36 protein-coding genes and 1 pseudogene are annotated in these 46,823 nt (G+C 34.3%); 9 read left to right on the plus strand and 28 right to left on the minus strand.

All coding sequences use genetic code 11. The features are described 5' to 3' along the window. Positions 1-236: 236 nt before the first annotated feature. The 4 genes from cutA to ntcA form a co-directional block, all read right to left on the minus strand. On the minus strand, positions 237-560 hold the full coding sequence (gene cutA, locus VKJ25_RS18655; RefSeq protein WP_324238142.1) for a divalent-cation tolerance protein CutA: 324 nt from the start codon (positions 558-560) through the stop codon (positions 237-239). 330 nt (positions 561-890) lie between these two features. Continuing rightward, entirely contained in the window at positions 891-1,301 is a 411-nt protein-coding gene (locus VKJ25_RS18660) for a pre-16S rRNA-processing nuclease YqgF (RefSeq protein WP_324238143.1), read from the minus strand. A 425-nt stretch (positions 1,302-1,726) separates the two neighbouring features. Further along, positions 1,727-2,332, minus strand: coding sequence for a DUF3084 domain-containing protein (locus VKJ25_RS18665; RefSeq protein ID WP_324238144.1), 606 nt, complete (start codon positions 2,330-2,332; stop codon positions 1,727-1,729). 716 nt (positions 2,333-3,048) lie between these two features. Further along, positions 3,049-3,714 carry a global nitrogen regulator NtcA gene (gene ntcA, locus VKJ25_RS18670; protein ID WP_483143747.1) on the minus strand — a complete coding sequence of 222 codons (666 nt, stop codon included), beginning with the start codon at positions 3,712-3,714 and terminating at the stop codon, positions 3,049-3,051. A 338-nt stretch (positions 3,715-4,052) separates the two neighbouring features. Here ntcA and fabI point away from each other — a divergent pair, with 338 nt between their 5' ends. After that, positions 4,053-4,829 carry an enoyl-ACP reductase FabI gene (gene fabI, locus VKJ25_RS18675; protein WP_324238146.1) on the plus strand — a complete coding sequence of 259 codons (777 nt, stop codon included), beginning with the start codon at positions 4,053-4,055 and terminating at the stop codon, positions 4,827-4,829. 330 nt (positions 4,830-5,159) lie between these two features. Further along, positions 5,160-5,801, plus strand: coding sequence for an imidazoleglycerol-phosphate dehydratase HisB (hisB, locus tag VKJ25_RS18680; RefSeq protein WP_324238147.1), 642 nt, complete (start codon positions 5,160-5,162; stop codon positions 5,799-5,801). Positions 5,802-6,457: 656 nt separating this feature from the next. On the opposite strand, the gene VKJ25_RS18685 is transcribed toward hisB, so the two are convergent. Both VKJ25_RS18685 and VKJ25_RS18690 read right to left on the minus strand, forming a co-directional pair. Next, positions 6,458-8,137 carry an ABC1 kinase family protein gene (locus tag VKJ25_RS18685; RefSeq protein WP_324238148.1) on the minus strand — a complete coding sequence of 560 codons (1,680 nt, stop codon included), beginning with the start codon at positions 8,135-8,137 and terminating at the stop codon, positions 6,458-6,460. Between the two features lie 767 nt (positions 8,138-8,904). Continuing rightward, positions 8,905-9,753: a hypothetical protein gene (locus tag VKJ25_RS18690; RefSeq protein ID WP_324238149.1), complete on the minus strand. Its 849-nt coding sequence runs from the start codon at positions 9,751-9,753 to the stop codon at positions 8,905-8,907. A gap of 633 nt (positions 9,754-10,386) precedes the next feature. On the opposite strand from VKJ25_RS18690, the gene VKJ25_RS18695 reads away from it, so the two are divergent. Further along, on the plus strand, positions 10,387-10,938 hold the full coding sequence (locus VKJ25_RS18695; protein WP_324238150.1) for a LeuD/DmdB family oxidoreductase small subunit: 552 nt from the start codon (positions 10,387-10,389) through the stop codon (positions 10,936-10,938). Between the two features lie 817 nt (positions 10,939-11,755). Here VKJ25_RS18695 and VKJ25_RS18700 read toward each other — a convergent pair. The 15 genes from VKJ25_RS18700 to VKJ25_RS18770 all read right to left on the minus strand — a co-directional run bounded on the left by VKJ25_RS18700 (position 11,756) and on the right by VKJ25_RS18770 (position 31,959). Continuing rightward, on the minus strand, positions 11,756-12,244 hold the full coding sequence (locus tag VKJ25_RS18700) for a tellurite resistance TerB family protein (RefSeq protein WP_324238151.1): 489 nt from the start codon (positions 12,242-12,244) through the stop codon (positions 11,756-11,758). A gap of 989 nt (positions 12,245-13,233) precedes the next feature. Further along, a complete protein-coding gene (locus VKJ25_RS18705) occupies positions 13,234-15,042 on the minus strand; it encodes a M61 family metallopeptidase (RefSeq protein WP_324238152.1) in 1,809 nt (602 codons plus the stop codon). Between the two features lie 151 nt (positions 15,043-15,193). Then, a complete protein-coding gene (locus VKJ25_RS18710) occupies positions 15,194-15,877 on the minus strand; it encodes a Crp/Fnr family transcriptional regulator (RefSeq protein WP_324238153.1) in 684 nt (227 codons plus the stop codon). A gap of 308 nt (positions 15,878-16,185) precedes the next feature. Further along, positions 16,186-16,539, minus strand: a complete 354-nt coding sequence (locus VKJ25_RS18715; RefSeq protein ID WP_324238154.1) for a DUF1257 domain-containing protein — start codon at positions 16,537-16,539, stop codon at positions 16,186-16,188. Between the two features lie 152 nt (positions 16,540-16,691). Continuing rightward, positions 16,692-18,218, minus strand: coding sequence for a stress-responsive protein Ycf46 (ycf46, locus tag VKJ25_RS18720; protein WP_324238155.1), 1,527 nt, complete (start codon positions 18,216-18,218; stop codon positions 16,692-16,694). Positions 18,219-18,454: 236 nt separating this feature from the next. Further along, positions 18,455-18,808, minus strand: a complete 354-nt coding sequence (locus VKJ25_RS18725) for a slr0373 family blue light stress response protein (RefSeq protein ID WP_324238156.1) — start codon at positions 18,806-18,808, stop codon at positions 18,455-18,457. 673 nt (positions 18,809-19,481) lie between these two features. Then, on the minus strand, positions 19,482-19,907 hold the full coding sequence (locus VKJ25_RS18730) for a VOC family protein (protein ID WP_324238157.1): 426 nt from the start codon (positions 19,905-19,907) through the stop codon (positions 19,482-19,484). A 146-nt stretch (positions 19,908-20,053) separates the two neighbouring features. Continuing rightward, positions 20,054-20,965, minus strand: coding sequence for a class I SAM-dependent methyltransferase (locus VKJ25_RS18735; protein ID WP_324238158.1), 912 nt, complete (start codon positions 20,963-20,965; stop codon positions 20,054-20,056). An 18-nt stretch (positions 20,966-20,983) separates the two neighbouring features. Further along, positions 20,984-21,706 (minus strand): class I SAM-dependent DNA methyltransferase, encoded by a 723-nt coding sequence (locus VKJ25_RS18740; protein WP_324238159.1) that lies wholly within the window; start codon positions 21,704-21,706, stop codon positions 20,984-20,986. A gap of 601 nt (positions 21,707-22,307) precedes the next feature. Continuing rightward, complete coding sequence (locus VKJ25_RS18745) at positions 22,308-25,226, minus strand: esterase-like activity of phytase family protein (protein ID WP_324238160.1); 2,919 nt, start codon at positions 25,224-25,226, stop codon at positions 22,308-22,310. Positions 25,227-26,143: 917 nt separating this feature from the next. Further along, positions 26,144-26,878 (minus strand): energy-coupling factor ABC transporter ATP-binding protein, encoded by a 735-nt coding sequence (locus VKJ25_RS18750; RefSeq protein ID WP_324238161.1) that lies wholly within the window; start codon positions 26,876-26,878, stop codon positions 26,144-26,146. Between the two features lie 341 nt (positions 26,879-27,219). Further along, positions 27,220-28,011, minus strand: coding sequence for a cobalt ECF transporter T component CbiQ (gene cbiQ, locus VKJ25_RS18755; RefSeq protein WP_324238162.1), 792 nt, complete (start codon positions 28,009-28,011; stop codon positions 27,220-27,222). Between the two features lie 1,105 nt (positions 28,012-29,116). After that, on the minus strand, positions 29,117-29,761 hold the full coding sequence (cbiM, locus tag VKJ25_RS18760) for a cobalt transporter CbiM (RefSeq protein ID WP_324238163.1): 645 nt from the start codon (positions 29,759-29,761) through the stop codon (positions 29,117-29,119). Positions 29,762-30,199: 438 nt separating this feature from the next. Then, complete coding sequence (locus VKJ25_RS18765) at positions 30,200-30,697, minus strand: carboxypeptidase-like regulatory domain-containing protein (RefSeq protein ID WP_324238164.1); 498 nt, start codon at positions 30,695-30,697, stop codon at positions 30,200-30,202. A gap of 413 nt (positions 30,698-31,110) precedes the next feature. Next, positions 31,111-31,959 (minus strand): DUF4382 domain-containing protein, encoded by an 849-nt coding sequence (locus tag VKJ25_RS18770; RefSeq protein WP_324238165.1) that lies wholly within the window; start codon positions 31,957-31,959, stop codon positions 31,111-31,113. Between the two features lie 175 nt (positions 31,960-32,134). On the opposite strand from VKJ25_RS18770, the pseudogene VKJ25_RS18775 reads away from it, so the two are divergent. Beyond that, positions 32,135-32,569, plus strand: a pseudogene (locus VKJ25_RS18775) (ferritin-like domain-containing protein). A 247-nt stretch (positions 32,570-32,816) separates the two neighbouring features. Here VKJ25_RS18775 and VKJ25_RS18780 read toward each other — a convergent pair. Then, a complete protein-coding gene (locus tag VKJ25_RS18780; RefSeq protein ID WP_324238166.1) occupies positions 32,817-33,299 on the minus strand; it encodes a hypothetical protein in 483 nt (160 codons plus the stop codon). A 354-nt stretch (positions 33,300-33,653) separates the two neighbouring features. Here VKJ25_RS18780 and petN point away from each other — a divergent pair, with 354 nt between their 5' ends. Next, complete coding sequence (petN, locus tag VKJ25_RS18785; protein ID WP_324238167.1) at positions 33,654-33,743, plus strand: cytochrome b6-f complex subunit PetN; 90 nt, start codon at positions 33,654-33,656, stop codon at positions 33,741-33,743. A 487-nt stretch (positions 33,744-34,230) separates the two neighbouring features. Here petN and chlP read toward each other — a convergent pair whose 3' ends face one another. The 6 genes from chlP to VKJ25_RS18815 all read right to left on the minus strand — a co-directional run bounded on the left by chlP (position 34,231) and on the right by VKJ25_RS18815 (position 42,153). After that, on the minus strand, positions 34,231-35,451 hold the full coding sequence (gene chlP / locus VKJ25_RS18790; RefSeq protein WP_324238168.1) for a geranylgeranyl reductase: 1,221 nt from the start codon (positions 35,449-35,451) through the stop codon (positions 34,231-34,233). A gap of 905 nt (positions 35,452-36,356) precedes the next feature. Continuing rightward, a complete protein-coding gene (locus VKJ25_RS18795; RefSeq protein ID WP_324238169.1) occupies positions 36,357-36,896 on the minus strand; it encodes a thermonuclease family protein in 540 nt (179 codons plus the stop codon). 245 nt (positions 36,897-37,141) lie between these two features. Beyond that, on the minus strand, positions 37,142-38,617 hold the full coding sequence (gene cobQ, locus VKJ25_RS18800; RefSeq protein WP_324238170.1) for a cobyric acid synthase CobQ: 1,476 nt from the start codon (positions 38,615-38,617) through the stop codon (positions 37,142-37,144). A gap of 513 nt (positions 38,618-39,130) precedes the next feature. After that, positions 39,131-40,612 (minus strand): serine/threonine-protein kinase, encoded by a 1,482-nt coding sequence (locus VKJ25_RS18805; protein WP_324238171.1) that lies wholly within the window; start codon positions 40,610-40,612, stop codon positions 39,131-39,133. Between the two features lie 800 nt (positions 40,613-41,412). Continuing rightward, the gene (locus VKJ25_RS18810) at positions 41,413-41,820 is read right to left on the minus strand and encodes an Npun_F0494 family protein (protein WP_324238172.1); all 408 of its coding nucleotides are present in this window, start codon (positions 41,818-41,820) and stop codon (positions 41,413-41,415) included. Between the two features lie 153 nt (positions 41,821-41,973). Further along, the gene (locus VKJ25_RS18815; RefSeq protein ID WP_324238173.1) at positions 41,974-42,153 is read right to left on the minus strand and encodes a hypothetical protein; all 180 of its coding nucleotides are present in this window, start codon (positions 42,151-42,153) and stop codon (positions 41,974-41,976) included. Between the two features lie 454 nt (positions 42,154-42,607). Between VKJ25_RS18815 and VKJ25_RS18820 the strand changes: the two genes are divergently transcribed. The 4 genes from VKJ25_RS18820 to VKJ25_RS18835 all read left to right on the plus strand — a co-directional run bounded on the left by VKJ25_RS18820 (position 42,608) and on the right by VKJ25_RS18835 (position 46,266). Next, entirely contained in the window at positions 42,608-43,048 is a 441-nt protein-coding gene (locus VKJ25_RS18820; protein ID WP_324238174.1) for a peroxiredoxin, read from the plus strand. A gap of 608 nt (positions 43,049-43,656) precedes the next feature. After that, complete coding sequence (locus VKJ25_RS18825) at positions 43,657-43,911, plus strand: DUF3598 family protein (protein ID WP_324238175.1); 255 nt, start codon at positions 43,657-43,659, stop codon at positions 43,909-43,911. A gap of 17 nt (positions 43,912-43,928) precedes the next feature. After that, a complete protein-coding gene (locus tag VKJ25_RS18830; RefSeq protein WP_324238176.1) occupies positions 43,929-44,444 on the plus strand; it encodes a DUF3598 family protein in 516 nt (171 codons plus the stop codon). 529 nt (positions 44,445-44,973) lie between these two features. Further along, positions 44,974-46,266 carry a glutathione S-transferase family protein gene (locus VKJ25_RS18835; protein ID WP_324238177.1) on the plus strand — a complete coding sequence of 431 codons (1,293 nt, stop codon included), beginning with the start codon at positions 44,974-44,976 and terminating at the stop codon, positions 46,264-46,266. Positions 46,267-46,823 lie beyond the last annotated feature (557 nt).

Consider the following 46,823-nt stretch of genomic DNA (forward strand, 5'->3'; position numbering starts at 1 on the left):
GCACAATAGTTATTTCATTTTCTGAAGCACTCCGCAAATTCGATAAAAGGTCATGTCTAATTTTTTCAGTAACTATTGCCCAATAGTTATTTCATTTTCTGAAGCACTCCAAAAATTCGATAAAAGGTCATGTCTAATTTTTTCAGTAACTACTGCACAATAGTTATTTCATTTTCTGAAGCACTCCGCAAATTCGATAAAAAAATTAATTGCTCTAACTTTGTTTAATGTTTAAATTATCCTTGAATTTTTTCCGCCATCCACTGCAAATAAGGAGCATAACCTGAGACAATTGGTAAAGCAATTATTTCTGGTATTTCGTCAGAATGTAAGTTTCTCAATTTTGATTCTAGGATGTTAAACTTATCTAAATCTGTTTTAATTAATAAATTAAAAGAATCTTCTGAACATAACTCCCCTTCCCAATCATAAATAGAGTGAACTGGAAAGATATTTACACAAGCTGCTAATTTTGCTTCTATGATAGATTTTGAAATTGCCTTAGCTTCATCTAGAGAAGCAATATTTACCAAAACAACACCATAATTAGTTGTACTCATAACTTTATTTCTGATTTTTATCTAAATTTTTAGTATATTTTTATTGAATTTAATCAAAGTCGAATTATCTGCTACTAGCAAAAATAAAAGACAATTTTGTTAATGCTAGTAAAATTGATTTACTCAATCTATTTACTTAGTTTGTTTAAAATACTTACAGCAGATTCCAAGTATTATAAAGTACAGATTCAATAATTAAATATTCTCAGTGTGATCCAGAAATCTCCCGTGAATGTACCTCACCAAAATGGATACTGTTGTAAGTCTTTGTGAGAGATAATTTAAATATTTTTAAGTATATACAAAAACTTATTGATTGTGATGTTAAAATTAATTAAGAGAATTAAACTTACTGTTTAAATATCTTTCTATTAAAATAATAGCTACAATATCATCTATTGGTTTAGATGGAATACGCATTCCTTTCGGAATTAAACGTACAAACCATTGAGGAGGATATAATTGCCAATAGCGATCGCGAGCTTCTAAACTAGAATAACGTTCATCTACTTTGATGATTGGTACTTTTTCTGAAATAATTTTTGTGAGATTTTGTTCCCAAATTTTCGATGTAGTTTGGTCGCCTATTACGATTAAGTTAATATCAAATTTTTGATTTAGTTCTATAATTGTTGTGGTAATTTTTGGAGATTCTACAACTTGGTGATAATAAATTTTTTTGTTTTTATCCATAATTGCAATTCCACATTTATCACGACCAGGGTCAAATCCTAAAATCATTTTTCTGTTAGGTTAGGGAGTAGGAAGTAGGGAGTAGTTAAGAATTAGGATTTAGGGGTGTTATACCATTTCTCAAAAAGTTTTCTAAATTTGATTGAGGAGGTGAGTAGGGGAGTAAGGGAGTGGGGGGAGAAGTAAACATCAGAAAAATTCACAAAAAATGATTTGGTTTGTGTTAATTATTTGATGACTGAAGTATTCCTCAAGTATAGCAATAATGGATGGAAATTGGTATTACGGAAGAGGTGTTCATTGATAATTGCACTTCAGTTTTTCTGTTATAATTACTGCAAAATTCTCACTTTTTCCCTTCCATTAACTTAAAAAGGTGTTCAGCAATTAATTGTTTGGTGATTTATTAGTACCTAAAATTATTGAAATTATGATTAATGTTAATGCTTTTATATTTAATCAGTCAGCCATAACTACTTATTAGTTTCTGCCTTACTTTTTAGTTGTTGGCGTTCTATTTCTAACTGTTTAATTTCTTGCTTTATAATTTCTCTTTGTTGTTTAATTTCTTGCAGTTGATTTTGAATTAATTTTAGTTCAGCTTTAGTTTTTGCTTTTGTAGTTTGAATTTGTTTTAATTCTTGTTTAGTTACTTCTAGTTGGGTTTCTGTTTCAGTTGTTTGGTTTAATGTTTTATCTAGAGACTGATTGACTCTATCTAACTCAGTTAAAGCTAATTTTAAATCAGATTTTGCTTTTTTTAGTTCATTGGTAATACGAGTGATTTCTCCTTCAGCCCTTGTAACTTCTTTGCGAGATTGATTCAATTTGGTTTGAATTTCATCTATTCTAAAAACTCCTTTTCTTAATGGCTTACTTGTGGCAAATAGAATAGTTAAAGTTAAAGCAGAAAGAATACTGCCAGTAATTATAGTAACTAAAACAGCAGTATCACGGGGTCGAAGACGAAATATTCGTAGTCTAGCTTTACCCACTCTTGTACCTAGGCGATCGCTAATAGTGGCTATTACACCGCCTAGAACTAGAATTGCTAATACTAATATTATACCCGCAGTCATTTCAGTTATCAGTTATCAGTTAGTCAGTAACTCGTAGCTGTAGCCAGATACTTGAAATACTGAATTAAAACTTTCTTTTGGTTGGGAGATGGCTATATTTATTCGCCATTCCTGGACCGCTTTTCACCACCCTTAAAGGGGAGTCTTGAAATCTTAATCTTATTTTTTGCTAATTAATGGCTGATAGTAATTAATAATTAAAATTAATAATGGATAATTAATTCCTAAGCTGTTAAGTATTTAAACCGCATTTTTGTTCTGTGCCTAGTGATGAATACAAGCCTTATTACTTCTGATTTGTTCAGACATATTTTCAATCTATTTTATTTATGCTTAAATGTTTAAAGTGTTTCAGTTTTAGACAGAGGTAATTATTCGTTATCCATTAATTAATTGGTATTGTTTTTTTGATTCTTGTTAGTTAGGGCTTGCTGATTACATCTCAAAATATACATCAAGGTAAGTATGTTTTTCTGTCCTGAAAAAATACCAGCTTTTGGGTGAAAGGGAGCTGAAAGAGTCAGTATTTTGTCTTGGTTAATACGAGGCACGAGGCAGAAAAATTATCAGAGTAATTTTTCCAAGCACTTTTTCTGTTGCTCCTCTAACTGCTCTTTATCTTCAGCTCAGAGACTTTTCATCAGCAAATCCTAGTTAGACCGTAATTTTAATTTATCATTAAAAATATTTTAAAATTTGTTATTATTCCTAATAAATTAAGTAAACTGCTGACTTAAAGCTACTGGGTTATGTACTGTAATTTTCTTTTTATTAATAGATATCATACTATCTTGCCGGAGGTCTCCCAGTAAACGAGTAACTGTCACCCTTGTTGAACCAATTGCTTCGGCAATTGCTTGATGAGATAACTTCAGGTCTATTGTAATTCCATCTCGACTAGGAACTCCAAAATCTCGACAAAGAATTAATAAAAAGCTAACTAATCTAGAACCCATATCTCGGTGTGCTAATGTCTCAATCATCATCTCTGTCTGTAAGATTCGAGATGATAATCCACGCAATAAAATAACTGACAGTTCTGGATCTTCTCTCAGAGCTTTCTCTACTTGGTCAATTGGTACTGATATTAATTCTACCACGGTAAATGCTACTGCATGGTAAAAACGGTCAGACTTATGGCCTGTAATTAGGGATAGTACCCCAAATACACTATTCTCCCGAAGCAGGGCTACTGTTATTTCGTCTCCTGCTTCATAAACCCTGGATAGTTTAACTGCACCTTTAATTAAAAGGTAGACACGCTCTGCAGGGTCTCCGGGGAAAAATATGGTCTTACCCCGTTCAAAAGTTTCTATTACTGGTGGGTATAAACCACCAGACATACTACGGAAAACTGTTGTTAGTGGTCTATCATGCGTCACGACCAATTTCCTTACACTCTCATCTATCTAAATAAAGTATTTTATCTAACTAAGTATTTTTCTTGATATCTTTATAAAAAATAGCTCATTAACTGAGCAAAAGGTGTACTATCAATTTGCAAGGTAGTGCTATACATATAACTTGAATTTGTTGTAAACACTTGAGATAGATTACCACAATGAAAACAAAAAATCTTATTTTAAATTTTGGCTTATGGGTGCTATTTTGCCGGATGGCAGATATCAAATTTTTTATTATAGCATTAATTCGTCATAATTAAATTAATTTTTTAAGTTTTTGTTTGACTAAGCTTGATTATACTACGATTTACATTATTATGTTAGATTTAACTGGAAAAAATGCTCTAGTGACGGGGATTGCAAATAATCGTTCTATTGCTTGGGGTATTGCTCAACAACTTCATAAAGCTGGGGCAAATTTGGGGGTGACTTTTCTACCGGATGATAAGGGTAGATTTGAAAAGAAGGTTTGGGAATTGGTGGAACCTTTGAATCCTTCTTTATATTTACCTTGTAATGTTCAGGATGATGAGCAGGTTCAGGCTACTTTTACTGAGATAGGAGAAAAGTGGGGCAAGTTGGATATTTTAATTCATTGTTTGGCTTTTGCTGGTAAGGATGAGTTGTCTGGAGATTTTAGTAATACTAGCCGTGAAGGTTTTACTCGTGCTTTGGATATTAGTTCTTATTCTTTGATTGATTTGAGTTCTAAGGCTAAGGAGTTGATGACTGAAGGTGGCAGTATTGTAACTCTGACTTATTTGGGTGGGGTGCGAGTTATTCCTAATTATAATGTGATGGGAATTGCTAAGTCTGCTCTAGAAATGAATGTCCGTTATTTGGCAGCAGAACTTGGCCAGAAAAATATTCGGATCAATGCTATTTCTGCTGGTCCAATTAAAACTTTGGCTTCTTCGGCAGTGGGTGGTATTAAAGATATGATTCATCATGTGGAAGAAATTGCACCATTACGTCGGACTGTTTCTCAAATTGAAGTTGGTAATACTGCTGCTTTTCTCTGTAGTGATCTAGCGAGTGGGATTACTGGTCAGGTAATTTATGTGGATGCTGGTTATGCAATTATGGGAATGTAGGTATTTCAGTTATCAGTTATCAGTTATCAGTTATCAGCAAAACTTGTAATAGACTGATTAATCTTTATTGCAATAGCAAGACTTTTGAGGAATGGTATAACTTTCTATTCCTCTTAACTCTGAACTACTCCCTACTCCCTACTCCCTATCTTCACAAAAAGACTTTTTGAGTAAACCCTACTTAAAAATTAAAATTAAAAATTTATATTCATAGCAGTCGAAACAAAAGGGGCGGACATTTCTAAATCCTAAAACCCTTTGATATTATTCAACTGTTCCCACCTTCTGTGTTCCCTATTCCCGATTCAAGTAGCGCTATATATTTTTATTATGCAAATAAGCGATCGCCCTTGTTCATCTATTCCGAATGTATCAGATGTACCTCCTAGAGTTGCTTCAGTCAAACGAACGACTGGAGAAACTGATGTAAATGTGAGTCTTAATCTTGATGGTGTGGGTAATTGTAAGGCTAATACTGGTATTCCTTTTTTAGACCACATGTTACATCAAATTTCTTCTCATGGACTGATTGATTTAGAGGTCCATGCTGTGGGGGATATTGAAATTGACGATCATCATACTAATGAGGATGTGGGAATTACTTTAGGCCAAGCTTTAAGACAGGCGTTGGGCAATCGTAAGGGTATTGTCCGTTTTGGCCATTTTGTGGCTCCTTTGGATGAGGCTTTGGTTCAGGTGGCCTTAGATTTTTCTGGTCGTCCATATTTGAGTTATGGTTTGGATGTTCCGACTGAACGAGTTGGTACTTATGATACTCAGTTAGTGCGGGAATTTTTTGTGGCTGTGGCTAATAATAGTTTGATGACTTTACATATTCGACAGTTGGCTGGAATTAATTCTCATCATATTATTGAGGCAGGGTTTAAGGCTTTTGCTCGTTCTCTACGAATGGCTTCGGAAATTGACCCCAGACGAGTTGGGGAAATTCCTAGTTCTAAGGGAGTTTTGTAATTGGTAAGCTATCAGCTATCAGCTATACTCCTGGGTCGGAACTGCACAATTAAGCTGTTTTTTTTCCTTTTAGATTTAAACCCTATTTAGGGTTTGGGTATGGAAATATAAAAGTCTTTACATACGAATGGTTATAGCATTTTTAAATCCGAAAAAAGTGCAACTTTTCTAGCTAAAATCACCAAAAAGTTAGGATTTTAGGGAGACCAAAAGCAGAAAAACTAAGGAACAATTATTCCTCCTAATCTCTCTGTCTTCCCACGCTCCCCACAAGAACCACACTTTGCTTTTTTAACAAACCCTATTTAAGCAAGGTACAGATTTTATACTAATATATATCTCCAAAAACAAAAAGTAAAATCAATTATCCCATACGAAATTATCAATTTTTCTTCTCTGTTAAGTGTTCCCTATTTTCTGGAGATGTCTAATTTTCATTTTACAAATTGAAGTGTGGAATGTTGGTTATAGCCTTTTTCCAGATCGAAAAAGTGCAACTTTTCCAACTAAAACTGCCAAAAAAATTAGGATTTTAGTGAGGCTAAGGTTAGAAAAATCAAGGAACAATTATTCTTTTTACTTTCTCTTTCTTTCCACACTTCCCACACTCTCCTTTTTTCAGAAAGCCCTAACTACTCGCTGCCTTAAAAACTGGTTTACTTTTCTGTCATTTTATCTAATCTTTCTCTAATAGATAACTTAAATCCTGAATTTAATGCGAATATAGCTCCCAATCCTGATAAGATAAAAACGACAATAGCGCTTTTAATATAACCCCCTGTTAATAACACAGAACCTGATAGAAAAGCTAAACCAGTTATACAAGTAAAAATCAAAGTTTTTAAAGCCAAATTAATCCGTTTTAATAATCTGTCATTTTCAATAGAACGTACCCTAAATTGAATTTCTCCATCTTCAATTTTGGTTTCTAATTGTCGGATTAAAACTTCACTTTTACTAGGTTTTCGTAATTTATATCTAATAAAATCTCTAGTCTGCTTTGCTAGTTCACCTACTATTCCAATTCTGTCTTGATCGGCAGTTATACTTTTTACAAAAGGTTGAGAACAAGTAATCAAACTATACTCAGGATCGAGTTGTCTAGCAATCCCATCTAAAGTAGTTAGAGATTTCAGAATAAAAGTCATTTGAGAAGGTAAACGAAATGGTTGTTGCTCAAATAACATATACATTTCATCCTTTATTTCATCAAAATTATAAAAGTCTAGAGGTTTGTCAGTAAAATTTTCTAGTAAAAAATTCATTAATCTTCTAACAGGCATCATATCCGGCATTGGTTCAATTAAACCAATATTAATTAAAGTATTTAGCACCTGGTCAACATCTTTTCTCAAAACCGCAAAAAAAGTTTTAATCATTTGGTCTTTTGTTAAAGATTTTACCTCTGCCATCATGCCAAAATCATAGAAAATAATTTCACCATCTAAACTAACTGCTAAATTTCCTGGATGGGGGTCTGCCTGAAAAAAACCATCTAATAATAATTGCTTTAAATAACAACAAACTCCTATTTGATTAATCTTTTTAGGATTAATATTATAAGTTTCTAATCGCATTAGGTCATTAATTTTTATTCCTGGTAAATATTCAAGAGTTATAACTTTTTCTGTAGTGTGAGTCCAATAAACATGAGGCACTATTATTTCTGGATAATCTTGAAAATTTTTCCGAAAGCGGTCAGCATTTTTTCCTTCATTTATATAGTCAATTTCTTGATAAAGAATTGTAAAAAAGTCATGGTAAATAGCATCTAAATCATATCTCTTAGACCAAGCAAAATACTTTTGACAAAAACGAATCACATTTTTCACTGCTTTTACGTCTAAATCAAATAAAACTTTTAACCCAGGACGTTGTACCTTAACTACTACTTCTTCACCTGTTTGTAAACTAGCTTTATGTACTTGCCCTAAACTTGCTGCAGCGATGGGACGTTCCTGAAAATCTCGATATAAATAATAAAGAGAGTTGCCTAGTTCCTTTTCAATAATAGCGATCGCTTGTGTTGTGGGAAAAGGAGGTACTTGGTCTTGTAATTTTCCTAGTTCTTCTATATATTCCTTTGGTAATAAATCGCCTCGTGTAGATAAAGATTGACCTATTTTAATAAAAGTTGGACCCAAGTTGAGCATAGTTTTGACTAACCATTCAGCACGTTGTTTTCTGATAGAGGAAGATTTATTTTGAAATAAATTATCCCACCATAAAAAGAAGAAAAATTTTCCGGCGGCACTAAAAACATCTATTTGTCTCGTTAGGGGAGAATATTGGGTGCGTTGCCAACGCAGGGAGTTAGGAGCATTTTGAGTTAGCATACTTAATAATGAATAATTGATAATTAATAATTGATAATTACAGCAATTTTGAGGATAGTGAGGTAGAGTTATATTTATCTGTAACAGAGCCTAGAAGCCTGTAACAAGCAGGGTGCTTAAACTGCAAAAATTAAGAACAGACTTCTAGTCTTTAACAAATAATTTTTTACCTAACTAACTCCGAAATTGCTCTAATAATGGATGATTAATAATTAATAATTGATAATTGATAATTGGTAATTAGAGTTTGCTAAATAGATTTTTTTTGCAAATATAATAGTCAGTAGAAATAGAATTCATAGAGGAGATATTCATAAAGTATTGTCTGTTATTTTCGGTATTCTAGTGAGATTTTTATGCTGACTTTTTGATTTTTCGGGAACCGTACATTTTTGACCGAAAAGATTGTACTTTTTCCAGACATAAAAATCCTTAAACCTTTCTCTATAAATTATTTTATATTTAATCAGCCATACCTAATTGATAATAAAAACTATTCCAATCATAAATAGGTCAGGTTGCCAAATTTGTGATCCGAATAAAATATAGATTATATCTCTAATTACAGCAGATTTCATATTAGTAAATACACATAATACAGCCTTCCAGGCTGTGTTACAAAGTCAGCACTCAGCTATCAGCTATCAGCTTTATTAGCTTTGAAACTCTTATCTATTGCCCATTGCCTAAACCTCTATACCAAAAAGTAGCAAGATTTTTGACACAAAACTATCCTGGAAAGTGCTGTATTAATTATCAATTATTAATTAATAATTATTCATTACTTCTTCTGCTTTCTTTCTGGTAGTATCACTATTTCTATGATAAAGTTCAGCCCTATTTACTGCCACATCATATCGTGAATAACTAGGTGAAACAGAAGTCATTAGTTCTGCAGCTTGTTCCCATGTCTTGGCGATCGCCATCCATTCTTCTTGAGACTCAGCAGTTTTACCATTAGCAACAGCTTTTTCTGCAAGTCGAACTGCTTCATTAAAAGCTTCTTTTGATTTAGCTTCTATATCTTCTAAATTTTGATTAACTTGATTTTCTGAAGCTGTAATTTTATCTATCCCAGAAAAGTTGAACCATCTATTTATTTGGATACCTAAAGTTAGCATTAGCATACTCATAAAAAAAATTCCTATTACGTCAAATTTATTTGGGTTTTGTGTTTTTCTAGAATAAATATTTTTAGATAGAGTTTTTTTAGTTGCTTTAGGTTTATTTCTCTGAAAATTATTTGCTATTTGTTGAAAAATATTGGGTTTAGTTAAAGTAATTTGTTGAGACCACAGTAATTGACTTTCTGGGTCTCTAGTAATATCTTCTAACCATAAAAGTTGTTGTTCTTGCACAATTCTGCTATTAATTTTTACTTTCTGGATATTACGAGGTGAAATTGTTTCCAGAATCTGTTTTACCTCTTCTACAAGATAAGATTTTTCTAATTGTTGAACTTGTGGTGCTTCACATAAAACTTGCAAAACACCATCAGAAAATATAGCTCTAATTCTTACGTCTAATGTAGCTAAATTTTCATTGAGAATTAAAATAATTGCTGCGACGCTACCGTGATGTGCTTGGATAAATATATCATTAGTTTGATTGTTCATTGATAGATAATTTATAATTTATAATGAATAATTGATAATTTAGCTAGACAGTGCAAAGTTCTAGGAATAACTATTGCTATTTAAGGCTTTCAGCTATCTCAAGGTTAGAAAGTTCCTATTAACACCTTTAGGTGCTATAAGCCTTTCCCAGTAACACTTTCAGCCTGGAAAACAATTCATTCTTGAGGATAACTTTGTACTCTCCAGTCATTAGGGTTTGCTGAATAAATCTCAAAGTATTGACAGATAAAAGTTATAGCGTTTTTTAACCCCGATTTTTCACCGAACCATAAAAGTACAACTTTTACAAATATAACTACCAAAAAGTTAGAATTTTAGATAAACCAAGAGTAGGAAAATAAAGGAAAAATTATTCTTCTTACTACCTCTTGCTTCCTACACTTCCCACACCTCCCACCCCTCCAACACTTTAGCCCTATTTTGTTACTCAATAAGTCTGATAGTCAAAGCAAAGAGCGCATACATTTCTGCATTCTGTTTGCGAAGCATTTCCCTATAGGAAAAACCCCTTGATATTCTAGTATTCCCTCCATACCTGTTCCCTATTCCCTAGCGCTACGCGCTATATGATAAAATTTGCGACAGTATTAGAGGGAAAACAGGAAATTAACTATGGCCAAATCCCTGACTGGCAAAATCTTTGTATTGGATGATAATATAGATACAGACCAAATTATACCTGCTGAGTATCTAACATTAGTTCCTTCCAAGCCTGATGAATATGAGAAACTTGGAAGTTATGCTCTGTGTGGGTTGCCAGATCGCTACGGTAAGTTTATTGCACCAGGAGAAATGAAAACCCAATATCCAATTATTGTGGCGGGAGAAAATTTTGGTTGTGGGTCTTCGAGGGAACACGCACCTATTGCTCTGGGTGCTTCTGGTGTCCAAGCGGTAGTTGCTCAATCTTATGCTCGCATATTTTTCCGTAATTGTTCGGCGACTGGGGAACTATATCCTTGGGAGTCTAGCGATCGCCTCTGTGAGTTATTTGAAACTGGTCAGGAGGTTACTATTGATTTTGCAGAAAATCAAATAATTAATCATACTCTTGGTCAGACTTATTATTTGAAGTCTTTGGGAGAAGTAAAACCTGTTATTGATGCTGGAGGTCTTTTTGCCTATGCTCGTCAAACAGGTATGATTGCTCAAAAATCTGGTTAAATTTTTTTTAGTTGGAGAGAAATTTCTCTCTCCTTTTTGATGTTTAATTTTTCCATGATTTTCAAATTTAGGTATGGAGGGAACAGGTATGGAGGAAAAAAGTATTTTGGCAGACCTTTTTGATGTTTAATTTTTCCATGATTTTCAAAGGAAATAATGTTAATTAACTAGGCTAAAATTGGTCTTCCTTTCAGGAAAAGTAAGGATAAAATAATTACTATAGCAAATATTTTTAAAATTTAGTTATTGTCAAAACTTAAACTAAGATTTCAGTATAATATTGCCCTAATGTTTTTTCAAAAGAAACCGAAATAAATTACTCCTTTTAGAATTAATTTAAGAGCTTCATCTTGAAAATATACTTTTAACTGTTCTACATCAGAAGTATTTTGAGCATTTTCATTCAAAGTTTTAATTACTACCTGTTCACCTTTGCTATTTTTAGCTAGATAAGTAATAGGAAAACCTCCCCGATCAATTTGTTTAATAATTTGTTAGCGATCGCTATACAATTTTTTTCCTGAACTAAAAAACATATTCTTAATAAGTAAATACTATAAAGTTTATCTCAATAGAAAATACAATTAATTCATATAGCACTTAACTGGGAACACAGAAGGTGGGAACAGGTGGAAAAGTCTTTCCGTGGTCTTTGACTCATCATCAGTCCATGTCCTAATCGCCTTGTCTGTTGCTATATCTGAAAAATAAATCTAATAAAAATATAAACCCTCAGTTACTTTCTAATTTAAAGAAAGTAAAAGAGAGCTAAAAAAGGCAACAATCAAATAAGTTGCTGCATTTAACATTAATCAATTTAACTTTGGATAAATTGTTGTAGACTACGAGTCATCTTGTCAACTATTCCCTCTTTCTTTTCCTGATTAAGTTCAGTATTTGCCTCAGCTTCTATACGCTCTACTATATCCTTTGGAAGATTAAGTAACTGCTTTAATTTTTGATAAGCAACTTCTTCCTCTTCATTAATATTTGGTTCATCAGGAGTACGAGCGCTACAAGCAATTACTTCATAACCTAATTTTAAAACCAACTCCTTTTCTTGCTGACTTTCTAACTTAGGAATTGATTCTTCCAATGGTATATTCTGCATTAAATAATCCCGTAATTCTTCTTGAAGTTGTTTTTGAGAATCTCCCGTAGCAAATAAACTACTAAAACTATTCAACATTAAATCAACTTCCTCTTGCGCTAGTTGTCCGTCAGACCATGCCATGTAAGCAACAATGCGCAATAAATTCATCTGACGTGGATTAATAGATGGTGGTGGAGGTGGTTGGACTGTCATAAATTTTTCCTCAATTATTTGTTATGGCGCTACTTGAATCGGGAACAGGGAACAGGGAACTATCAAAAGGTTTCAGGATTAGAAATTTCCACGCCTTTTGCTTCGACTGCTATATTCATAATTAGGGTTTGCGTATGGAAAGTCTGATGGTTAAGGAAGAGAGTAAGGACTAGGGAATATGTAGGGAAGTTGCATAGAACCTCCTTACAGAGTTAGGATTTAGGAAAGTTTTAGCCAAGGTCGTCCCAATACAATTTTCCCTTAGTTTTTCTTTCATATATTACTTCAAAATTCTCACTTTTTCTGCTCCATTAACCGAAAAGCTGGTACTTTTTAAGAAAAATGTTTATACAGCATAATCCTAAAAGGAAGAGGTAATTATCCATTATATCAAATCCGCTTAATTCTGTAGAAACAAATCTTCTATTTTCAACCCTTCCCACACGAACCACACGAACCACACTTCTCCAAATATACAATAAGTATTCAAAGGGATTCTATATTATCCATTATCCATTAATGAAGGTTCCCAAGAAAGTCAGTACCTAAAATTTTTCCAACCATGATTAATGTTAATGCTTTGATATTGAATCAGCAAGCCCTAATTAAAGTTTTAGCCTATCATCAACCTAATAGTTATGATTCAAATTATTGACAATTTTTAACTATTTCCTGTGATATAAAATCGGGTTAAATCTTGATTATTGCGACAATAGGAAGCAATCTCAGAGAGGCGGGAAGATTGCTTCCTTCCACATTAATATAATGTCTGGTTCAACAGTGATAAATAAAATAACTAGGTCGTAGTCAGGAGTTCCTACGGAATGCTCCGCAAAGAGGAGTTAGGAGGAAAGAAAGAATAAGGAGAAAGTTTTTTTGTCACGCTCTTATCCAGACATGATATAATTGATAACTGGAATTACCTAGATGATAAGATGAGGAGGAAAAATATTAGTTGCTAAAAGTTTCTCTTAAAATTAAGAAGTCTATCAAATAGAGATAGACTCTAATGAACTTCCCAACCACCCAAAGAAATTTTTCTTTTGTTTTGTCGTCGGATTTTTCACCGGAACAACTTGATAGCGACTAGGGCTAGGATAACCTAAAGTTAATTGACAAGTAATCAGCTCATCTTGATGGAAAACTGTTACTTCCAAAACATCCCCTGGTTGATAATCTTTGAGGTGATCGCTCAACTTATCTGCACTTACGCGAAAACCATCTATAGCCAATAACTCATCCCCTGCATCTAATCCTGCTAACTGTGCCGGACCTTGATATTGAACAAATTTAATTATTTCCTTGCCATGATCGCTAATAACATTCATACCTAATTCTGGCCATTCATTATATTCTTTTTTAATTTGTAGTCCAAAAGGTCTTAAATATTCATCAAAAGGTAACTCATCTAGACCATCAATATACCTGGCAAAAAAATCATTCAAATCTAACTTTGCCACTTCCTCAATTACACCTTTTAATTGTTCTGGAGTAAAACCTATTTCTGACTTACCAAACTCATGCCACATTTTGCGCATTACATCATCCAGTGACCGTTGATTTTGATGTTTTTCTCGAATCAATAAATCAAGCAATAAAGATATCATCGATCCTTTTAAATAATAAGAAATCTGACTATTATTACTATTAGAATCCCGACGATATAATTTAATCCAAGCATCCCAACTAGACTCACTAACTGGTTGTACCTTTCGCCCTATTATTGTTAACAGAAGTGTAATTTCTTTCCCTAATAATTTCAGAAAATTTTTCACATTATAGATACCAGCTCTAAAAGGAATTAATATATCATAATAACTGGTCGTACCCTCAGAAAACCAGAGAGAAGGAGTATAATTTTCCTGCTCATAATCAAAAACTTCTAATGCTTTAGGTCGAATTCTCTTAACATTCCATAAGTGGAAAAATTCATGGGCAACCAACTGCATAAAGCGATCGCATTTTTCCTTATTTCTAAAACCGAATCTTGGGTAATTTAAAACACAACTAAACTTATGTTCTAAACCACCAAAACCTTTACCAGAACAATGTAAAATAAATAAATATTCTTCATAAGGTAAACCACCAAAAATTTCTGCTTCTACAGCAATAATTTTGTGTATGTCTGGAATTAGCTTTTTTGCTTCTGCATTACCTTTTCCCCAGATAGCTAATTCATGTTTTTTTCCTTGTACTTGAAATTGAAATAATTGATGATTACCTATCTCAAAAGGACTATCTACCAAAGTATCAAAATCTTCTGCTTCAAAAGTATTTTCTGTATCTATAACTCTTGACAAAGATGTACTTACTTGCCAATCAAACTTAGGAGGAATAATTTTAATTCTAATTGAATTTTTTTCACATTCAGGAATATAAAAAAACAAAGCTGCCCCATTAAAATAACCATGAGTAGAATCTAAATGATTAGTTCTTACTGTTAATTCATTAGCAAATATTCTGTATTGAACTATTACTTCCGAGACCCCCAAAGTTTCTACTTGCCAATGATTTTTGCTCAATTTTTGCCAAGGTAAAGGTCGTTCATTTTCACTATAAGCACAAAAATCTTGCAAATGTTTAGAATACTCCCTAATTAAGTAAGAACCTGGAGTCCACACTGGCATTTTTAAATCCAGTTTTTGAGAAGTTGTGAATAATGAGGAAGATAGTTCTTTAACCCTAACAGACAAACTAACCTCAAACAGATGGGATTCTGGATGAGGCATTGATACTTTATATTGAATTGCTGGAGTTCTAGTAGTCGGACTTATAGGTAATACTTTAGCGTCAGTCATACTTGTGGATTTTTGATTTAATTTATTAAATTAAGTATATATTTTTTTCTCTTTTAAAAAGCATATCAATCTATGACCTTAATGTAAATTATTTAAGCAAAATAGCTACAATTGTATTAACTTAATCACTTGCCAAAATAATTAATCCAGTTTAGTGACTAGCTAAATGAATTAAACGTTTAATATTAAGTATTTCAATTAACTGATGTTCTGGAACTATACTAATCCAACCCTTAGCCTCCAATTTTTCCATAATTTTTATAGCTTCCTCCATTTTAATATCCGTAATATCTGCTAAGTCTTGGTTAGAAATATTAAATATTTCAGATGTTTTTTCCATAGTATGACCGTAGTTTTCAGCTAATTCTACTAATGTATTTGCAAGTTTTACCGCTGGAGGTTTATGACGTAGTTGTTGATGAATATTTGCTTGCCTGAGACGCTTCACCATCAATTGTAACATTCGGTGATGTAACTGAGGGTCTTTGAAGAGAGTTTGAATAAATCTTTGAGCCGAAATACTGATCAAACGAACTGGAGATAATGCCACAACATCATTTGACCGGGGTGATTCATCTAAAATGGCCATTTCACCAAAAAAATCTCCCCTTCCCATAATAGCCAGTGCAATCGAGTTGTCCCCTGATAATCTGTGTCTGACTTTGACCCAGCCAGATACCAAAAAGTAAACTGCATTACCCCAAGCATCTTCCATTAAGACAACTCTATTGGAGGGATACTCGTGTTTGACTGCAACGGATAAGAGCCATTCTAAAGTTTCTGGATTAGCTCCCTTAAATAAAGGAAAAAGCTCACTGAAAGCTTCTGTCTGCATGAGAATTAGAACTCTTTATTGTATTTTGTGATTGTTAAATTCATATAGCTATCATACTAGAGTTTTTTCTAATTCAACACAATTATATCTTTTAGGGTTTGTTTATGAAAGTCTTTTAGTAGGGGGAAGGAGTCAGAAGTCAGAATCCAGAATCGAGGATGAATGAGAATCATAGAAGGGGTAGGCAGAAGAATCTTCCCTTGATTTTCTACCTTCTGCCTTCCTTTTGCCTTCCTTTCAAAATAGCAAAAAAAAAACGGGCTAACCCGATTTTAGTTAACCCGCAAACTTGGGAATGCACAAATCAATTACTTCTGTACTACCAACTTAACATTAGCGTTTTGTAGACCACGTTGCTTAACAGCAGCTAAAGTCTTATTCACAGCATACTTCTGGTTAATAGAATTAATCAACTCAGTTTGGTTGTGCTTCTTAGCAACGCCCCACAGATCGGCAACTAGGTCAAAAGAACCATCGCTGTTGTGAGTCCAACCTAAATCATATTCGCCTTCTAAAACAGCAACGATATCAGAACGTACACTTTGGCCATTGTAGCCACGAACATCAGCGTCAGTTTTTACTGTAATTCCTAAATCACGCAGGGAAGCTTTTAAAATTTCAGCGTCAGTGATTTTAGTACGCAATGTGCTAAAGTGAGACATTTGGATTTCCTCCTAAATTTAAAATTAAAACAGAGATAACAACGGTTTTTATGGAACAATACCACAGTAGATGTGGTTTTTTTTTGGGAAACTGCTAGCAACTTTAATTTAGTTTACTAGCCTTTACTCCTGTTTGTGCCAGGAGAAAGCTTTTAAAACTCCAGTCTTTGATACTCGGCGACTGAAGATGCAGCAGGCCGCGCACGTTGTCTTGCCCAATCTCTCAGAGCAGTAACTTGCTCTGTCATAGTCTTTGACAACGGTAGTGTAGATTTTATGGCGGCAATAATATCTAGCTGCGTAAATTCTCTATTTTGAGCAAATGCTTCATACATAGCAGCAATTATGGCTTGCTCTATTTCTGCACCGGAAAAGCCATCGGATACTTTAGATAGTTGATCTATATCGAAGCGTTCAATATCTCGACGTCTTTTTGTTAAGTGAATTTGGAAAATATCTTGGCGTTCTTCTTTGTTTGGTAAATCTACAAAGAAAATTTCATCAAATCTACCTTTCCTTAAAAACTCTCCTGGTAGACGCTCTACCCGGTTGGCAGTTGCCATGACAAATACTGGAGAAGTTTTTTCCTGCATCCAAGTCAGGAATGAACCAAATATTCGACTAGAAGTACCTCCATCAGAGTCCCCTGAACCAGCACTGCCTGCAAAGGCTTTATCCAACTCATCTATAAAGAGAATTGCTGGTGAAATTGATTCGGCTGTTTTGAGAGCATTTCGTAAGTTAGCTTCAGACCGTCCTACCATTGAACCATCGTATACTCTTCCCATATCCAAGCGCAATAGAGGTAGACCCCAAAGACGAGATGTAGTCTTTGCGATTAGAGATTTGCCACATCCGGGTATTCCCAGAATTAACATTCCTTTTGGTTGAGGAAGTCCATATTCACGGGCACGCTCTGTGAAGGCATCAGAACGTTGTTTTAACCAACGTTTTAATTCTTCTAAACCACCTACAGCATCTATAGTTTCATCTTCTTCGATATACTCTAGGATGCCATTGCGCTTGATAAGTTGTTTTTTCTCAGATAGTACGATGTCAACTTCGTTTTCAGTTAGCCTTCCTGCTGTTACTTGGGCTTTACGATAGACTTTTTCGGCTTCATCTTTTGTTAAACCCAGAGTTGCTTTCAGGAGCTTTTCCCTTGTATCTTTGGAAATACGACGGTTTTTACTATACTCTAATTGCCGTGATAGAACTTGGTCCAGTTCCTTCATACTTGGCAGTGGAAAGTCAAGGACAACTACTTCCTTTTCTAATTCTATGGGGACATTCTGCACTGGAGACATTAATATTATTGTCTTGTTTGTGCCTTTAAAAAAGGTGATCGCATCCCTCAACCACCTTGTTACTGGTGGTGAATCAATGAATGGGTGTAAGTCTTTAAATACAAATATTGTTCCTACACTACCATTATTAGGATCTCGCTGCCTGATTGCCCACTCTATAGCTGCCTCTGGTGAGACTGTATTATGCTGAGTTGTGTTTTTGCTTTGGCCATACTCTACGATACCGTGAGTTACTGTCCAAACAAATACTTTGCGTATAGGTTTGACCTTAGCTAATCCATCAATTGCTTGCTCTGACCGCTCTTCCTCAGAGGTTACGAGGTAGATCAAAGGATATTGAGCTTGGATTAGAATATTTAGTTCTTCTTTCATAGTCCTCGATCTAGTAGAGACGGTACAAAGTTTACAATTGCTTGATTGAAGGAAGTTATCTTTAAAATTGCCCTAGCTAGGAGTTATCACTTGTTGGAGTTTGATGTCTCTTCATCTAAAGTCATCAGTATTAACTTAGGAATGAGGATAAAATTAAGAGCCACAGTTTTTGGCTAGGAGTACCACAATGGAATACTTCTGTACAAAAAATCTGGAAGTTAATAAATCTCCATTCTTTAGCAGGGAACTAATTCTTGTTCTCCCGGTTGAGTTTCAGATATTTCTGATTCCGGGATTTGCTTCAGAGGAATGTCCTGGTCTGCTTGTAAACTTGGCTGACTTTTGAGGGATAACAGTTCTCCTTCTCTTATTACAAGCGAACTTGAACAGTCTGGACAAGTGTATACCCGGTGGGTTTGTCCATGTATTGAACCTAATTCGTCGTCAACTATTTCTGAGTTTTCTAAATAAAATAGAATTGCTCTTTCTGCTATTGATGACATTGGTTCCGAGTCAACTGCAGCCCTTATTTTGAGCTGGCGATGCAGTTTTGGTTGTATGTATAATGTAACTTTTTGCTTGTCTTGCATATGACAGTCAACTTGTTTACCCGGGTATGTATATTACTTTAATGATTCTTCTTCAGAATGTCAAGCGGTTTAACCGCTTTGACTCTATTATTGTAATATATCTTTACATTTAGGTCAATCATAAAATTAAAATAAAAGCTGTAAGTATTGCCTAGAGAATACTTACAGCTTTTTTATTATGATTGTTTAAATAAAAATTGAAAACAAAAACTGAAAAATATTATATCTTTAACTAGGAAGGAAGGCAGAAGGCATAAGGCATAAGGCATAAGGCATAAGGCATAAGGCAGAAGGCATAAGGCATAAGGCATAAGGCAGAAGGAAAAGAAAGGTTGAGAAGGAAAAAGTTTTTTTAAAGGAGATGGGGTGATGGGGAGTAATTTTTTTCCAACATTTTGCCCAAAATCCCCTCCTTTTTGATTTTTCACCGATTTCTCACCGATTTCTCACGCCCACCGTACCGTACCGTGCATGAGTAGTTCAAACAAGGGTACTTTTTTACACCCTAAAAATTATAAAACCTTTATCTGTAAAGACTTTAATATTTAATCAGCCAGCTCTAATATAGTTCAGCTTTTTCATGCCTACCTACTTATTTACACTCAATGTCTGGCCATTCATCTGATTAGCGTAAAATTTACGCTAACAGTTTTCTATTTTGTCCAAAGTCCAATTAGGGCAAATCAGTTGAATAATGACCCGGTATGTCTTCTAACCACTGAATAAACTCAATTATATTATTATCAGGATCGCAGGTAAATATCCAACTACAATGCCCTGGCATCAGCAAAGGCCCCTTAATGATAGGTAGTTCTTTCTCTTTTAACATTGATACAACTTCTGCCATATTTTCTGTCCTAAAAGCAACTTGAGGGCAATAAGGCTGCTTCAATGGCTTCTTTTCAAAGTTTTTTTCCTTGACAAATTGTAAAAGTTCTAAATTACCACCATTTCCTTGTAATTCAAGGAAAGCATATGCTTCATGGTTGCTTTCATCCACTTTCTTAAGTAATAGTTTTAGCCCTAATTTTTCAGTATAAAACTTGATGGACTCATCTAAGTTAGAAACTTCAAAAGCAAAGTGATCTACCTTAAACATAGGTTTCCTCCTAATAATTTCTTATTTCCCTAATAATTTCTTATTTCCCTGATACCATAGTATATAGCCTAGCTGGTTAGAGAAAGTTATAAAAAGCTTTTAGGATTACAAACATAATTTATCTAAGTTTCTAATTAATTGAAAAATCATTCGTCCCAATCTTGGTAATAGTTTGATATTTCCAAATCTTTTTCCAAAAAGATCCCCCAATTACCCTCAAAGTCAAGAATTCTCCAAAAGTATTTCAAGAACAGACTAACAACCGGCCAATTCCTGGGATAATGATAATGTTTTTTAGAAAAAACAGGCTTCCAGCCAGAATGTATAAATAACAAATTCCAATCTTCAGGACTGAGTTCAAAAATGTGTGTTTCTTCAGCAGAAACTGGTTCTTTGACGTCGTTTCTGATTCGATGTAGTCCGACACGACTTTTTTCAAAGTAAGGAACAGTTACAAACAGGTAATTACCTTTCGACTTTTTTGCCAAGCGACGCAAAAACATCACGGGATCGTGTAAATGTTCTAGCATCTGAAAAGAAGTAAATAGATCGGTGCTTTGGCTTCCTAAATCTAAGTCTTCTGCACGACATAAAATTGCTTTTAATCCTCTACTTTTGATTTTTTCAATTGCTTTAGGATCTAAATTAACGCTAATGGTTTCTATTTTCTTAACCTTGTCTTTCAGTAATTCAGAAAAATAGAGACAATGAGTTCCCGATGAATCACCAATATCAACAAGGGTAAAAATTTCTTGGTCTTGAAATGATGCTTTTGACATTATCTCAAGGAGCATTTGACATTGAAAAGCTTGAACCGCTCTTTCTTTCTCTTCAATAACTCCTTTATAAGTATAGTGAGTTTCTTGTGCTGAAATATCAGGCACGGTTTTTTGTAACCTTTCAATCAAAGATCGAGTTTTTTCTTGTCTGATAATTTGTTTAATTGACCAACTAGCAATTGGATAGATAAATTTCAGTAAAAAAGCTTCAAGTTCAGACAGTTTACTATTGGGAATTACCCCTTTATACATTAGCCAATAAAAGTTATCTAGTTTCATAGAATCACCATCTTTTTTCTAAGTTTTTTGACAAATTAATACTCTTCTCCAAGATTGATTTTCATCAAAAGGATTACCCAAAAGATCGCCGTAGGTTTCGACAATTTCAAATCCAGTTTTTGGGATATCTTCTAATAATAAAGTAGGAGAATATAGGAATTCATCACAGGTGATTTCATCTTTTTGAAATTCCCCCAAACTCTGGCGGAAAATATACCAATATTCTCGCCAAAAATTTTCTATTTTTAAACTTTGAGTCACCACAACAATTGAGCTATCTTCGTTAGCATAAGTTTCTTGGGTTAGATTACTTTTCTCAATTTCTACGCGATGATTGGGTAATTCTAGAAACAGAATTCCCCCTGTTTTTAAATGTTCATAGCTACAGGACAAACACTGATTCATTTCCTGTTGGTTTTGCAATAAAGTCAAGGTAGAACTTAAAATTAAAATAGCATCAAAACTTTTTGGGAGATTGAAGGAGCGCATATCTCCTTGATGCAATTTTAAGTCAGCTTCTTTTTTCTGAGTGACTTTGATCATCTCAGGGCTAATTTCCAACCCCTCGATATTGAATCCCTGCTGCTTTAGAGGAATAGTAAATAAACCTGAACCACAGCCAAGTTCTAAAATTTCCTGTCTTTGATACTTCTGCAAAATATCAACAACAAAGGGAACTTTTTCATGGACATCAGTATATACCAAGTCATAAGCATCATTGATGCTATCATATACAGTCATTAATTGTCTCCTGATTAGTGTTAGTAAGTGTTGTCAAAAATATGGGAGCCTAAGATTTTTGACTTCCCAGACGGGAAGTGCCCATTAATTAATTAATTAGGCAACTCAAGAGCTATAGAAGCCATTTGATATCTATAAAGTTAGCTGGGGAGATAGGGAGATGGGGAAATTTTAGGTAAATATGGGGATATTTTTATACTTTTTTCCCTATCATTTAGTTTCTCGAATTCTTGATTCCTGACTCCTTTTTCTTTGGCCAAGATACCATATGGGTTCTATAATATCCTAGAAGGAATAGAAACAGGCAGGATACCTGTTCCACAAAACTATTAAAATCATCCCGCATCTATAGTAATACCAAATTTTAGATGTGTTAGTCTACTATAGCAATACTAAATTAGTCGTAAGATTTGATGGTAAGAGTTTTGTTTTCAAAAGCCTTTGCCCTTGGGTTTGGTTTCCGAACCCCTATATTTTTTTTCCACGAATAATTTCACACATATTTAGGACTGACGCAAAGAAACCCGGTTTCTACAAGAAACCGGGTTTCTGAGTTTAGTTGCCTAAGTGCCGAGATTGCTATACTTTACAAATCTACTTCCTAATTTCTAATTTGGAAGTTATCCTCAGTAATAGTAGGCGCACCAGCCAGGGTAACAAAGCGAGTAGGATCGCCACCTACATTGTAAAATAGACCTCCAGAAACTTGACTGTAAACAATTGCAGCATCAGAACCACCAACAGCACCATTGTTGTTCACGATGTCAAAATCACTGTTAACACTGAAACCTATTCCAGCATCACTATCAAGTCCAGTGAAGGTTGACTTATCTAAAAGAATCAAATCGTTGTCTCGGAAATCATTGATAGTATCAACACCGAAATCATCAACATTAAATTCATCATTACTATTGAAGATAAAGCGGTCAATACTTGCTCCACCAGTTAAAGTATCGTCACCAGCACCACCATTGATGCGATCTCGACCTTGACCACCTTTCAACATATCATTGCCAGCACCACCAAATAGGCGATCGTTACCTTGACGACCTTGAAGTTCATCGTTACCATTCTTACCGTACAAAGAGTCACTGCCACGGTTGCCAATTATTTGATCGTTACCAGCACCACCTACTAAGGTGTCATTACCATCAAAACCTTTAATGAGATCGTTTTCACCTGTACCATTGAGACGCTCTGCATCATCAGTACCTTCAAACACTTCACCAGCAGCCACTCCTAATCTTGGGTCTAGGTTTAGAGGCTCGTCTAGATCTATTTGGATAATTTCGTTATTATCAATGTCTGGTCCGCGGCCAATGGAGAAAGGATAGTTGTTGTCGTTAGCAACTAGAATTGTATCTTCATCTAAAACTAACACATCTTCAATAGTTACAAACGGGAAGGTAAAGGTATTTTCACCATCACCATTGAGGTCATCGGGGTCTGGAATATTTAGTAAGTCAACAACTTCTTCTTTGGCAACAAAACCTTGAGCATCAATGTCAGAAATGTCAATCTTGAAGATTTTCTTGAACCCAGCATCTTCTCCTTGATTGTTATCCCGTTCAATAACTAAAAACTCAGTGTTATTGATAGGAGTAAAGTCACCAATTGGATGACCAGCGACATCAGTAGGATAGAAACCGATTAAGTTGTTGAAAGAACTAGAAGCAGGCTCGAACTCATAAAGTCTGAGAGCATTATTTGGATCGCCGACAACTGCACCTTCTAATAAAGGATAGAAAGTTTCGCGATCTGGACTGAATGCCATACCTTCATAACCACGGGAACCAGATAGGTTAGACTTGCCTGCTTCTACATTTGGGTTTTGAGGAGAACGAACTTCATCAGATGTGATTTGGTCAACTACATTTCGACCTGTTTCTGGGAAATCAGTAAAGAAACCATCAACCCCTAAATTAATTAACTGCTCGAACTCTGCTTCTGGAGTTTGAGGGTTGCCAGATTCATCTAAAACTAGATACCGCTCTTCATTACGCAAGGTATAAGGATGAATTTGCATTCCTGCATCGTGCGCCCATTCAATATAAGGTCGGATCTCACCAGTCAATTGTGAACCAATTTCAGCAACACCATCGCCATTGCCATCAACTGGTTCATCTAAAGATTCTCGTAGCACGAAGCTATTTTTCCAAGGGCCTAGACCTTCGGCATAGTTTTCACCGATGTAGTCAATAACATTTGCATTTGCTAGATCGCCGTAGTTGGTCTCAGCAGTGAACTCGATGGGGAAGCCGTCGTAAATACTAGGATCGGCATTTTCATCATCGCTGAAGTTATAAACGATATCGTAAGGAACGGAAAAACCGCCGCCGTTGTCGTTAATAAATGCTCCTTCTACATCTCCGAAAAGTTGTACTAAAGGAATATCAATACCAGCCTCTGGCATGATATTGTTTTGTAAATCCAATAGATTCTCGATTTCAAAAGACTGGATGAAAATGCGGTCGGGGTCTGTGAAACCTGTATCTTGCAGGGTTTGAATTAGAGGTTCTTCTAAGGATAAATCCTGTAGGTCAAAAAATGTGGGGTGTTTGGTTTCTGGATAGATACCAACTTCAACTCCTGTATCTGCTTCTGCGGTTTGAACCAGTTCGATGATTTCTTCAAGAGTAGGAATTTCAAACTGACCGTTGAAAGATTGGTCGCGGAAGTCACGAGGTTGAACAGCGCGTAGTTGTTTGATTTCTTCTAGGGTGAAGTCTTCTGCAAAGTAACCAGTTGTTTCTGCACCGTCAAGATTTTTGGTGCTTTGACGCTCCGGACCGAATACTTCAGCAACGTTAGTTGTATCATCTAATAGTGGTTCGTGACGAGCAATAAGAAAACCGTCGGATGTGGTTACTAAGTCTGGTTCGATAAAGTCTGCACCTTGCTCGATGGCTAGTTGGTAAGCTTCGAGGGTGTGTTCGGGTAGTTCTCCACTTGCACCCCTGTGTCCAACAACTAAAGGAACTTGACCGTTGAGGGTATTGAATTGAAATTCTGGGTTTGGTGTAGCAATGGGAGCTTCTAGTAAAGTTCCTTCACTATCGAAGTGTAAGATATAAGGGCCAAATTCTTCTCCGATCCAAATATCGCCATTATTAGCTATAACAAATGACTCGATATCAAAGTCTGCTCCAGTTAGGAAGCGATCGCCTGTTTCGTTGATAATATCAAAAGGTATGAGATTATTTGGGTCTGCTAGTTGAACGAATCCTTGAATTTCAACGCTAGTATCACCATCTTCTGTTCCAGCAAAGTCTGGGTCTACTTGATATAGTCTGAGTAGATAATCAGGACTATTGCTTTGAGCGCCAAAACCGTTGTCAGACAAGAACCAAAAAGTGCTGCCATCTTCGCTATCAGGAGCAAATTGAACGGCGCTAAAACCTTGGACTGGTTGATCGTCAAATGGCACTTCCCTATTGTCTGTTTCGATAAAGTTTCCAGATGATGGACCCTCTGCAAAGGTATCTGCTGGTAATACGGCAAATCCTACTAATTCTGGCATTTTATTTTTTTCTCACCCTTGTAAGTTTACAGAAATTCCTTAGATTCACTTTCTATATAGAAAGATTGTTTTTGAAGACATAAAGATATGACTCCATCTATTTCCTAATCAGGTGTTAGGAATTAATCTAAGTTGAAAATACAAATCTACTCAAATGTCTGATTGACTTTTGTAGTTTTGATTTGTTGGGAAATTTTCAATAATTCCTTGGATATAGTATTAGATGAATATTAAGTTAATGTTTAGAACAGGTTAAGATAAGATTTAATTTAGGTTAAGTAAGTTTAAAAAAATAGTTGCAGCAAATTCCTAAAAATATAAAGTAGTTCATCTAGTAGGAAAAGATATTAAGGAATGAAAATTTATTAACTTCCATATTTCCTGCACAGGAGCATTTTAGTGCGGTACTTATAGCCAATTTTTGTGGATATTATTTAATTCTCATTCCTAAGATAAGTTCAAAAACTACAGTTATGCCAGAATCAGGTTTTCGGCATTTTAATCAGATAAAACAAGAGCAAAAAAAAGGCGATCGCTAATTATATTGATGAGTCATCGGAGATTATGAATTTTGTATAGAAACAGCAAAACAAAAGTACGGAGATTACTTTCAAAATGAGGAGATTATTAAATATTATGCCATACTTCTTTATTAAGAAACAAAAAAGAAATTTCAGAAATAAGAAGGAGGAAGAAGGAGTAAATATTATTTCAAAAAAGGGGAAAATGATAGAGATAGCTGTTTAAAATTAATGGGATAGGGTTTGAGTTTAGAGACCAAATCCCTACATTTTTTTGCACAAATTTAAAGATTGCTATACATAACTCATTTTCTTCTAGAGCTAGATAAAATTCAATTATTAATCTTCCTTTCTACTTCTAATTTCTCCCTTCTAATTTCTTTCTTATTCCTTCTTTTAATAATCAATAGGTAAACCATAATATTCAAGAGTTGAAGTATCTTGAATAATATTTTGCATAGAATTATCTACTTTAATTTGACCAGACTGCAAAATCAAACCACGTTCAGTTACTTTGCTAACCCAGTGTAGATCGTGGGAAGCAATTAAAATAATTTTAACTGGTAATCTTAAGATAATTTCAGCTAAGTTACGTCTCCATAGAGGATCTAAACCATTTGTTGGTTCATCTAATATTAAAATATCTGGTTTTAATGCTAAAACTGCTGCTAAAGCTGCTAATTTTTTTTGACCTCCTGAAAGTTCATAAACTGAACGATTTGCATATTTTTCTAAACCAAATCTTACTAACAAATTTTCAGCAATTTCTGTGGCATTTTCTGGTGATAAACCATAGTTAAGAGGACCAAAAGTTATATCTTCTAAAATAGTAGGCATAAATAATTGGTCGTCAGGATTTTGGAAACAAAAACCTATCTGACGACGTACTTCAGATAAAGTTTTTTCTTGTAACAAAATTCCTTGAATCCAAACTTCACCAGATAAGGGTTTTTTTAAGCCTACTAAAGTTTCCATAAAGGTGCTTTTACCTGTACCAGTAGGTCCTAATAAAGCAACTCTTTCTCCTGGTTTAATTATTAATGAAAGATTATCTAAAATAGGTTCATTTTGTGCATATTGAAATAATAAATCTTTGACATAGATTCCAGCTTTTAATTTTTCCTCTTGCATTTGTTTTTTAGGGAGTAGGGAGTAGGGAGTAGGCAAGCATTCAGCTATCAGCTATTGTCTTTAGTTTTCGATATAAACCTTTATTAATTGAGCTAACTTAATTGGTTTGAGGTAACAGTTTTATTAATTAACACGAAACTATAGCTTACTATAAAAGCTGAGTTTTATTGCTGTTAGCGCAGCTCTGACCCAGGAGGCTAGCTGACAGCTAATAGCTGAATGCTTACGGGAGTAGTAAACTTCTCCAGAAAATAGGGAATAGGCAATAGGCAATAGGAAATAGACTGATGATGAATCTTAGGCTAGTAAATGTTTTTCTAACTATTACCTGTTTTTTACTACTATAAAACAAATAATTCTGTCACAATTAAACTAACAGAAATTATTAGAGCCAGAAATAGATATATTAAATCAGAGTCAAATTGAATACCATTTCTAGAAATAGAATATATAAACTGATTTTCTTGATTGACTACTGTATTACCATAACCACGCAATAACATTGCTTGATAAACTCGCTCTGCTTGTTGATAGCTTCGGACTAAAAGACTACCAGTAAGAGCAGCATAAATTGATAAATTTCTCCAACTAATTTTGCTTCTTTGAAAACCTCTTAATTTAGTAGCTTTGAACATCATATTAAGTTGATGAGATAATTCAAAAATATAACGATAAGATAATAGCAACATATCGGTAATAATAGGAGAAATTCCTAAATTTCTTATTCCTTTTACGGTTGTTAAAAACGAACTTGTACCAAATAAAACGAGACCAGTAGTTATAATAGCAAAAAAACGACTAACAATTAATATAACTGCTAGACAACCTTCTTGGCGAATTGTCAAAAATCCCCATTGCCAAATAATTGTTTGACCAGAAAGAAAAGGCAATAAAATAATTACCCCAAGTAAAAAAAATCCTGGATAACGTAAACGACTTACTAAAAATGATAAAGGCAATTTAGAAATTCTATAAAGTATTAGAGTTACTAAGACCATCAATGGTATTAAATACCAATTATTAATTGTCGCAAAGGCAAACATTAATGTGATTAAACCAATCAGTTTATATCTCACATCCCATTGATGTATTGGGGAGTTTAAATTAGCATACTGGTCTAGAGCAAACTTCATAACTACAAATGGATAATGAATAATTAATAATTAATAATCGATAATTAATAATTAGGGCTTGCTGATTAAACATAAAAGCATTGACAGGTAAAGTTTTCAAGCTTTGCAGGTACTAATAAAGTACCAGCTTTTAGGTAATTTCGGTACGGTTCCCGAAAAATCATGTTTTCTAAGATTTTGGGCAATATAGGGGAGAAAATCACTCTGATTGATATTCTCTATGGACGTTGCATAAGGGCGTCCCTACTCTTCTATAATTCTCATTCCCATACGGATTCTGGATTGCAGGATTGCAGGATTCTGGCTCCCTCCCTAGAATAAAAGACTTTTTCAGCAGACTCTAATTATAGCAATTTGCAAAGTTCTAAAGTACAGTTGTTTTTCTTCTTTTCTATTCCCTTAAACCTAAAGTTTTATACTTCATAAAAATGGAAAGTGCTGCGATAATTAATACTTAAGAAGTCAGCATTCAGCTATTAGCTTTCAGCTAGCCTCCAGGGTCAGAGCTGCGCTATCTTTGTCGATTCGATATGGGGAGGAAACCTCCTCATCCCTCGACCGCTTTTTCCTGACGGAATGATCCCCTTTGCATCTCCCACAGCTTTTCATGTAGGCTCTTAGACAAAAACAGCAATAAAAACCTCAACTTTCAGGAGGAGATTTAAACGAATAAAGAAAGTGAAAACTGAATTTTGTAGTCAGATAAAGTTTCTGATTTATTGGGAACCGTATAATAAAGCTTTTATCTAAAATTGAAACCAATAGCTGACCGCTAAATGCTGACTGCTGACTGCTTACCTTAAGAAACCTTGTGTACAACTTTCTACGAAAATATAATGGCTGATTACCAAACAATTAATAATTAATAGTTAATAATTAATAATCAAGAGTTTATAGTCAATAATTATTCATTCAATAATTCGCGCCTTGAAGCTTCCCCTATCCTAGGGGATAAATAAAAAATTTTCCTTTTAGTCAATCCCCTTATCTTTAAGAAGGGGTAATTATTAATTATTTTTCATTGTTAATTGCTGAACATAGGGCTAAAAAGGTTATTTTCAGAACCTCCTAACTTACGAAATTTAGGACAAGTTGCACAAGATGTTTAAGAAGGTAAAAGTTCTGGCATAACTCGATGCAAAAAACTGATAACCATTGCAGTTAAAATTCCTTCTATTCCCATCAAAGGAATATGAGCAATCATTAATCCATAAATAGCTGTTTGTTCAAATGAACTATTAAACCCAGAGGGAAGATTTGTAATTATTATGCTAAAAAATATTAAACTAGATACTCCTATTGCACTAGCTCCAGCAATAAAAGCAAAAATTAGCATTGATAAATTTTCCCTAATTCCTTTTCCAAAAACATGACGTAATTGAAATATTTGATAAGCTACAATTGCGGGTATTCCCATAATTAAAGCATTAATTCCTAAAGTAGTTAAGCCACCATGTCCAAACATTATTCCCTGAAAAAATAAACCAATTAATATTGCTGGAAAAGCATAATAACCTAATACAGTTCCTAACAATCCATTCAACACTAAATGAATGCTAACTGGCGGAATAGGAATATGAATACTAGAAGCAACAAAAAAGGCTGCTGTTAATAAAGAAGCTTTGGGAATACTTGCTTGAGGATTTGGTAAACGATTAATTTCGCGTAGAGAACGCCAAGTAACTAAAGAGGTAATTCCATAGCCACTAATACAAAGTTGAGCTGGTAGAATGCCTTCTGAAATATGCATTGTAAAAATTGAAAATTAGACTAATTGATAATAATTAATAATTAATAATGGATAATTAAGGTTTACTGAATAAATACTAAAGCCTTTCAAGATAAAAAATCAGCATTTTTAAATCTCTAAAAACTGCCAGCTTTTAAGTCTTGAAAGTACGGTTCCCGAAAAATAAAAAAATTAGAATTTTAGGCTAACTATGGTAGAAAAATTAAAGGACGATTTTTCCTGCTACCTCCTCTATAATTCTCATTTCTCCTGACTCCTGAATCCTACTGTTACTCATAATACTTTTTCAGCAAGCCCTAATTAGGCTTTGCTGATTAAATCTCAAAAAACCTAATTAATATCAAGAGGTTTAAAGCCTCTCGTTCCGAATAAATAATTGATAATTAGAGATAGTTTTTATTCTTAACTACTCATTATTAATTATCCATTATTAATTACTTATTGTGGTTGATCTTGAGTTTTAAATCGCCAGAAAAATAAACCAGTGCCTATAAATCCCCACATAACACAACCGATCATTAATCCTTTTTGTAGTGGATTATATTCATTAGATGTACTTGCTAAATAATAGTTACTATTGCTGATTTTTTGACTATCAGAATTTTGAGACTTATCTACTTGAAAAGGCACACTAACTAACTCGCCATGACCAGCTTGACGTACTTTAATTTCCCAATATCCAGACTGAGAAGAATCAGGGGAAAAAATAAAGTTTCCTTTCTCATCTGTTGTGCCTTTTAACCAAGGTTTATTCGGAACATTAGGAGCATAAACTGTTACTGTTGCATTCGCTAAAGGAGTACCACTATCATAAGTAGCATTAATCTGGATTGCTGGAGTAATTTGATGTTGAATTTTTACTCCATGAGCGCTCGTTTTCCGGTGCAAGCTCAGTACAGATAAAAATATTAAAGGAATAACGAATTGCCATTTCATACCTTACCTCTATTCATGGTCACTTCAACAATTTTGCAATTCTTTATATTGTGAAATGATTTCTTGTAGAATGGGGTTTATTTTATAGAAAATCCTGAATTGCTAAAATAAATCTACCAGGAGTCAGTATTCAGAAGTCAGAAGTCAGAAGTTAAATTATTAAAGTGAAGCGATCGCTACCTTTAACTATTGCACAATGGTTTTTTTACTCCATATATAGTACATTGACCTAAGTCCTGTAAAATCTCCAAACTATAACGTTATAGTTTCATCAGAAATCAGAAGTCACAAGTCACAAGTCACAAGTTAGAAGTTAAATTATTAAAGTCAGATGAGGATAAAAAAAATAAGATGCCGTATTTCAAGGCTCCTGACTCCATGAGGTACTAATAACTAATAACTGAAATACCCCATCACTTTATTACTGATTCATGGCAATGACCTTCGCCCACATGACCCAAACTTGGTAAAATTCCCATAAATTTTTGGTAGTCAGCAGGAGAAAGTTGATTTTTTAACTGAGCCATATCTACATCAACTTTTCCTGCGGTAGCGATCGCTACTAGAGGAGCAAAACCTAATGCTCCTGTATTAATTTCTTCATCTGGGGCGACACTATTATCGCCGAAAAGATGGTCAAAGTGGAAAGTAGCTTCTAACTCGGCAGTTTCTCCAGGTAGCAGAATACCTTTACGTTCATCCCCAATAAAATCTCCACAGGTAAATTCTAATTCTTGGTCAATCTTGATAGTAAAAGGTATAGTCTGACCATTTTTAGTACCTGTACCAGTCATTAATAAGGAGTAATCTTTGACTGGACCATCAATAGCTTTGGGCATTTTCCAAGAGATAGCATTGTAGTGGCCAGGAGGTGCGGATATTTGGCTGACCAAGATAGTTTCTGCTGTTTCGTTTCCCTCTGCCAAATCTATTGTTTTAGTTTCAGTAACAATTACTTTTTCTGTAGCTTCTGGTTTTTCTCCTGTTTCAGCTTTGTAGGATGGGTCTGTTTGGTAAGCAGTTACTTCTGCTAGGTTGACATATAGTTTATCAAATGCTATAGTCCATCCATCTTTAGTTACAAAACCTTTTCTCACAAAGTCTTCTCCATTGGCGCGTATCTGAAGAGTGCCTGGAGTTTTTTCATTTGTCTGAGTTTGGTTTTGATTAGTCTGAACTTGACTCGTTTCGTTTTGACAACTACTTAGTAGAACAGTAGGAGCGATAAGAGCTAGAGTTAATACCGTGAAAAGTTTTCTCATCTTTGATTATTGAAAAAATCCTCTAACTAGTATAAAACCTTATCTAATAATTTAATAAATTAATATCCCAAATTAATGAAGATTTAAGGAAAATTAAATTAATTGAAAATCAACAGATTTATATAGCTAAAAAGTTTTTCTCAACGAGAAAAATGTAACCTTAATAAACCCTAAAATGAGAGAACTTGACAATCAAAAATCCGTAAAGTTACTAAATTCTATTATGGAATTTGAACTTGCAGGTGTGGTGCGCTATACTCATTATTCTTTAATGGTTACAAGACCTAATCGAATACCTATTGTACAATTTTTTCAAGGTCAAGCTAATGAATCTTTGCTTCATGCTCAACAAGCAGGAGAAATATTAACAGGTTTAGAAGGTCATCCTTATATTAAAAGTAGCTCCGATTGAAGAAACAAATTAACATTCAGTAGCAGATCTTTTATGGGAAAGTCTCAACCATGAAGCCAAAGCTTTAGAATTTATAAAAAGTTCTTAGAAACTGTAGAAAACGCAAGTATATATTCAGAAGAGTATGCTCGGACAATGATTGCTCAAGAAGAGCTACATAATATGGAAATAAAAAAAATGTGGCGCGACTATAGTTAATAAATTTATTTAATTGTAAGCATTCATGCCCTCAGATATTAGCTGATCAGCTTTGATTTATTGAGGGCTTGCTAATGAAATCTCAAAGCAACTGACAAAGATTAAAGACTTTCTATAATAACACAAAAGTGTCAAAAAACTACTAAATTAACTTGGAAAACTCTGGATTTTTTCTCACAAAATTTATAAAAATTAAGGGTTATAACTATTGTCTACCTTCACTAAAAGACTTGTTCAGCAAACTCTATTAATTTTGATTAGGAGAAGAAGAAAAAGGCTGAACCCACTTTTGATTAATAGCCAACTCTAAAATAACAGCAACTATAGCAAAGGCCACTACACTTTCTATACCTAATACCATTAAAGGCCATAGATCAATAAATGTGGCCCCAGATTTTAATCCCACATCAATTTGTCCCAAACCTCTGACAGAACCAAAGGCCATAACTGCTCCAGATTTAAGATGAGGGTTTCTATCCTGACGAATAATATAACGATAAGTCACACCAAATAGAAATCCACTAATAAAAGCGATCGCTCCCTGAAACAAAATGTTCCACCCTAGAGTTTTAATTTCTAAATTTGCTAATGATTCCCAACTATGGCCAATTAAGTTATTGCCAAAAGCGATCGCCCCAAAAGTCAAAAATAGTGAGATACCAGCAAGAGTTCCTGCTTTGAGAGATTCTATTCTTTCTGCAAAGGTAAAATTTGATGAAGAGATAACCATCTAGTAAGTCAGAAGTAAAAAGTAAAAAGTTAGAAGAAATTAAGAGGTTACTTATAAAGTAAATATTAGGATAAATTATTGGCTCTACTTCGGTTTTGAGAGTTATTGCCCAGTAAGCGACAAACTACTGAAAGGTAGGTAATATAATAATTTCAGCTAAATTTATAAATCAGCTCTAAGGAGGGTTGTATTTTTAACTAAGGAAGAAATATACAGTCTAAATGTTTAACAGTTTATTATTCTCTAGCAATTAGGAATCAGATTGCTATGTTTAATTATTTATATAGTCAAAATGCCATAAATAAAATATTATAGGGTTTGGAGTAAATTTTTCTTTTTTTTTTAAAAGCAGTTATGGATATTTTGTCATTAGGTTGGGTTGCCCTTTTAGTTGTCTTTGGATTCTCTATTTCAATGGTAGTTTGGGGTCGTAACGGTTTCTAAAAATTAGGTATCGGTTTTAAGAAACTTAATTTTTCCTTGTTTGGTTAGACTAAACAACTTTAAAGGTGGGATGGGCAATATACCTATTCCATCTTTTATTTAAAAGTACCTTTGACTTCAGTCATACCTTTGAAATACTGAATCGAATATTTTTCATTTCCTTGAAAATGGAGGTTGGAGACTTTATTTTTTGTTCAAAAAAATTATATCAAATCCGGTAGTATCGGTAGAATTAAAGACTGTAGGGGTTTGGTCTCCAATTTTTCGGGAACCGTACCCTTTACCAACTAGAATTTTCCTCAATAATGGTAGAACCTTACTCTCCAAAGCCAGTGGATTTGATATTACCTCCTATCTCCTTAAAAAGAATTTTTCAGTAAATATTAAGGAACGGGCAAGATGCCCATTCCACAAAAGTATTAAAATCCCAAACCCATTTATGCAATCAACTGTAGGAGTTTTTTTCTCCAAACTCCCTACAACTTACTTAAGGTGCTAAAGCATGACCCCGGAGCATACTACCAATAGTTTTAGCAGTAATCTTCATTTGAATTAAAGGATTAGCAGGTACAACAGTCTTATACAAATAACTATCAAAAGTTAATTTCTGTACATCTCTATCAGCACACATTTCTACAAATGCTTCGCGAGTAGCATCAGAACGATAAAATACTCTCTGCAAAATATCCAATACTTTGTAAGTCATTCCATATTTCTTATCCCACCGCTTCAGATAAAGTTTCAAATCTGCTTCAGTCGGAATAATAGCACCATTATTAGAAGTCTCAACAATAGTTTCGGCACACATCCGAGCCGACTTAGCTGCAAAATAAATACCTTCACCAGAAGATTTCGTAACAGTTCCCGCAGCATCCCCTACTAAAGCAACTCTACCACGAACCCGATGGGGACGAGGATGTTCCGGAATAGGGTGAGCTTCTACTTTAATTATTTGTCCACCTTCCAGACGTTTTGCAGCACGAGCGCGAATACCTGCTTGTAACTGTTTAATTCTGGCCTGGTTAGGTTTCATTGTACCAGTACCTACAGCAACGTGGTCATATTTGGGGAATACCCAAGCGTAAAAGTCTGGGGATACATCATCGCCCACATACATTTCTGCTAAGTCTTCATAATATTCCATGAGATGGTCAGGAAGACGAATACGTTCTTGGAAGGCGATCGCGTAGTTATAATCTCCAGCTTCGATAGCTTTAGCTACACGGGAGTTGGCTCCATCTGCTCCAATAACTAAATCTACTTTGAGGGTTTTAGCTGTTCCTTGGATACTTCCTTCTGAGTGGTCAGAGTAATGAATAGTATAGGGGTCTCTATCATTAGTAGGAATATCGAGTTTATAAACTGTACCATTAATTAGGTTAGCTCCCAAGGTAGCTGCCCGGTTTCTCAAGAAGCCATCTAATACTTCCCGACGGCACATACCTATATATTCATCTTCTTTTTCGATATGGATATCTACCTCAACATTGGAGGGAGATATCATTTTCATTTTTCTAACTCGGCGATCAATAATTTCTGATGGTAGGTCAAACTCACTAACCATACATAGAGGAATAGCTCCACCACAAGGTTTAGCATTATCTAATTTACGTTCAAATAAATAAGTTTCAATGCCTGCTTTTACTAAAGTTTCGGCAGCAGAGGAACCTGCCGGACCTGAACCAACAACAGCAACCCTTAAATTCAAAGGTCTTCTCCTTTATATTTTTCCTATATACAAGTTGGGTATGGTATCACGAAGTTAGGTTTGATGGTGGATTTTGTTAGGGTATGTGAAGAAAATGCAACAGAGTTTAATATTTTGATACTTGATAGAATAATTTCGAGGTCAAAGTTTAATTTTTTGTGAAGTTTTTACACTGATTAGCTTTAAGGGAAAAATTGAAGAAAGAATATTAGACATCTTCAAAAAAGAGGTATGGGGGTAATAGGTAATAGGAAGAAAGAATTAATAATTTCTGTAGGATAATTGATTGAATTTTTGATTTTAGGAGATGTCTATTAGGAGTTACACAAAGAAACTGGGTTTCTGCTTCTTCTGTTTTATTAATGAATAATGCACTACTTAGGAAAAGTTACTATATATAGAGTTTGAAAACGATTCCGCTCTAGTTTTAATAACTATATTATAGAGGAGTTAGTTGTAAGAATTTTCTCTTAATTTTTCTCTGCAGGGTGAGGCATTTATTGCTAACTTTTTTAACCTTTTTGACCTAAAAGCTGGTACTTTTTCCCTACTTAAAGTTGCTAAAATATTTATCTGTAAATGCTTTTCTATTTTTATACGCAAGCCCGAATTAGGGTTTACTGAAAAGTCTCTTGCTTAAGGTAGTTAATGGGGAATGGTTATAGGTGTTAATTTTTCTAGGTTTTTCCTAGTTTGGCTCAGAAAAATCTAGAGTTTTAAAGATTAATCTAGTAATTTTTTTTCACTTTCTGTGACCTAAAACAGCTTTTAAGATTTATCTGTTAATGCTTTGATATTTAATCAGCAAACCCTAATTAATTTTGGTTAAAATCCAGAAGTTTGAAACTTCTGGAGATTAATTATTAATTATCAATTATTCATTAATAAACTAAGTTCTGATTTTTCTAATAACAAATCTGGTTTTTTTGCCAATATTGTTGAGAGTTCCATATACCTAAACCTGCTTGTCTAGCAGAATTTTGAGCATTTAAGTAATCACTTTTGGAATTAGGGCAAGTATTATTTAGATGTTTACAGAAGAGAGAAGCTTTTCCTTCTTTAACCAATTGTAAATTAATGGAATTATTATCTTTAAATACTTCTGCAATTATTCGTTGATGACTGCTTTTTCCTGTATCATTAACTAATACTATTGTATTTCTAGGAATTAAGGTTTCAAGTCTACTTTTCGCAGCTTCAAAAAAAGGGCTATCTCCATAATCTGGTCCGTCAATACAGGCAAGTTGGAGACGACATAATTGTGAATTTCCTTCCCAAGGAATTCGACATTGTGACATGGTAACTTCTAAAGTATCTCCATCAATAATTCGAGAAATTCTTGCTGGTTGGGTAGCTAAAGAATGGGGAGTATTTAGTAGAGATAATATGACTAAAATTCCACAGGATATTACAGCTAAAATCAGACTTATTTTCTTGATTTTCATTTGTTTTTTTTAGGACTTAATATAGAATTAGTTGGGGTTTGTTAATTAGGGCTTGCTGAAAAAAAACACAGTTTGAAAAGACAGAGAAAGTAGAATGAGTAATTGTTCTTTAAATTTGTCTACTATAGTTAGTAGACAAATAAATAAACCATTCTTCAAAGCCACCTTCTCTATTACCATTTCTCAAAAGTAACGTAGAGTTTTATTGCTGATAGCTAACAGCTAATAGCTGAATGCTTACCTTTCTACTCCCTACTCCCTAAAATTGGTTTTAAATCTAAGTGATTATTTACTTGATCTGCAATAGAGTTTAAAATTATTTCTCGTTGTTCTCTATAATTAGCAATACCAGTCGGTAAACCTTCTAATCCCCGTTTTTTACGCAGAAGATTTAACCAAGAACGACGCCAAGGACCATTATCAAAAATTCCATGTAAATAGTTACCCCAAATAGACTGAGAATTATTAACTAAACCCAAATCATAATCATCAAATAAAGGTTTAACAATATCTGGTTTTGTTACTTTAGTTCTACCTTGATGAATTTCATAACCTGTTATTGGTAAATTTGCTAAAGGATAATTAGCAATAACTTGGCGCTGACGGGCAATTTTTTGAGGAGTAATTAAAGTTCTTAAAGGTAATAATTCTAATCCTTTATATTCCCCTTTTCTTCCTTCTAAACCTTGAGAGTCAATTAAAGATTCACCAAGCATTTGAAAACCACCACAAATTCCTATTACTGTACCTCCAGAAGCTTGATAATTTTTAATCGCTTCTGCCATACCAGTTTTTTGTAATACTAATAAATCATTAATAGTAGTTTTAGAACCAGGAATAATTATAGCATCAGGATAACCTAAATTATCATTAGGATTAACATATTTAAGTTTAACATTAGGTTCGGAATTTAAAGGTTCAAAATCAGTAAAATTAGAAATTCTGGGTAATTTAATAACAACAATTGTAATGTCAGGCGTAGTTTTTTTAGAGCGTTGTTCTAAAATACTTAAAGAATCTTCAGCCGGAAAGGCTTCATCAATCCAAGGAATTACACCAATGACAGGAATATTAGTTCTCTTTTCTAACCACTCAATACCCAAATTTAAGAGAGATATTTGTCCTCTAAATTTATTAATTACTATTCCTTTAATTAGATTTCTTTCTTCTGGTTCTAATAATTCTAATGTACCAATAATATGAGCAAAAGCACCGCCTCTGTCAATATCAACTACTAAAATTGTAGAGGCATTCAAATATTTAGCTACTCGCATATTTGTTAAATCTCGGTGCTTTAAATTTATTTCCGCAGGACTACCCGCTCCTTCACAAACTATTACGTCAAATTCTTGAGATAAAATATTTAAACATTCTTTAATCGCCTGCCAACCAATATCAAAATATTGCTCATAATAATTCATTGCTCCGACTGTACCTACGGCTTTTCCCTTGATAATAACTTGGGAAGTCATATCTCCTTGAGGCTTTAACAAAATAGGGTTCATTTCTATTGCTGGAGTTACATTTGCTGCCCATGCTTGTACTGCTTGAGCGTGTCCCATTTCTCCGCCATTAGATGTGACGTAGGAGTTTAAAGCCATATTTTGTCCTTTAAAGGGGGTTACTCTCCAACCACGACGGGATAAGATTCTACAGATGGCTGTAGTAATTAGAGATTTTCCGGCATTAGAGGTAGTTCCCACTACCATAATTGCTTTCATGTGTCAAGTTTCAGTTATTTATTGGTAAATAACTACCATATCATTTTCATATCTAATTCCAGAGTTGAGCAATTAATCTAACATTTGTATTGTTTTTATCACCCCCTCGCAATTAAAGAGAGGTTGTGATTCGGAGGGGGAAGGAAAAGAAATTATTTTATCTGAAGCACCCCAACACCCCCGAAGCAATCTTTTCTATAAATATAAGAGATTGCTGAGGCGCTGGTTTTCCAATGACAAAGAGGTTGGTTGTGATGGGGAGGGGGAAGGGGAAGGAAAAGAAATTATTTTATCTGAAGCACCCCAACACCCCCGAAGCAATCTTTTCTATAAATATAAGAGATTGCTGAGGCGATCATTAATAGTAAATCCTAGAAGTTAACTGTTTGTATCACCACCTCGCAATGACAATAACTTCTATCTTCAAAAGGGGAAAAGACTGGAATCTGATGAGCAATAAATAGGTTATTAAAAACTGATAACTGATAACTGAATATCACACGGCTGAAACGACTATATGTTAAACTCTACAAGTCTGGCGCGAGAGAAAAGACCAATAGCTGTAAAGATGTCTCGCGTCCTTCCTCTTCCTTCTCCATTCCTATGAATATCCGCCGGGAGATGCCCCATGCAATGTGAGTCTAGACTAAATGTCAGGTCATAGTATCTCAACCAACTTCCTCCTTTGCGCCATCCAACTTGATCGCCAAAAGCTTCCCATATTTTTCTGTTATACTCCCTTGTACCACCCAAATTCTGATAAATCTGTTTCTGTACAGACAAGCCAAATTTACTATTACTATATTTCATCCAAAGTTGGTCAATAGTGTGCAGGTCTTCCCCAGGAAAATTATCTATACTTTTAATATCTAACCAACCTTCCTTTTCTCGTTTGGCAACTTTCAACATACAATTAGTAGTTTCCTGGTCTGCTTCTTTCCATTTTCTTGCTGCTAATAAATCACGCAACCTTTCATATTTCATTCCTCTAGCTGAAACCAAAGGTATATGATTAGAAATAGAAACAAAATTTTGTCGAAGTTGTTGATTTTTTTGAGTAAGAGAAACAGAAATTTTTGGAGACTTTGGAATTTTTTGAGGAACAAAAACAGAAGAGCTACCAAACTCTAAATCAGCCAAAACATCCTCAACCTTCTGATAACGTAGCTTCGGTTTTTGCTCCACCAAACTATCTAAAACTTTACCCAAATCATCACTGACAAAATTTCCATTTAAACAATCTCGCCATACCCATTCCATTTCGATTACATCAAACAAATCAAACGGACTCATGTGAGTCAATAAATGCAAACAAGTTACTCCCAAACTATACAAATCGCTGGCTAATTTTGCCTTTCCCATAGACTGTTCCGGCGCACAATATTCTGCGGAACCAATAGTCGTTCCAGTAACAGTCCGACGCTGATTTTTAGGAATAAGTTTAGCAGCTCCAAAGTCAACCAAAACTAACTTTTTATCTGTCGTTCTCCTAATAATATTCTCCGGTTTAATATCCCGATGAATTACATTATGACTGTGAACAAATTGCAAAACAGATAATAAGTCAATTAACAATTCTCGAATCTGACTTTCATTAAAAACCCCATGATTATCTAATTCTTTTTGCAAAGTTTCGCCTTTAATAAATTCTTGTACTAAATATTGACGACTATCCACAGAAAAATAAGCATAAAGTTCCGGGATTTGTGAATGCTTTCCTAACTGCTCCAACCTTTCTGCTTCTTGTGCAAATAATTCGGCAGCTTTTGTCAAAGATTTTGTTCCCTGACCTTGAGGAAGAAATTGTTTAATTACGCAAAAAGGTTGAGAAGGTTTAAACTTATCTACTGCTAAAAAAGTTCGACCAAAACCGCCTTCTCCGAGAATACTTTTTGCCCAATAACGCTCTACAAGTAATAGTTTATTTCCACATTTTTGACATAACTGAAAATTATCGGGGTTAATAGTTAAACATTCGGGGTTAAGACACTGCATAATAATGAATAATTAATAATTAATAATTTAAGCAAACAGCTATTAACTCTCAGCTATTAGTAATCAAAAGCTCAACCTTAAGGAATAAATTTAAACGAATATAGACTTAAAAACAGGATTTTGTAGTCAAATAAAATTTCTGATTGATCGGGAACCGCATCATAAAGCTTTTATTAGAAATTAAAAGTAATAGCTGATGGTTGAATGCTTACTTAATTAGGACTTACGCAAAGCAAGGTATTTCTGTCATTGGGAGCGACAGTGAAGCAATCTTAAAATAACCAAAATTCCTTCCCAATGCGTAAGTCCTGTTAATAATAAAGATTATAGTTCAGTAGGGTGGGTTTTGCTGCGCAACATATTTGCGGAGCATTCCGTCAGGAAAAAGGCGACGGCCGTAACGCACCACTATATAATCAGGATTTACGCAACGACACTAGATATGGTGCTTACAACCTCATACGCAATAGTTAGGGTTTGGAGACCAAACCCCTACGGTAACTCATAACTGACAGAACTTATGCAATGACACTAGATATGGTGCTTAAAACCCCATAAGCAATGGTTTTTTGACTCTATATATAGTACCTTTGCGTAAGTCCTGACTGAAAAAGGGCGGGTTTTACCGTCTCTGTAGGGGTGGGTCTCGTTAATGAAGCTCACGAGTCTTCACTTTAAGCTAGCTAGCCCCCCTATAGGTTAAGATGGCAATCCCACACATCTAAATACAAGAAACCCGGTTTTTTGAAAAAACCGGGTTTCTGGCTCCCCATACCCCTCCCACAACCACTACACTCCTCTTATATGGGAAATCTCAACCAACGATTGATAAAATTATTCAGGCGATCGCTCACATTAGGTTTTGGGAAATTTCCATTTTCAGTATATTTTTTAACTAATTGATGACCAAGGGGGGTTAGACGAAAACTATCAGTAATTCCTTGTCCATCAACTTCTCGTCTGAGTACCCCTACTTGGATTAACCATAAAAGATAATTTTCAGCAACTAATTCTGATACAAGATAATTTGTGTAGTTATTTTTTAATCCAGTATGAGCAGCTATTGATTTTAATTCCACACTTTGAGAACTCATTGCTACAAATAACTTTAGATTAAATGGGCTAGAAAATAGCGCTCTTTCAGCTCTTTTTTTAGTAGGATTTGGGTATTCCAGTGAAGTTAAGTTTGGGGATTTTACAGAGGTCATAATAAATTTTATATGTAAATAATTAATTGTTCATTATCTATAGGTTTTAGCAGAGATTTCCCTGCTTAACCTCAGATTTAGCTAAACCCGCTCTAATGTAATATTTTATAGAACTCCTCACCGTATCTTTGCAAAGAAAGGTGTGTTTTTTTGTCAAAGAAGTAAGTCAGAAGTCAACCCACCTCTAACCCCTCCCAGGAGGGGACATAGGGAAAAAGCTAGAATTAGAGCCTTATATTCACTATCTCCCCATCCCCCCATCTCCCCATCTCCCCATCTCCCCATCTCCCCATCTCCCCATCTCCCCATCTCTCCATCTCTCCATCTCCCCATCTCCCCATTCCCCCATCCCCCAACTAATTTTAGAGACCCGTTTAGGGGTTCTATCGGACTGACGCACCAGACGCTATATCTAGCTCAACTATTGCGCAATAGTTTTTGAACTCTATAGATAGATGTTACCTTTGCGTCAGCCCTGTTTTGGTTGGGTTGAGGAACGAAACCCAACCTACATCTAATTATGTACTCGGGTTTTAAAAATGTGCATTAGCAAAGACACCGTAGGGGCGGGTTTATATAAATCCTAGAGTAAGCATGAAAATTTCTGATCAAACCCGCCCCTACCCCATGCACCATTTTAGATGAAACAGTCCACTACATCTAAACTAAATCTTTTGGTGAGGGTTTGGAGACCAAACCCCTACTGTTTTTTTCACAAATAAAAAGTTTTCAGGGATTGCACAATATTTTAAAATAATGAAATGTTTTAATTATAAGGAGGAAATCTATGGCTTTATCTGTTGGCACTAAAGCACCTGAATTTACAGTCAAAGATACTAATGGCAATACTGTTTCTTTATCGGATTTTGCTGGAAAAACAGTAGTTATGTATTTTTATCCTAAAGATGATACTCCTGGTTGCACCAAGGAAGCTCAAAGTTTCCGGGACAACTATGCTGAATATCAAGACAAAGATATGGTTGTTCTTGGTGTCAGTATGGATGATGAAGCTTCCCACCAAGCATTTACTGAGAAATATGGTTTACCATTCCAATTATTAGCAGATGTTGATGGTGCTATTACTAAAGCTTACGATGTAGAAGGTGGTGGATACTCTAAGCGCGTTACTTATATTATTGATGCTGAAGGAACAATTTCTCACGTTGATGAAAAGGTGAAAACTGCTAGTCATGCTCAAGATATTTTAAACGTTATTAGTGCTAAATAATGTTTTGTTAATTGTTTAGTATCCAAGAAACTTTTTTATATTTGAACTTGGTTACTTAATTATTTAATTAGTAGGGGTTTGCTTGAAAAAACCTCTATTTTTTTAGCGATCGCTATTTTGAATTTTCCAACGACATTAGCAAAAATAAAGCTTTATTAGTTGAGATCAATTGAATCTTATTATTAAAGCATTTACTGCGAAATACTTACAATTTTTATAATCAAATAAAACTTAAGCATTCAGCTATTAGCATTTTCTTTCCTGCGAAATGCTTCCCAAACAGCCATCAGCTTTTAAGCTTATGTAAGCAATAACTCAAGTTAGGTTATCGCCAATTTAAGTAATGAATTTTAATTCTTCTTAGTGAATAATTTCCTTATAGTATGATAACTAGACAGTACAAACTTTTAGCAATAATTATTACTAACTAAGGCTTTCAGCTATCTAAAGGTCAGAAACTTTATATTCGGAACTTTAAGTGCTGCAAGCCTTTTCTAAAAATACTTTCAGTATATTATCCAATTCTAAATTCTAAATTTGTACTCTCCAGTATGATAATGATTTAATAACAAATAGCTGAATGCTTACAATAAAACAATTAATTAACTATGAATTTACAAGAACAAAATTGGCATAATTTATTTGGATATCATACCCCAGAAGGAACAGCTTGGTATGGTATTTGGACTAAATATTCTGCAAATTTAGAAGTTATAAAATCTCATCAAGGTATCAGAAAATTTTCTGCTAATGAAGATAAAACAGTAATTACTCACCGCAATATTTATACTTATGTTGATGGTAGTACCGAAGAAAAGAATGGCAAATTAAGAAAGAAATTGCTAATAAATCTGATGGTGTAATTCATCCGGGATTACCATTGACGAGAGCGTTATCTTGTGGTGAGCAGGCTAATGCTGGTATTCTGCCAAAATTAGTATCAGGGAATCGTTTTGGTTGTGAATTATTTTTCCGGTATGAAAATTTTCGGACTAGCGTTGTTTCTATTTATGAAGAGAATGGGGAGTTAGCAGCATTTACACAAATTCGCGAACATCTTAATAGTTATCCAGACGAAAAACCACGAGCAGAATTAAAAGATATATCCGGAATTTGGGTAGGTAAAAAACGGTCTATAACTCCTGATTTACAAATTTCCCAAGAATTAGAAAAAATAGACCTGGAATTAGATCCAACGGCTGGTAAAAATAAAACATTTTTTCTGCCTGATGGTATAGTTATCAATGTTCCTGAAAAGCTAAAAATAGGAGAAAAATTTGAAATGGTAGTAGGTAAAATGATGATAGAAAATAAGTATAAACGAATGACCGTGAAATACAATCAAAATGGTGAATTTATTCAGTTAATTTCTGAAGTTTTTGACCAGAAAAATTAAACTTAAAAAAAATAAGGAAGGCAGGATGTAGAAGGCAGAACGAAAAGAAATGTTTAAAGGTAAAAGGTTTTTTTCACGGATTATCCGAATATGATAAAATTTGCTATTTGGTATAATTTATCTAGTTAATTTCTGAAACTTTTGACCAGAAAGATTAAACTAAAAAAATGTTGATATACTTTCTGGAATATTAGCGATCGCTAATCATATCAAATCCGTTTAATTGAAAAAAAAATCTCCAATCTTCATAATTACCTAATCTTTGTCATTCTTTCTTCTCCTGACTCCTGACTTCTAAAGACTTAAGGAAATTATAACTGTTTAATCGGATTTAATATAATCTCTAGCTTAACTCAAAGAATTAGTATTTGTAGGTTGGGTTTCGTTACCTCAACCCAACTCATATCACAGCAATAAACCAAATTTCTTAGTCACTTTCCGTAAGTCCTGTAATTATCGGAATTTTGTATAAGTTTTATATCTAAATTATATGATATAATCAGTCAATTACAAAAAATTAAATTTAGCAATGGTAACAAATATCTCTCATAAAAAACCTCTTCCTAACTGGGAAGAATTACTACAAATTTCTCAAAAAAATACCACAGCAAAATGGATATTAAGAACAAATAAAAGTCCTAGCACTACCACAATATCTAGTTATCTCGAAGGACTAAAACCAGGAGAAAAACCTCCTGTTTTGTTTTATCGAGATACTCATGGTTGGTGTCCTTTTTGCGAAAGAGTTTGGTTAGTTTTAGAAGAAAAACAAATCCCTTTTGAAGTTGAATTAATTAACTTAAAAGATAAACCACAATGGTACAAAGATATGGTGCCAACTGGGTTAGTTCCTGCCGTAAAAATTGCAGAAGAATTAGTGTATGAATCTAAAGATATTTTACTTACTTTAGAACAGAAATTTGAGAGTTTTCCCCTATTACCAAAAGAACCTCAAGAAAAGTCTATAGCTTTAGAAATGATTGAAAATTTTGACAGTAATGGTTTAATTAAGGCAGGATATTATTTTATCTCTAATTCTCGGTTTAATTCTCAACAGAACACAGAAATAACACCAGAGGAAAAAGAAGTACAACTGCTAAATTTACAAACAACTTTTGAGGCTAAATTAGACGAGTGTGAGGAAATATTAGGAAAGTATCCTGGTGTTTATTTTATGCCAGAATTTAGCTTAGTAGACATAATGTATACTCCTGGTCTCAGAAGATTATCAGCAAATTTACCTGTATTTCGGGGGTATTCTATCTATAATAATGTTCGCTTTCCTCGGATTAATCAATGGCTCATGGCAATCGACCAACGTCAAGCTTATCAACGTATAAAACCAAATACTCAAACTAATAATTTGGTCATGGAAAGTGTATTTGGTTTACAACCTATTTACGACAGCAAACTAGCACCTAAAATAGATATTAATCAAGAAAAAGATTATCGCATGGAGGCAGCAGGGAGATTAAGTAGTAATTACCAAACTGTTGTTGCTGATATTGTCAAAAATTCAGGTATTAAAGCATGGGTTAATCAGGAAAATTTACCAACCATTGAGTCAGTTATTGACCTTTATTTAAGACGTTTAGTTTATTATTTAATTGAGGGAAGTATACCATTATTTTCTGATAGCTCAGTTAATGCTAAAACTGAACCACAAAATGAATTTAAAGAGAAAACTAATGCTGATGCTGCTGTAGGAGCGATCGCTCTCGCTTTTCTGAGAAATAGAGTTTGCGTACCTCGTGATATGAGTGCAAATTCTGCGGTTGCTTTGCAAACAGCAATTGATACAATGTTATCTTGTATTTACTAAAGAAAAGAGGCAATAGGTATGGAGGTAAATAAGAAGAAAGAATTGATAATTTCTGTACGATGATTGATTGAATTTTTATTTCTGGAAATCTTTAGTAGTGATTCCGATCGAGTCCTGCGATCGCTGATACAGCAGATTCCAAGCATCAGAAGTACAGATTTAATAATAAAATCAGGACTTACGGAGCGACTCTAGATATAGTGCTTAAAACTATTGTACAATAGTTTTTCAACTCTACATATAGTACCTCCCGTGTAAGTCCTGAAAATATTCTCAGTGCGATTTTTCGCGGGGGTGTACCTCACCAAAATGGAATCTGTTGTAATACCATTTCTCTGTAACAATGCTAATTTTTACCCAGACCTGAATTTTCAACAACTGTTTCCTTTTTAGGACTTACGCATTAACGCTATTAGTAGTGCATTGTTTTATCTAAAATGGTGCAATAGGTAGGGGCGGGTTTGATCGGAAATTTTCATAGATTTCTAGGATTTATATAAACCCGCCCCGGAAACGTTGGCTTATATCACTGGGGGCGGGTTTATCTAGTTGACTTG

The organism is Okeania sp. (assembly GCF_035285525.1).
In the GTDB taxonomy this organism is placed as follows: domain Bacteria; phylum Cyanobacteriota; class Cyanobacteriia; order Cyanobacteriales; family Microcoleaceae; genus Trichodesmium.

Excerpts from the sequence above, each read along its gene's own strand:
- cutA (WP_324238142.1), bottom strand. The coding sequence starts at position 560 with ATGAGTACAACTAATTATGGTGTTGTTTTGGTAAATATTGCTTCTCTA.
- VKJ25_RS18660 (WP_324238143.1), bottom strand. The coding sequence starts at position 1,301 with ATGATTTTAGGATTTGACCCTGGTCGTGATAAATGTGGAATTGCAATT.
- VKJ25_RS18665 (WP_324238144.1), bottom strand. The coding sequence starts at position 2,332 with ATGACTGCGGGTATAATATTAGTATTAGCAATTCTAGTTCTAGGCGGT.
- fabI (WP_324238146.1), top strand. The coding sequence starts at position 4,053 with ATGTTAGATTTAACTGGAAAAAATGCTCTAGTGACGGGGATTGCAAAT.
- hisB (WP_324238147.1), top strand. The coding sequence starts at position 5,160 with ATGCAAATAAGCGATCGCCCTTGTTCATCTATTCCGAATGTATCAGAT.
- VKJ25_RS18685 (WP_324238148.1), bottom strand. The coding sequence starts at position 8,137 with ATGCTAACTCAAAATGCTCCTAACTCCCTGCGTTGGCAACGCACCCAA.
- VKJ25_RS18690 (WP_324238149.1), bottom strand. The coding sequence starts at position 9,753 with ATGAACAATCAAACTAATGATATATTTATCCAAGCACATCACGGTAGC.
- VKJ25_RS18695 (WP_324238150.1), top strand. The coding sequence starts at position 10,387 with ATGGCCAAATCCCTGACTGGCAAAATCTTTGTATTGGATGATAATATA.
- VKJ25_RS18700 (WP_324238151.1), bottom strand. The coding sequence starts at position 12,244 with ATGACAGTCCAACCACCTCCACCACCATCTATTAATCCACGTCAGATG.
- VKJ25_RS18705 (WP_324238152.1), bottom strand. The coding sequence starts at position 15,042 with ATGACTGACGCTAAAGTATTACCTATAAGTCCGACTACTAGAACTCCA.
- VKJ25_RS18710 (WP_324238153.1), bottom strand. The coding sequence starts at position 15,877 with ATGCAGACAGAAGCTTTCAGTGAGCTTTTTCCTTTATTTAAGGGAGCT.
- VKJ25_RS18715 (WP_324238154.1), bottom strand. The coding sequence starts at position 16,539 with ATGTCTCACTTTAGCACATTGCGTACTAAAATCACTGACGCTGAAATT.
- ycf46 (WP_324238155.1), bottom strand. The coding sequence starts at position 18,218 with ATGAAAGAAGAACTAAATATTCTAATCCAAGCTCAATATCCTTTGATC.
- VKJ25_RS18725 (WP_324238156.1), bottom strand. The coding sequence starts at position 18,808 with ATGCAAGACAAGCAAAAAGTTACATTATACATACAACCAAAACTGCAT.
- VKJ25_RS18730 (WP_324238157.1), bottom strand. The coding sequence starts at position 19,907 with ATGTTTAAGGTAGATCACTTTGCTTTTGAAGTTTCTAACTTAGATGAG.
- VKJ25_RS18735 (WP_324238158.1), bottom strand. The coding sequence starts at position 20,965 with ATGAAACTAGATAACTTTTATTGGCTAATGTATAAAGGGGTAATTCCC.
- VKJ25_RS18740 (WP_324238159.1), bottom strand. The coding sequence starts at position 21,706 with ATGACTGTATATGATAGCATCAATGATGCTTATGACTTGGTATATACT.
- VKJ25_RS18745 (WP_324238160.1), bottom strand. The coding sequence starts at position 25,226 with ATGCCAGAATTAGTAGGATTTGCCGTATTACCAGCAGATACCTTTGCA.
- VKJ25_RS18750 (WP_324238161.1), bottom strand. The coding sequence starts at position 26,878 with ATGCAAGAGGAAAAATTAAAAGCTGGAATCTATGTCAAAGATTTATTA.
- cbiQ (WP_324238162.1), bottom strand. The coding sequence starts at position 28,011 with ATGAAGTTTGCTCTAGACCAGTATGCTAATTTAAACTCCCCAATACAT.
- cbiM (WP_324238163.1), bottom strand. The coding sequence starts at position 29,761 with ATGCATATTTCAGAAGGCATTCTACCAGCTCAACTTTGTATTAGTGGC.
- VKJ25_RS18765 (WP_324238164.1), bottom strand. The coding sequence starts at position 30,697 with ATGAAATGGCAATTCGTTATTCCTTTAATATTTTTATCTGTACTGAGC.
- VKJ25_RS18770 (WP_324238165.1), bottom strand. The coding sequence starts at position 31,959 with ATGAGAAAACTTTTCACGGTATTAACTCTAGCTCTTATCGCTCCTACT.
- VKJ25_RS18780 (WP_324238166.1), bottom strand. The coding sequence starts at position 33,299 with ATGGTTATCTCTTCATCAAATTTTACCTTTGCAGAAAGAATAGAATCT.
- petN (WP_324238167.1), top strand. The coding sequence starts at position 33,654 with ATGGATATTTTGTCATTAGGTTGGGTTGCCCTTTTAGTTGTCTTTGGA.
- VKJ25_RS18795 (WP_324238169.1), bottom strand. The coding sequence starts at position 36,896 with ATGAAAATCAAGAAAATAAGTCTGATTTTAGCTGTAATATCCTGTGGA.
- cobQ (WP_324238170.1), bottom strand. The coding sequence starts at position 38,617 with ATGAAAGCAATTATGGTAGTGGGAACTACCTCTAATGCCGGAAAATCT.
- VKJ25_RS18805 (WP_324238171.1), bottom strand. The coding sequence starts at position 40,612 with ATGCAGTGTCTTAACCCCGAATGTTTAACTATTAACCCCGATAATTTT.
- VKJ25_RS18810 (WP_324238172.1), bottom strand. The coding sequence starts at position 41,820 with ATGACCTCTGTAAAATCCCCAAACTTAACTTCACTGGAATACCCAAAT.
- VKJ25_RS18815 (WP_324238173.1), bottom strand. The coding sequence starts at position 42,153 with ATGGGGAGATGGAGAGATGGAGAGATGGGGAGATGGGGAGATGGGGAG.
- VKJ25_RS18820 (WP_324238174.1), top strand. The coding sequence starts at position 42,608 with ATGGCTTTATCTGTTGGCACTAAAGCACCTGAATTTACAGTCAAAGAT.
- VKJ25_RS18825 (WP_324238175.1), top strand. The coding sequence starts at position 43,657 with ATGAATTTACAAGAACAAAATTGGCATAATTTATTTGGATATCATACC.
- VKJ25_RS18835 (WP_324238177.1), top strand. The coding sequence starts at position 44,974 with ATGGTAACAAATATCTCTCATAAAAAACCTCTTCCTAACTGGGAAGAA.